The organism is Rhodococcus sp. YH1, from assembly GCF_009939605.1.
GTDB classification, from domain to species: Bacteria; Actinomycetota; Actinomycetes; order Mycobacteriales; family Mycobacteriaceae; genus Rhodococcus; species Rhodococcus aetherivorans.
In genome coordinates this window covers 1-45,469 of sequence record NZ_WVTE01000228.1, presented here as the reverse complement: position 1 = coordinate 45,469, position 45,469 = coordinate 1, and the positions used below count along the sequence as shown (strand labels likewise).

Annotated in this window: 38 protein-coding genes and 2 pseudogenes; 27 read left to right on the top strand and 13 right to left on the bottom strand. The window is 67.6% G+C overall.

What is annotated here, in order from left to right; all coding sequences use genetic code 11:
* Together AIIKEEIJ_RS19805 and lipA are read left to right on the top strand one after the other, a co-directional pair.
* Positions 1-560: FAD-dependent oxidoreductase (locus AIIKEEIJ_RS19805; RefSeq protein WP_161996405.1), on the top strand; the 560-nt coding region annotated here is incomplete at its 5' end.
* A 74-nt stretch (positions 561-634) separates the two neighbouring features.
* Complete coding sequence (lipA, locus tag AIIKEEIJ_RS19800; RefSeq protein WP_044476367.1) at positions 635-1,639, top strand: lipoyl synthase; 1,005 nt, start codon at positions 635-637, stop codon at positions 1,637-1,639.
* Between the two features lie 369 nt (positions 1,640-2,008).
* Here the strand turns inward: lipA and AIIKEEIJ_RS19790 are convergent, their stop codons facing one another.
* Positions 2,009-3,136, bottom strand: coding sequence for a helix-turn-helix domain-containing protein (locus AIIKEEIJ_RS19790; protein ID WP_185713515.1), 1,128 nt, complete (start codon positions 3,134-3,136; stop codon positions 2,009-2,011).
* Between the two features lie 171 nt (positions 3,137-3,307).
* Here AIIKEEIJ_RS19790 and AIIKEEIJ_RS19785 point away from each other — a divergent pair.
* Positions 3,308-3,490: pseudogene (locus AIIKEEIJ_RS19785) on the top strand (LLM class flavin-dependent oxidoreductase); the annotation flags it as partial.
* A 43-nt stretch (positions 3,491-3,533) separates the two neighbouring features.
* Here AIIKEEIJ_RS19785 and AIIKEEIJ_RS19780 read toward each other — a convergent pair.
* Positions 3,534-4,037 (bottom strand): FBP domain-containing protein, encoded by a 504-nt coding sequence (locus AIIKEEIJ_RS19780; RefSeq protein ID WP_050036436.1) that lies wholly within the window; start codon positions 4,035-4,037, stop codon positions 3,534-3,536.
* Between the two features lie 57 nt (positions 4,038-4,094).
* On the opposite strand from AIIKEEIJ_RS19780, the gene AIIKEEIJ_RS19775 reads away from it, so the two are divergent.
* The 12 genes from AIIKEEIJ_RS19775 to AIIKEEIJ_RS19720 all read left to right on the top strand — a co-directional run bounded on the left by AIIKEEIJ_RS19775 (position 4,095) and on the right by AIIKEEIJ_RS19720 (position 17,479).
* Positions 4,095-4,766, top strand: coding sequence for a TetR/AcrR family transcriptional regulator (locus tag AIIKEEIJ_RS19775; protein ID WP_144415075.1), 672 nt, complete (start codon positions 4,095-4,097; stop codon positions 4,764-4,766).
* 254 nt (positions 4,767-5,020) lie between these two features.
* The gene (locus AIIKEEIJ_RS19770) at positions 5,021-6,310 is read left to right on the top strand and encodes an ATP-grasp domain-containing protein (protein WP_338020989.1); all 1,290 of its coding nucleotides are present in this window, start codon (positions 5,021-5,023) and stop codon (positions 6,308-6,310) included.
* Positions 6,307-7,155: a hypothetical protein gene (locus AIIKEEIJ_RS19765; RefSeq protein ID WP_050035885.1), complete on the top strand. Its 849-nt coding sequence runs from the start codon at positions 6,307-6,309 to the stop codon at positions 7,153-7,155. The genes AIIKEEIJ_RS19770 and AIIKEEIJ_RS19765 overlap by 4 nt, the downstream gene beginning before the upstream one ends.
* A complete protein-coding gene (locus AIIKEEIJ_RS19760; protein WP_029545965.1) occupies positions 7,152-8,225 on the top strand; it encodes a PLP-dependent cysteine synthase family protein in 1,074 nt (357 codons plus the stop codon). Before AIIKEEIJ_RS19765 ends, AIIKEEIJ_RS19760 begins: the two co-directional genes overlap by 4 nt.
* Complete coding sequence (locus AIIKEEIJ_RS19755) at positions 8,222-9,250, top strand: enolase C-terminal domain-like protein (protein WP_029545963.1); 1,029 nt, start codon at positions 8,222-8,224, stop codon at positions 9,248-9,250. Before AIIKEEIJ_RS19760 ends, AIIKEEIJ_RS19755 begins: the two co-directional genes overlap by 4 nt.
* On the top strand, positions 9,247-10,503 hold the full coding sequence (locus tag AIIKEEIJ_RS19750) for an MFS transporter (protein WP_065922093.1): 1,257 nt from the start codon (positions 9,247-9,249) through the stop codon (positions 10,501-10,503). The genes AIIKEEIJ_RS19755 and AIIKEEIJ_RS19750 overlap by 4 nt, the downstream gene beginning before the upstream one ends.
* Positions 10,500-11,324, top strand: a complete 825-nt coding sequence (locus AIIKEEIJ_RS19745) for a methyltransferase domain-containing protein (protein WP_161996404.1) — start codon at positions 10,500-10,502, stop codon at positions 11,322-11,324. The genes AIIKEEIJ_RS19750 and AIIKEEIJ_RS19745 overlap by 4 nt, the downstream gene beginning before the upstream one ends.
* A gap of 56 nt (positions 11,325-11,380) precedes the next feature.
* On the top strand, positions 11,381-12,949 hold the full coding sequence (locus AIIKEEIJ_RS19740) for an ABC transporter substrate-binding protein (protein ID WP_065922094.1): 1,569 nt from the start codon (positions 11,381-11,383) through the stop codon (positions 12,947-12,949).
* Positions 12,949-13,896, top strand: a complete 948-nt coding sequence (locus AIIKEEIJ_RS19735) for an ABC transporter permease (RefSeq protein ID WP_065923389.1) — start codon at positions 12,949-12,951, stop codon at positions 13,894-13,896. The genes AIIKEEIJ_RS19740 and AIIKEEIJ_RS19735 overlap by 1 nt, the downstream gene beginning before the upstream one ends.
* Complete coding sequence (locus tag AIIKEEIJ_RS19730) at positions 13,893-14,729, top strand: ABC transporter permease subunit (RefSeq protein WP_006944265.1); 837 nt, start codon at positions 13,893-13,895, stop codon at positions 14,727-14,729. Before AIIKEEIJ_RS19735 ends, AIIKEEIJ_RS19730 begins: the two co-directional genes overlap by 4 nt.
* Positions 14,726-16,165, top strand: a complete 1,440-nt coding sequence (locus tag AIIKEEIJ_RS19725; protein ID WP_161996403.1) for an ATP-binding cassette domain-containing protein — start codon at positions 14,726-14,728, stop codon at positions 16,163-16,165. Before AIIKEEIJ_RS19730 ends, AIIKEEIJ_RS19725 begins: the two co-directional genes overlap by 4 nt.
* A 108-nt stretch (positions 16,166-16,273) precedes the next feature.
* Positions 16,274-17,479, top strand: a complete 1,206-nt coding sequence (locus AIIKEEIJ_RS19720) for an enhanced intracellular survival protein Eis (RefSeq protein WP_161996402.1) — start codon at positions 16,274-16,276, stop codon at positions 17,477-17,479.
* A 233-nt stretch (positions 17,480-17,712) separates the two neighbouring features.
* Here the strand turns inward: AIIKEEIJ_RS19720 and AIIKEEIJ_RS19715 are convergent, their stop codons facing one another.
* The 6 genes from AIIKEEIJ_RS19715 to AIIKEEIJ_RS19690 all read right to left on the bottom strand — a co-directional run bounded on the left by AIIKEEIJ_RS19715 (position 17,713) and on the right by AIIKEEIJ_RS19690 (position 22,055).
* Entirely contained in the window at positions 17,713-18,642 is a 930-nt protein-coding gene (locus AIIKEEIJ_RS19715) for a hypothetical protein (protein ID WP_161996401.1), read from the bottom strand.
* Between the two features lie 96 nt (positions 18,643-18,738).
* Complete coding sequence (locus tag AIIKEEIJ_RS19710; RefSeq protein WP_161996387.1) at positions 18,739-19,047, bottom strand: hypothetical protein; 309 nt, start codon at positions 19,045-19,047, stop codon at positions 18,739-18,741.
* Between the two features lie 97 nt (positions 19,048-19,144).
* A complete protein-coding gene (locus tag AIIKEEIJ_RS19705) occupies positions 19,145-19,597 on the bottom strand; it encodes a hypothetical protein (RefSeq protein WP_161996400.1) in 453 nt (150 codons plus the stop codon).
* A gap of 19 nt (positions 19,598-19,616) precedes the next feature.
* Positions 19,617-20,759, bottom strand: coding sequence for a DUF6745 domain-containing protein (locus tag AIIKEEIJ_RS19700; RefSeq protein ID WP_161996399.1), 1,143 nt, complete (start codon positions 20,757-20,759; stop codon positions 19,617-19,619).
* A gap of 239 nt (positions 20,760-20,998) precedes the next feature.
* Entirely contained in the window at positions 20,999-21,448 is a 450-nt protein-coding gene (locus AIIKEEIJ_RS19695; RefSeq protein ID WP_161996398.1) for a VOC family protein, read from the bottom strand.
* A gap of 79 nt (positions 21,449-21,527) precedes the next feature.
* On the bottom strand, positions 21,528-22,055 hold the full coding sequence (locus AIIKEEIJ_RS19690; RefSeq protein ID WP_161996397.1) for a flavin reductase: 528 nt from the start codon (positions 22,053-22,055) through the stop codon (positions 21,528-21,530).
* 246 nt (positions 22,056-22,301) lie between these two features.
* Here AIIKEEIJ_RS19690 and AIIKEEIJ_RS19685 point away from each other — a divergent pair, with 246 nt between their 5' ends.
* The 6 genes from AIIKEEIJ_RS19685 to bphC all read left to right on the top strand — a co-directional run bounded on the left by AIIKEEIJ_RS19685 (position 22,302) and on the right by bphC (position 28,205).
* Positions 22,302-23,171: an alpha/beta fold hydrolase gene (locus AIIKEEIJ_RS19685; protein WP_161996396.1), complete on the top strand. Its 870-nt coding sequence runs from the start codon at positions 22,302-22,304 to the stop codon at positions 23,169-23,171.
* A gap of 116 nt (positions 23,172-23,287) precedes the next feature.
* Positions 23,288-24,073: a fumarylacetoacetate hydrolase family protein gene (locus AIIKEEIJ_RS19680; RefSeq protein WP_161996395.1), complete on the top strand. Its 786-nt coding sequence runs from the start codon at positions 23,288-23,290 to the stop codon at positions 24,071-24,073.
* An 11-nt stretch (positions 24,074-24,084) separates the two neighbouring features.
* On the top strand, positions 24,085-24,987 hold the full coding sequence (locus AIIKEEIJ_RS19675) for an acetaldehyde dehydrogenase (acetylating) (protein WP_161996394.1): 903 nt from the start codon (positions 24,085-24,087) through the stop codon (positions 24,985-24,987).
* A gap of 39 nt (positions 24,988-25,026) precedes the next feature.
* A complete protein-coding gene (gene dmpG, locus AIIKEEIJ_RS19670) occupies positions 25,027-26,049 on the top strand; it encodes a 4-hydroxy-2-oxovalerate aldolase (protein WP_029545934.1) in 1,023 nt (340 codons plus the stop codon).
* A 31-nt stretch (positions 26,050-26,080) separates the two neighbouring features.
* Positions 26,081-27,259: an acyl-CoA dehydrogenase family protein gene (locus AIIKEEIJ_RS19665; RefSeq protein WP_006935114.1), complete on the top strand. Its 1,179-nt coding sequence runs from the start codon at positions 26,081-26,083 to the stop codon at positions 27,257-27,259.
* Between the two features lie 34 nt (positions 27,260-27,293).
* Positions 27,294-28,205 carry a biphenyl-2,3-diol 1,2-dioxygenase gene (gene bphC, locus AIIKEEIJ_RS19660; protein ID WP_010593428.1) on the top strand — a complete coding sequence of 304 codons (912 nt, stop codon included), beginning with the start codon at positions 27,294-27,296 and terminating at the stop codon, positions 28,203-28,205.
* Positions 28,206-28,694: 489 nt separating this feature from the next.
* Here the strand turns inward: bphC and AIIKEEIJ_RS19655 are convergent.
* Positions 28,695-28,966 (bottom strand): annotated as a pseudogene (locus AIIKEEIJ_RS19655) (dihydrofolate reductase family protein); the annotation flags it as partial.
* A gap of 331 nt (positions 28,967-29,297) precedes the next feature.
* Here AIIKEEIJ_RS19655 and AIIKEEIJ_RS19650 point away from each other — a divergent pair.
* Complete coding sequence (locus AIIKEEIJ_RS19650) at positions 29,298-30,386, top strand: integrase (protein WP_338020988.1); 1,089 nt, start codon at positions 29,298-29,300, stop codon at positions 30,384-30,386.
* Here the strand turns inward: AIIKEEIJ_RS19650 and AIIKEEIJ_RS19645 are convergent.
* Both AIIKEEIJ_RS19645 and AIIKEEIJ_RS19640 read right to left on the bottom strand, forming a co-directional pair.
* Positions 30,269-31,027 carry a hypothetical protein gene (locus tag AIIKEEIJ_RS19645; RefSeq protein WP_238406479.1) on the bottom strand — a complete coding sequence of 253 codons (759 nt, stop codon included), beginning with the start codon at positions 31,025-31,027 and terminating at the stop codon, positions 30,269-30,271. The genes AIIKEEIJ_RS19650 and AIIKEEIJ_RS19645 overlap by 118 nt on opposite strands.
* Positions 31,017-34,085, bottom strand: coding sequence for a BPTD_3080 family restriction endonuclease (locus AIIKEEIJ_RS19640; protein ID WP_161996393.1), 3,069 nt, complete (start codon positions 34,083-34,085; stop codon positions 31,017-31,019). Before AIIKEEIJ_RS19640 ends, AIIKEEIJ_RS19645 begins: the two co-directional genes overlap by 11 nt.
* A 681-nt stretch (positions 34,086-34,766) precedes the next feature.
* On the opposite strand from AIIKEEIJ_RS19640, the gene AIIKEEIJ_RS19635 reads away from it, so the two are divergent.
* From AIIKEEIJ_RS19635 to AIIKEEIJ_RS19620, 4 genes are all read left to right on the top strand, one after another.
* Positions 34,767-36,416: a DUF2510 domain-containing protein gene (locus tag AIIKEEIJ_RS19635; protein WP_161996392.1), complete on the top strand. Its 1,650-nt coding sequence runs from the start codon at positions 34,767-34,769 to the stop codon at positions 36,414-36,416.
* A 130-nt stretch (positions 36,417-36,546) separates the two neighbouring features.
* Complete coding sequence (locus AIIKEEIJ_RS19630; protein ID WP_161996391.1) at positions 36,547-40,029, top strand: TM0106 family RecB-like putative nuclease; 3,483 nt, start codon at positions 36,547-36,549, stop codon at positions 40,027-40,029.
* Between the two features lie 1,012 nt (positions 40,030-41,041).
* Positions 41,042-42,004 carry a hypothetical protein gene (locus AIIKEEIJ_RS19625; RefSeq protein WP_161996390.1) on the top strand — a complete coding sequence of 321 codons (963 nt, stop codon included), beginning with the start codon at positions 41,042-41,044 and terminating at the stop codon, positions 42,002-42,004.
* Between the two features lie 226 nt (positions 42,005-42,230).
* Positions 42,231-42,947: a restriction endonuclease gene (locus AIIKEEIJ_RS19620; RefSeq protein ID WP_161996389.1), complete on the top strand. Its 717-nt coding sequence runs from the start codon at positions 42,231-42,233 to the stop codon at positions 42,945-42,947.
* Between the two features lie 785 nt (positions 42,948-43,732).
* On the opposite strand, the gene AIIKEEIJ_RS19615 is transcribed toward AIIKEEIJ_RS19620, so the two are convergent.
* Entirely contained in the window at positions 43,733-44,815 is a 1,083-nt protein-coding gene (locus AIIKEEIJ_RS19615) for a hypothetical protein (RefSeq protein ID WP_161996388.1), read from the bottom strand.
* Positions 44,816-45,057: 242 nt separating this feature from the next.
* On the opposite strand from AIIKEEIJ_RS19615, the gene AIIKEEIJ_RS19610 reads away from it, so the two are divergent.
* Entirely contained in the window at positions 45,058-45,333 is a 276-nt protein-coding gene (locus tag AIIKEEIJ_RS19610) for a type II toxin-antitoxin system Phd/YefM family antitoxin (protein ID WP_050034316.1), read from the top strand.
* An 8-nt stretch (positions 45,334-45,341) separates the two neighbouring features.
* Here the strand turns inward: AIIKEEIJ_RS19610 and AIIKEEIJ_RS34080 are convergent, their stop codons facing one another.
* Positions 45,342-45,446, bottom strand: a complete 105-nt coding sequence (locus AIIKEEIJ_RS34080) for a hypothetical protein (protein WP_338020990.1) — start codon at positions 45,444-45,446, stop codon at positions 45,342-45,344.
* Between the last annotated feature and the right edge of the window lie 23 nt (positions 45,447-45,469).

The window sequence follows — 45,469 nt, the reverse complement described above, 5'->3', positions numbered from 1 at the left end:
TCGAGGAACTCGGTGTCGAAGTCGATCGCGGATTCGTCACCACCGACCAGTGGTGTCGCACTACCGCATTCGGCGTGTACGCGATCGGTGACGTGGCGGGCGCACCCTGCCTCGCCCACAAGGCCAGCCACGAAGCCGTGCTGTGTGTGGACAAGCTCGCCGGTGCGGATCACGTCCGGCCGTTGGACCGCGACTACGTTCCGGGCTGTACCTACGCGAGGCCGCAGGTCGCCAGCCTCGGTCTCACCGAAGAACGAGCGCGTGCGACCGGCCGTCGCCTGCAGATCGGGCAGTTCGATCTGCAGGCGTCCGGAAAGGCGCGCGCGATCGGCGAAGCCGACGGCTTCGTGAAGACGATCTTCGACGCCGACAGCGGCGAACTCCTCGGTGCCCACATGGTCGGCCCGGATGTCACCGAGCAGATTCAGGGATTCGGCATCGCTCGATCCCTGGAGGCGACCGCCGACGATCTCGCCGAGGTCGTCTTCGCGCACCCGACACTATCGGAGGCGATGCACGAATCGGTTCTGGCCGCACTGGGCCGTCCGATCAACATGTAGCAAGTCCCGCCGAACCGCGGACCCGGGTGGGACCGTGGTTCGGCGGGAACTCACGCCCAGGAATCGAACAAAACGTGAATCCCATACCTGGAACATCACCCGAGGGGCCGGTTCCGTCGGGCCGCAGATTGCTTCGACTGGAGGTCCGCAATGCGCAAACCCCGATCGAACGCAAGCCGAACTGGATCAAGACCCGCGTCAAGACGAGTCCTGCGTACGCCGAACTCGAGAGCCTGGTCGAACGCGAAGGACTGCACACGGTGTGTGCGGAAGCCGGCTGCCCCAACATCTTCGAATGCTGGGAAGACCGCGAAGCCACGTTCCTGATCGGCGGTCGGCAGTGCACGCGCCGCTGCGACTTCTGCCAGATCGACACCGGCAAACCCACCGACCTCGACCGGGACGAGCCCCGCCGCGTCGCCGAGTCCGTGCACGCGATGGGACTTCGGTACTCCACCATCACCGGGGTTGCCCGCGACGACCTGCCCGACGGCGGCGCCTGGCTCTACGCCGAAACCGTCCGACAGATCCACGCCCTCAACCCCGGGACCGGCGTCGAGAATCTCGTCCCCGACTTCAGCGGAAGGCCCGACCTGCTGGCTGAGGTGTTCGACTCCCGGCCCGAGGTGCTCGCCCACAACCTCGAGACCGTGCCGCGGATCTTCAAGCAGATCCGCCCCGCGTTTCGCTACGAACGCTCGCTCGGTGTGCTCGCCGCGGCCCGCGACTTCGGCCTGATCACCAAGTCGAACCTGATCCTCGGTATGGGGGAGACCCCACAGGAAGTGCAGCAGGCGATGATCGACCTGCACGATGCCGGCTGCGACATCCTCACCATCACCCAGTATCTGCGTCCCTCGCCGCGGCACCACCCGGTAGAGCGGTGGGTCGAGCCGGAAGAATTCGTCGAGTACTCGAAGGCCGCCGAGGAGGTCGGTTTCGCCGGCGTCCTGGCGGGGCCGCTCGTGCGTTCCTCGTACCGCGCCGGCCGCCTCTACGCCGACGCCATGGCTCACCACCGCCGTGAACTCGCGGCTCCCCTCAGCCATCTCGCCGAAGCGCACCCGTCAGGAGATTGACCACATGAGTTCCGCTATCGAAGACAACCGCATCATCGAATTCGCCCGTCGCCGGCTGCCGTACGGGGGCGGAAGTCCCGGCGACCTTCTGGTCGAATTCGGTATGACCCGGCCGATTATCTGATCCGGTTGGGTGAGATCCTCGACACCCCTGTCGCCTTACGACTGCACCCCCGGCTACGTGCGGACCTGCGCAACTTCGTCGCTGCGCGCACCCCTGCGCCGCGCGCCGCGCCGAATCGGAGCGACCAGGTTCGGAGAGGATCCCGGTCCGCCGCGGTGTGAGCCCCGGGAGCAGGGCACGCGTGCCCCCGGATTCGTCGACACGGAGGCGGCGGGGTTCGGAGCGAGATGTTCGCAGGCGGAATGTCACCTGATCACACGGACTTCGACACCGTCCGCGAACCGGTACGGCTGGGGCGTCAGCACTGGGCCGAGGCTCTTGCGCAGCCGGGAGACCTCGGCGCGGACGGCAACGATGTGGTCCCGGTCGCCGAACAGGGCCTCGCTCAACGACGCGGCATCGATACCGGCCGATCGGGTACGTGCCAATACCCTCAGAATCTGCGCGTGCCGCGGTGACAGGGCACGCGTCCATTCCATCTCCCCCCGCACCGTCGCCCGAGGGGCCGCCCCCAGGTCGAGTTCGAGTTCGATGGCCGTCCGTTCCGTGCGGCGGCGCACCAACCATGCGTCACCGAGCGGTTCGGGTACGCAAAGTCCGAGACCGGGCACGAGCAGCGGTCGGTCGGCCTCCGGTGATGCCAGTCGTTCGGGAACGCCGATGCCGCTGGCTGCCACGACCCAGCCGTGACCGTCCACGACGACAGCAGGCCCGCACGTCCTTGCGAGAACCGGCGCCGCGTCAGTACGGAGCCTTTCGAGGTGGGCGGCATGCTCGCGCCAGAGCATCGACTCAGCCAACCGCACAGCCGTCTGCACGAGGGCCACGGTGGCCGGATGCACCGACATCGCCGACCCGCTGAGATCCAGTACGCCGAGTACCTCGCCGGAGCGTGGATCGTGGACCGGTGACCCCGTACACGACCAGCCGTAGTGGGACCGCGCATAGTGTTCGGCCGAGAAGAGCTGTACCGGAGCGTCCTCGACCAGCGACGTGCCGACAGAATTGGTGCCTACCGACTTCTCCGACCAGCGGGCGCCTTCCACGAATCCGAGGACGTCAGCTTCCCTCTGCACGTCGCGTGCACCCTCTCGCCACAGCACCACCCCGTCCGAGTCGGCGACGACCACGATGAAGTTCGCGTCGCTCGCCACCTCGGTCAAGGCGCCGCGTAGCTCGGGCAGAACCGACCTCAGGGCACTTCGTGCACGGCGAGCTTCGAGTTCGGAGACGTCCGCGAGTACGACGTCCTCACACCGGGCGGGACTGACACCGTCTGCCCGAAGACGCGACCACGACCGGGCGACAACGTCACGCGGAGGCACCGGCGGCGTCCGACCGGACATCACCGCGTCGTGGACGTCGCTCAACAATCGGGCGCGTCGCGACAAGTCTTCACCGGAACCGAAAGCGAGCAACCGTTGGCGCGCCGAACTGGCCCTACTCACACCGTTCAGCCTACCGTCAGGAGTGTGAGCCGCACCATGGCCCCTGCCGTCTGCGGCCATCAGGAACGCGGAAGTCGTCGACGATCTCACACACTCGTCGAGGAGTGGTTCGTTGCCGGCGCCTGCGACGGATTCAACCTGATGTGTCCGGCGTATCCGGATTCGCTGGACGACTTCGTCGACCTCGTCGTCCCGGAACTGCAGCGCCGCGGCCTGTTTCGCACCACGTACCCGGGTACCACGTGGCGCGACAGTCTTGGAATGTGGTCCTTCGCGTAAATGCGCTCGGGTGATGGCGCCGCTCGGCTAGTGCACAGCGCGGTTATGGGTCCTGCTCGTCGAGCACCCGCCCGATGAAGCCACCGAGTCGGGTCTCGAGGTGGCGGATCCGAGTCTCGCTGGGCAGTGCTCGATCGGGCTGATTGCCGGGCAGTGGCAGCAGCTCTCGCACATACAGTGAGCACGCGAAGTTGCTGCACATGTAGGTTCCGATGCTGTTTCCGGCCTTGCCGCCGGCGCCGGCCTTGCGTGCCGTGAACAGCGCCGTTCCGCCGATGCGGTGAACGGCGTGGCAGATGGTGCACATCGTGCTGCGCGGCCGGGACCTGTCGGTCTCGGCCTGTCGCAACTCGATTCCGACCACCTGCCCGGCGTGCTGGGCAATCAGATACGCGCGAAGCGGGGCTCGGGGGTCCGTCCAGCCGAAGAAGTCGAGTTCCGCCCAGCGCACGGTGTCGAAGTCGGGCGGGAACGTCACCGTCCTGATCTTGCTGCGCGAGCTATTGACGAACGATCCGAGGACGTCGTCGCGGGACGGTGCCTGCATCACCACTATTCCTTCCACGTTTGATTCATGAAACAAGTGGAGTATAAACTCGCGGGCATGGGTCGCCACAAGGATGTCGAGCGTCGGCGGGCACTCCTCGAGGGCTGCTGCGCCTACGCCGAGGAGCAGGGGCTGTTCGGTCTCACCCTGCGCCCGCTGGCCGATCGGCTCGAAACGTCGACCCGAAATCTCCTCCACCACTTCGGCAGTCGTGAGAACCTGATCGTCGAGATCGTCGACCGCACCCTGGTGACCCATCTGGCCGCGTCGCGGGATCTGCTCCTGCGGATCCGCGATCTCTCGGCCGACGAGTCGTCGCCGTCGGCGACCGCCGCCCACGTGACCGCCGTGATCTCGCAGGGGCTCGAGATGGCGTGGGCGGAAGCGCACACGCCGGATGGGCGCCGGCGAACCGCCATGTTCTTCGAGATCTATGCCGCGGCGACGCGGGATCCCGAGCTGCAGCAGACATTCCTCGTCCCGGTGGTGACGGAATGGGTCGACCCCATGGCCGCGGCGATCGAGGCCGCGGGCGCGTCACCGGGCGCGGCCCGGTCCGTCGCCTCGCGCATCCTCGCGGCCCATCGAGGTCTTCTCCTCGAGGATCTCGCGCTCGGCTGCAACGTCGCCACCGATGCCGCGCATCGGGACGCCGTCCTGGCGGTCCGTACCGAGATCTCCCGTGCGACTTCCTCGGGCGGGGAAGGGGTCCATGACCCGGCGGAGTGAGCAGCCCGCCAGTCGTTCGTCGCGATCTCGTTCGCACCGCTGTTCCGGGCTTTCCCGGCGTCGCCGGGGTCGCCGGCCGGCCTGGTATCGAGCCCCGGCTCGATCGGCTGACCGGCACGAGCTGCCGGACCTTTCCTGGGCAACTGTTCTCACCAGGCTTGCAATCTTCGACACACCGGTCTTGCTAACGATAACGATTATCAGTAGCTTCTGTGACGCTGGGTACTGCGGGAGATGCGAGCGGAAGGCCACGTGTGGCACACCTACTGCTGGTGGAGAGCTGGGTCGGCGCAATGGGAACGTTGCTGCCGAGAGCGATTGCCGACCTGGGAGTCGAGTTCACGTTCCTGACCCGACGGCCGGAGCACTACCCGGACACCCTGCCGGACGGTTCCCCGCATCCGCTGCGTCTCGGTCGCGCGGTAGCGACTGCCGAGACCAACGATCCGGCTGCCGCACTCGAGGCGGCGCGGCGGATCGATGCCGAGGCAAGGATCGACGGCGTCCTCACCAGCTGCGACTACTACCTGCCGACCGCCGCGCGAATTGCCTCCGCACTCGGACTTCCCGGTCCGACACCCGAGGCGATCGAGACCGCCTGCGACAAGGCGCGCACCCGGGCGGTGTTGGATTGCGTCGGTGTCCCGGGGCCGCGGCACACCACCGCGTCGGTCGACGACACGATCCGGCTCCGTACCGCGGCCGAGTCGGTGGGATTCCCCTTGGTGGTCAAACCCACCGATCTGTGTGCGGGAATGTTCGTGCGACGCGCGGACAGTTGGCTGGATGTCGAGTCGGCGGTGCACGCGCTGCGGGGGTTCGAGATCAATGCGCGCGGGCAGCGGCGGAACTCGACGGTGTTGCTCGAGGAGTTCCTCACCGGCCCGGAATTCAGTGTGGAGAGCTGGATTTCGCGCGGCAAGGTCCACACGGTCGGCGTGACCGACAAGAGCTTGGGTGGGGCGTCGGGTTTCGTGGAGACCGGGCACATGTTCCCGGCCGACCTGGCTGAGGGGGACCGCGCGAGAGTGGTGGCCGCCGCGGAGGAGGCGATCGATGCGGTGGGTCTCGATCACGGTGTGGTGCACACCGAACTACGCCTGACCGCCGCCGGGCCGCGGATCATCGAGATCAATCCACGGCCGGCCGGCAATCAGATCACCGAGCTGATCCGGCATGTGAGCGGAGTCGACCTGCCGCGGGTGGCGGTCGAGCTCGCACTGGGACGCGAGCCGATCGTCCCGACGGTCCCGGACGAGGACCGTGACGGCGGACGGCCCTCGAGCGCAGCCGTGAGCATGCTGGTGCCGACGAGGGCGGGTGTTGTCACCGGAATCGAGGGAGTGGACACCGTCGCAGCCGATCCGTCGGTGGTCTCGGCGGCGTTCAAGGGGTCCGGTCACCGAACCACGCCGGGAATGGACAACAACAGCTACCTGGGCAGCGTCGTCGTCATCTCGCCGGAGCGGTCCGGGGCCCGCCCGCTGGCGGAGCGCCTATTGTCGTCGATCTCCGCCACATACGGCGAGGAGCCGGCGTCATGACCGCCACCTCAGCGATCGGTACCGTGACGAACGGTCGCCTGGCTGCGCTTCTCGAGCGCTACCGCACCGACCCTGCCCGGCGTCCCGCGCGCGACGTGGTGGTGTCGGTTGCGTTCACCACGTCACAGGGAGTACGGCACGGCGGGCGCAGTGGCGGCTACCGCAACCAGGTGATCTCGCTGCGGGTGGGGGCTGCGACGGGCTCGTGCGCGGTCGAGCCGGGCTCGGTGGATCCGGAGATCGTGCACGCGTGCGCAGGGGTGGCGGTGGCCGATCTGCTGCACCATGCCGAGATCGCCGTGCAGATCGCCGCACTCGACGCTTACCTGACGCACCAGCGCCCGCACTCGGGTGAGCCCCGCGCAGTGACGGTGCAGCTGGATTCCGGGGATTCGCTGCAGCGCTCGCTGGCCCGGGCGCATCACGTGACCGGGCTGGTCGACGCACCACCCGACGGGCGGGTGCTGGTGATCGGAGTGGTCAACTCGCTGCTCGTCAGCTTGCGCGAGCGCGGGCTGCGGTACGTGCCGTGTGATCTGAAGGGCGGCACCACCGAGTGGGGTGAGCCGATCGTTACCGACTTCGCCGAGCATCTCGACGAGTGTGATGCGGTGCTGGCCAGCGGAATGATGCTGGGCAACGGCACCGTCGACACCTTGTTCGCGCGGGTGGCAGGGTCCGGCCGGCGGCTTCCGGTCACGATGTTCGCCCAGAGTGGCGCCGCGGTCGCCCGGGAGTTGCTCGGACGCGGCATCGACGCACTCTCCGCCGAGCCGTACCCGTTCTTCTGGCTGACCGGGGACGCCGGCCCGATCTACCTGTACCACGGGTCGCGTGCACGATGACCGTGATCGATTCGCCGGCGCGGGTGGGGAACAGCCCACTCGTGCGCATCCTCACCCCGGTGCCGAACCCGCATCCGGGCTACTTCGCGAAGATCGAGTCGCTCGGCTTCGGTGGGCTCAAGGCGCGGTCGGCCCTGTCGATGCTGGCCGGTGCCCGGCGACGCGGGGAACTGCGTGACGGCGCGCGGATCGTCGAATCCACCAGCGGCACTTTGGGGGTCGGGCTGGCATACGTGGCACAGCCACTCGGCCACCCCGTCACCCTGGTGGTGGACTGCGAGCTCGAACCCGCCATGCGCAATCTGCTGTGCGCGCTGGGTGCCACCTTGGAGATCGTGGGCCGTCCGCACCCGGAGGGCGGGTGGCAGCAGGCCAGGCTCGACGTCCTGCACCAAATTCTTGCCGCCGACCCGGATGCGTACTGGCCCAACCAGTACGACAATCCCGACAACGCCGTGGGCTACCACGGGCTCGCCGACGAGATCGTCGCGGGCCTGGCCGCACAGGGTATCGAGCGGGCCGAGGTGCTTGTGTGCAGTGTGGGCACCGGCGGCCACAGCAGCGGAGTGGGTCTGCGGTTGCGGCAGGTGTGGCCGGACCTGCGGATCATCGGGGTCGATGCGGTGGGGTCGACGATCTTCGGACAGCCTGCCGCCTGCCGGGTCATGCGGGGACTGGGCAGCAGCGTGCATCCGGGCAATGTGCGATACGAGATGTTCGACGAGGTGCACTGGGTCGGCCCGCGCGAGGCCGTGCACGCCTGCCGCAGCCTGGCGCGGGACGGGTTCCACACCGGCGGCTGGTCGACGGGTGCGGTGGCCACGGTGGCCGGGTGGGCGGCCACCCGCTGGCCGGGCCCGGTGGTCACCGTCTTTCCGGACGGCCCCGACCGCTACCTGCGCACCATCTTCGACGACGACTGGTGCGCTCGGCACGGCCTGCTCGCTCCGCCGCGAACACATCCGCACGAGATCGCCGAGTGCGGTGACCCGGCGGAGTGCTGGACGCGGTGCGAATCCGTGCGGGCCCCGCACCCGTCGGCGAGGGACCGGATGGAGACGGCGCGATGAGCCTGACCTGGTCGGTGAGCACCCTCGCCCTGGCCCGGCCGTTCCGGATCAGCCGGGCGGTGATGTCGTCCCGCCAGGCGGTCACGGTCACCGTGACCGATCCCGAAACGGGATCGTGCGGCCGCGGCGAGGTCGTCACCTCCGTGTTCGCGGGCCTGGACGTGCACCACATCGAGACCCAGCTGCGGGCAGTCGCGGCGTACTGCGGTGCCCGAGGGATCCCCGAAACGATTCCGGCACAGGTGCACCCGGCGGTTGCCGGCGCCGTGTGGTCCGCCGTCGCCGACTACCGGGCACGTGTGAACAGGCAGACGGTCGCTGCGCACCTCGGGTTGCCGCTGCCCGCCGAGATCCCGATCTCCCGCACCCTCGGAATCGGTGCGCCCCAGGACATGGCCGCCGAGGCCGCCGAGTTGTCCGGGTGTGGGTTCGCTCTGCTGAAGGTCAAGACCGACGCCGACCCGACCGAATCGGTACGGCGGCTGGCCGCCATCGCCGCTGCCGCTCCAGGCGTGGATCTGATCGTCGACCCGAACGAAGCGTGGACCGCGGCCACCGCCCTGTCGGTGCTCGCCGACAGCGGTGGTCTGCCGATCGTCGCGCTCGAACAACCGCTGCCGGTGCACGACCGCGACGGAATGCGGGAGCTGCGCAGCCGCACCGATCTTCCGCTCGTCGCGGACGAGGCCGTCCACGGCCTGGCGGACCTGGACGAGCTGACCGGCCTCGCGGACGTGGTGAACATCAAACTCGCCAAGTGCGGCGGCATCTACCGCGCCCACGCACTGGCCGCGGCGGCCGGCGCGCGCGGAATGGAGGTGATGCTCGGCTGCCTGGTGTGCAGCTCGCTGGGTATCGCCCCCGCGGCGCAGCTGGCGTCCCTGGCCCGATGGTGCGACCTGGACGGGCACCTGCTGCTCGCCCGAGACCCGTGGGCCGGCCTCGGGGGTGAAGACGGAAAGCTGCGCCCGAGCGGCCTGCCCGGACTCGGCGTGTACCGACCCGACAACGAGGAAACGCGATGACCGCCAACGACTCCCCGGCAGGGACATTCGCTCTGCTGCGCAGCTTCCCCCGCTCGGTACAACTGCTGGTGCTCAACCAGTACGGCGTCAACACCGGTTTCTACATGCTGGTGCCGTACCTGTCCATGCATCTGACCGGGAACCTGGGTCTGTCCCTGACGATCACCGGCCTGGTCCTCGGGGTGCGTACCCTCAGCCAGCAGGGCTTGTTCCTGATCGGGGGCACCGCTGCCGACCGGCTCGGACCCCATCGGGTCATCATCGCCGGCTGTGCCCTGCGGTCGGTGGGCTTCGCAGTGTTCGCTGTGGGCACCAGCGTGCCGCTGCTGCTTCTCGCCTCAGTTCTGTCGGGATTGGCTGGGGCTCTGTTCAATCCGGCCGTGCGCTCCTACATCGCGGTCGCCGAACCCCGGCGCCGGGCGGAGGCATTCGCGGTCTTCAACGTCTTCGCACAGGCGGGGGCACTGTCCGGACCGCTGATCGGCAGCGCGCTGCTGACGGTGGACTTCCGTACCGTCGCCGTCGCCGCGGCGGCCGTCTTCGCCGCCCTCACCCTGGCGCAGTTGCGGTTTCTGCCCTCCCACCCGGTGGACCGCGCCGAGACGACGGTGCTCCGCGGCTGGGGTGCGGTGCTGGCCGACCGCCGGTTCGTGCTGTTCACCGTGACCATGCTCGGGATGTTCGCCCTGCAGACGCAGATGTACCTGGTGTATCCGGTGCTGGCCGGGCGGATCACCGACTGGAGTGGGGCAGTGGCGGTGCTGTTCCTGTCCACCACCGTCTTCGGTCTGCTCGCCCAGGTGCGGCTGACCCGATGGTTCGATCGCCACACCAGCCGGGGCACGGCCATCACGGCGGGGCTGATGTTGATGGGCGCCGCGTTCGTGGTGGCACTGCCGGTCCTGTGGGGCGAACCCTCCCACGGCGCGGGACGGATCGCGCTGACGCTGGCGCCGTTGTTGCTTTCCGCCCTGATTCTCGAAGCGGGCATCCTGATCGCGCAGCCGTTCGTGATGGAACTGATCCCGGCATACGGGGCGTCGAACATCTCCGGAACTCTGTTCGGGATGTTCTACCTGGTCTCCGGGGTGGCCGCCGCCGCCGGCAATGCGTTGATCGGGTACGGCCTCGACCTGGGCAACGGGTGGCCCGGTGCGCTGGTGTGCGTCGCCCTTGCGTGGGGTTCGGCCACCGGGATCTGGCTGTTGCACCGCCGCGGCCTGCTCGCCGACCAGGCCGGAGCGCGGACATGACCACGGCTGCAGGGGCTCGGAACCTGTTGACGGACAACCCCGCTCTGTACGAGGCACGATTCCCCGACCCCGACCACAGTGCCGCCCGGTTCGTCGACGACATTCTCGCGACCTACCTGACCTCCGACGACGCGGCGCCGCGGACACACCCGGCGACGTTGCTGGACCTGGGCTGCGGCACCGGCCGCGACCTGGGATACCTGGCCCGGCGGGGATACCGTTGCCTGGGCATCGACCAATCCCCGGCGATGGTGCGATACGCGCAACAACAGTATCCCGGCGTGAGAGCCGCGGTCGGCGACCTGCGCACCTTCGAGGTCGACGCGAGCGTCGACGCCATCGTCTGCCTCGACAGTGCCCTGCTGTACTGCCACACCGACGCCGAGCTGGAATCGTGCCTGCGCTGCTGCCGCAGGCACCTACGTCCCGGTGGGTTGCTGATCGCCGAAATGCGCAACGGCGCCTTCTTCCTCGGCAACCCCGAACTCCTCGACGGCCCCACCCACTCGGCCTTCTCCTGGCACGGTCACACCTGGCGGGCGGAGACCACCCTGTGGATCGACCACGCCGCACAGCTGCTACGCCGCCGCCGGCAGTGGCAGATCCCCGAGTGCACCGAGCCCCTCGTCCAAACCTCGGCGTGGCGGCTGCTGTTTCCGCTGGAGCTGACCGGCCACCTGCAGCGCGCCGGATTCGTGGTGCGGGCACTGTTCGACACGCCCGGACCCCGCACCGAGACCGGCTGGCCGGGACGAGGAACCGATCTCGGCGGCACTGCTCTCTGCGGCGACCGGCTGCACGTGATCGCCGAGGCCGTCTGATTCACCCCCACGCTCCACCCCGACCCGCTCGATCCACTGCCCGAGGAGATACCCCGATGAATCCGATTCCCCTGCCACCGCTTCCGCACCTGAGCCGGCGCTCGTTCCTCGGACTCGGTGCCGCCGCCGGCGCCGTACTGCTCGGCGCATGCAACACGAGCGGCGAGACCGCCCCCGCGGCCACCGCCGCGCCCCGGGACGGCGGCCGACTGCGAGCGGTGTTCGCCGGCGGCGGCGCACAGGAGGTGTTGGACCCGCACAAGACCAACCTGTACGCCGACGTCGCCCGCGCGAACGCGCTCTACGACAAGCTCGTCGAATACGGCGACGACCTCGGTCCGGTACCGCGGCTCGCCACCGCCTGGCATCCGAACGCCGACGCGACCACCTGGACGGTGGAGCTGCGCCCGGCGGTCTTCCACGACGGCCGGCCGGTGCGCGCCGCCGACGTGCTGTACTCCTACCAGCGGATCCTGGACCCGACGAACGCACTGCGCCCGCGGGCCTCTCTCGAGGTGATCGACATCGCGCGCTCCCGAGCTCTCGACGACCACATGATCGAATTCGTCTGCGCCCGCCCGTGCGGGGAACTGGCGAACGTGCTGGCCGCGTTCGGCGCCTACATCATCCCGGAGGGCACCACCGACTTCAGCCGTCCGATCGGCTCCGGGCCGTTCACGTTCGTCTCGTTCGAACCGGGTCGCTCGCTCGTCACCGCGCGATTCCCCGACTACTGGGACGGCGCCCCTCACGTGGACGAACTCGAGATCCTCACCGCTCCGGACGAGACCGCACGGATCAACGCCCTGCTCGGGGGGCAGGTCGACTACGCCGACGACCTCGGTGTCACCTCGGCGCGCACCTACGAAACCGATGCCCGGATGCAGATCTTGCGGTCCCCGCGCAGCGCGATGTCGGCGTTCGCGATGAAGGTGGACCGGCCCCCCTTCGACAATGTGGATCTGCGGCGGGCGATGTTCGCCCTCGTCGACCGCGACGAGCTGGTCACCACCGTGCTGGGCAGCACCGGTGTGGTCGGCAACGACCTGTTCGGCAAGGACGCCAAGTACTACGCCGCCGACCTGCCGCAGCGCACCCTGGATCTGGACGAGGCCGAGGCCCTGATCCGCAAGGCCGGCGCCCGGAACACCACCATCGAACTGCAGACCACCGGTGCCACCAATGGATTCGTCGAGGCCGCGAACGTCCTCGCCGAACAGGCCGGTCGCGCCGGACTGCGCATCGACGTCAAGGTGACGGAGGGATCGACCTATTGGACGCGCACCCTCGACGAGGGTGTGTTGTCGAGTTTCCGTTCCGGGGCCATGCCCATCGAAACCCACTTCGCGCAGCGGATGCTGTCGACCTCGGCGAAGAACTATACCCAGTGGCGCCGCCCCGAGTTCGACGCATTGTTCGCCACCGCCAGCGAAACCACCGACGAGAACATCCGGGCCCGCGCATATCAGCAGATGCAGTCGCAGCTCCACAGCGAGGGAGGTCTGCTGGTGTGGGGCTTCTCCGACGGCCTGCACGGGATGGCGCCGCACCTGGCGGGGATGGCCGAGAACGCGCCCAGCAACACCCTCGGGTACGCCCGCTTCGACAGGGCCTGGCTTTCGTGATGCTCGCCCGCTACGCCGGTACCCGCCTCACGGTGGGACTGGCCCAGGTGCTGGGCGTACTCGTCGTCGTCTTCTCGATCGCCGCCGCGCTGCCGGGGGACGCTGCGGTGGTGATCGCGGGCGATGACGCAGATCCGAGGCGGATTGCGCAGCTACGCGAGCTCCTCGGGCTGGACCGGCCGCTGTCCGTGCAGTTCGGGGACTGGCTGACCGGTCTGCTCGGCGGCGACCTGGGCACCTCCGTGGTATCCGGTCGCCCGGTCACCGCGATGCTGGGCTCGGCGCTGGCGCCGACGCTGACCCTCGCCGCCCTGGCGTTCGTGGTGCTCGTCCCGCTGGCACTGTTCCTCGGAGTGGTCGCCGCGGTGCGCCGCGGCCACCGGATCGACCGGGCCGTCACCGCCCTGACCGTAGCGTTCTACGCGGCACCGGAATTCGCGTTGGCGATCGTGCTGGTGGCAGTGTTCGCGGTCGGGCTGGGATGGTTCGCGCCCACCGCGGTCGGCGCCGGCGGTCCGTTGCTGATGCAACCGGAGCTGTGGGTGCTGCCCGTACTGGTGCTGGTGATCCGCCCGGTGTGCTCGCTGTCGCGGTTGGTGCGCTCGTCGCTGATCACCATCCTCGACACCGAATACATCCGGCACACCCGTCGCCTCGGTGTGCCCGTGCGCCGGGTGATCTGGCGGCATGCCCTGCCGGGCTCGCTCACCCCGGCGGCACAGCATCTCGCGCGGGTCGCCGATTGGCTGCTCGGCGGGGTCGTGGTCGTCGAGGCGGTGTTCGCGCTCGGCGGTCTCGGGCAGTTGCTGGTCAGCGCGGTCAGCAGCCGCGACATTCCGCTGTTGATGGGATTGGTGACGGTGTTCGCGGTGATCACGGTGGCGGTGAACACGGTCGCGGACATCGCGGCGTTCCAGCTCAACCCCACGGCCGGACTGGCATCGTGACCGGCTCCACGCTTCTCGAGCGTGCGGGTGGGCGGTCCCGGGTGCGCATCGGGGCTGCCCTGACCGCGGTCCCGCTCGCGGTCGCGCTGCTGGGGCCCCTGTTCACCGAACCCGGTGCCCGTGGCCCGGCGTTCACCTACGGGGACCAGTGGCTCGTGGGAACCGACTCCGAGGGGCGCGACCTGCTCACGCAGGTCCTGCTCGGGGGGCGCTCGCTGGTGCTGGTGGCCGCGGCATCCGTGGCCCTGACCTACCTGCTCGCCGTGCCGTGGGGGGCAGCTGCCGCGACCGCTCGGGTACGGATCGTCGACGAGATGCTGATGCGCCCCCTGGACCTGCTGCTGTCGCTGCCGTCGATCATGGTGCTGCTGCTGGCCGTTGCGCTCACCGACGCCGACCTGGTCGTTCTGACAGTCACCGTGGCGGTGCTGCTGTTCCCGGATGCGGCGCGTCTGGTGCGGGCATCGGCGCTGCACGCCGCGCACACCCCGGCCATGGAGGCGCTGCTGCTGCAACACGAAACCTGGTGGCGCCGGCACCTCGGCTATCTGGGACGATCGCTGCTCCCGGTCCTCGCGGCAGACGCAGGACTGCGGTTCGTCGGGGCGATCTACCTGGTTGCCTCGGCCAGCTTCCTGGGGGTGAGCGCGGACTCCGCCGGCACCGACTGGGCCGTGATGATCGACCGCAACCGCGCGGGCCTCGCCCTGGTCCCGTGGGGTGTCGTCCTGCCCGCGGCCCTGATCATCGCCTTGGCGATGGGTGTGAATCTGCTGTTCGACTCCGGCGCTCGCGCGGTAACACGCGAGGTGTCGACGAGGAAGTGGCGATGACCGAGGTAATCCCGGCGGCCCCGGCCGCCGCTGTGCCCAGCGGCACCATCCGAGTGCGCGGTCTGACCGCACGGACACGGGATCGGCTCCTGGTCGAAGGCGTCGACCTGGACATTCCCGCCGGGGTGGTCACCGCGCTCGTCGGGGCCTCCGGGAGCGGCAAGACCACTACCGCGCTGGCCTTGATGGGCGAGCGCCGCCCTGGGGTCGAAGTGACCACGACCGCCCTGGACACGGGCGGGGCACGGTTCGGGTATGTGCCCCAGCACCCCTCCTCGGCGCTGAACCCGGCCCTGCGGATCGGTACCGTGCTCGACGACATCGCTCGTGCCGGCCGACGGCACGGGCATCCGGTGACCGTGGCCGACGCACTCGAACGTGCAGGATTCGCCGATGATCCGGGCATGCTGCGCCGTTACCCGCATCAACTGTCGGGCGGACAGCAACAACGACTGGTCATCGCCCAGGCTCTGCTGACCGACCCGACATGCCTGATCCTCGACGAACCCACTACCGGGCAGGACCCGGCTCGTCGCACGGCGGTCCTCGACGAGATCACCCGACTTGCCCGGCAGGGCCTGACGATCGTGCTCGTCACCCACGACCTGGACGCGGTCCGCGCGGTCGCCCAGCGTGTGATCGTCATGGGCGGCGGCCGGGTGCTCGAGACCGGTGACGCCGCGATCCTGCCGGTCGCCGCCCCGCGGATCCCGCAGACACGCGCCGACAGCGCTGATTGCCGCCCGACCCGGGCCGACGCCCGGTTGATCCTGGACACCGTCTCGGCGGGGTACCGCAACACCGAAGTTCTGCAGCGTTACTCGCTCTCGTTGCAGCCGGGCGAATGTCTGGCACTTCACGGCCCCTCGGGTTGCGGCAAGACCACCGCGGCTCGGGTCGTCGCGGGCTTGCACCCACCCACGGCCGGGCGGGTTCTTCTCGACGGCCACCCGTTGGCCGCATCGGTACGGCGACGGACCCGGCACCAAGCGGCGGCGATCGGGTACGTCTTCCAGGAGGCCAAGGCGGCCTTCGACCCGTACCGCAGCGTGTGGGATCAGATCCTGCGCGGTCCGACACGCCTGCGCGGTGCCACCGGCCCGGAAGCGGCCGCGGCGGCCCGCCGCGCGCTCGACCAAGTGGGTCTGGCCGAACGGATCACCCGACAGCATCCCTCCGCCCTTTCCGGCGGCGAGGCCCAGCGCGCCGCCCTCGCCCGTGTCCTGGCGGTCGAGCCGTCGCTGCTCATCTGCGACGAAGTCACCACGGGACTCGACCCCGCATCCCGACAGCGGGTGCTCGACATCTTGTCCGATCTCGTACGAACACAATGCATATCCCTGCTGATGATCAGCCACGACGGCGCCGTGGTGGATGCGATCGCCGACCGGATCGTCGACATGACGCTCCCGGCCACGAACGGGGAACCGCCGTGAGCGCGCATCGCCGCGTCCGTCGCCGAGGAAACCCGACTGTATCCGCACCGAGCCCGAACCGGACAAATCACTCGCGTTCGGGGAGCCGGTTGTGTCAGTCTCTCGGACATGACCGTGCACGACGCCCTCACCATCCGTACCGCCACCGACGACGACTGGCCGGCCCTGGAGCTGCTCGACTCGGTGGGCTTCGGCTATCACCCCATCGATGCCGAGCGGACGCTGCTTCGTCCGATGTTCCGCACGGAGAACATTGTGATGGCAACCGAGCGGGAGGTGCCGATCGGCCAGGCACTGTATCTGGACATGGAGATCACCGTGCCCGGCGGGCACCAGGTCCCGGCCTGCGGTGTCAGCTGGGTTTCGGTGGCCCCGACGCACCGTCGTCGCGGCGTGCTGCGGGCGATGTTCACCGAACTGCACCGGCGGATGGAGGCGACCGGGGCGCCGCTCGCTGCCCTGACCGCCAGTGACGCCGGTATCTACGGACGTTTCGGATACGGGCCGGCCACCGTCGCCACCGAGGTCACCGTCGATCGGCGCTTCGCTCGATTCCGCGAGGACGCTCCCGATCCGGGCGGGGTGGCCCTCGCCGACGCTGCGACGGCGGCCGGCCGGTTGCCGGAACTCTACGACCGGTGGCGGCTGCGCACGCCGGGTGCGCAGGCGCGTCCGAAAGCTGAGTGGGATTACACCTTTGCCGATCCCGAGGAGCGCCGGGACGGCGCCTCGGCGCTGTTCTTCCTGGTTCATCCCGACGGGTACGCCACCTTCCGCCGTAAGGGGTCCGACGACGAGCCGGTCGCGGTGGTCGAGGAGTTGGTCGCGATCACCGACGACGCACACGCCGCGCTGTGGCGCACGCTGTGCGGACTGGACCTGACCCACCGCATCGAGGTCGTCCAGCATCCCGACGACCCGCTGCGTCTGCTGTTGACCGACTACCGTCTGCCGCGTACGACCTCCCGGGTGGACGAGTTGTGGCTGCGGATCATGGACGTGCCGGCCGCGTTGACCGCCCGCGATTATGCCGCCGATCTGGAGACCGTGCTGGCGGTCCGGGATCCGTTCCGCAGTGCCGGGGGCACTTTCGCGTTGACGGTCCGTAACGGCCGGGCCCGGTGCGTCCGCACCGACGCGGCGCCGGTGATCACGCTGGACCTGGACGCGCTGTCCGCGTTGTATCTCGGCGCGCACAAGGCCCGCACGTTTGCTGCAGCCGGCCGGGTGGAGGCGCGCAGCGCCGGTGATATCGCCGACCTGGACTGCGCGTTCGACGTCGCCCGCCCCGCGATGTTGGGCTGGCACTTCTGAATCAAGAGACGATCCGGGACTTTTCGGCATTATGCGGGGATTGTCATGATCTGGTCGAAATCCCCAGGTTGTGACCTTCAGTAGTCGGCAGGCTGTGAGGGCACCACTCAGATGCCCTGCCGGGTTCGGAGTCAGGGCTCGCCGGTGGGCACCGTCTGCTCACCCGGGTGTAGGCGGGCCTGCAGCTCGGCGAGTCCTTCGGCGGTCAGTTCGACATCGTGGACGGCCAGAGCTCAGTCGAAGCGGGATGTCGACCAGCGGTGGACCGGGCCCGCCCACTGCAGCTCCCACACTTCGGTCGATCGGGGGCGGCGGGCGAGCGAGGCGGTGATCCCTCGGCGGCCGAGGCGCGCTTCGAACGCACCGGTGCCGGAATCGAAGGTGTGGAGGTATTGCAGGTCCAGATCCGCGGTTACCGCCGCATGCAGGGGCTCGGCGGTGACGTGGGTGTCGAACCACCGACGCCGCTCGGCCCGCAGCGCCCGGTCCGCAGCTCGCTGCCGGCGGGCTTCCGCGGCGACGGACTCGGCCGGCCCGTCCCAGGTGAACAACGCCTCGTCGAACACCTCCCCGATGAAGAACTGTGACCAGCGCTCGGCCGACCCGACAGCGTCGATGCGCTGCTCGAGCACCAGTCCGGTCTGTTGATCGACGACCATGCGCATCGGATGCGCCGTACGCGGAGACCTGCTTTGCGGCGGTGGGGCAAGTTCGAACTGCCACGCCGGCCGCGACAGGTACGTGGTCGCGGTGAGCGGACCGGTCGGGCGGGTGTAGTCGTCACCGACCCAGTCCTCGGCGGGACGGCGTGCGAGCAGACCGGTGCCGTTGCCGACGAACCGCAGCGTCGCCGCGGGCGCGACCCGCGGCAGTTCCCGGCCCATACGGAACCGCCAGCAGGTGACCGCGTCGCACAACAGCAGCGGGCGACCGTCGAGGTGTTCGATGCGCACCCGCATCCCGTCGCGCCACACCCGCAACTCGGTGGCCTCGATCCCGCCGCCGGTGAACGTCGGCGGCAGCGCACCGGAGAACGCGGTCCAACCGACCTCATCGCGGGACCTCAGGCCTCCGTCGGCGCTGGAGATGATCCCGCGCACCGGCACATCGGGGCCGTGCACCATCTGCACCAGCACCTGCACCCACGGAACCGACTGGTCCACCGCTCACCTCCCGTTCCAGGCGAGGGTAACGACCCCCGGCGATATCGACTTCCGTATCGGATGCTTCGCCGAGGACCGGAGTTCGGGAAGTCGACGTCAAATCGGTGGTGGGCCACCGCACGTGCGGACGGCGTCGCCGGTGCGCCGGCGGCGATACCAGGCGAGCACACCGACCACCGGCACCGTCCACACCACCAGCACCCACAGTGCCGCCCGGGGCAGGCCGGGCCGGGAGCCGACGACGTCGACGGTGGCCGCCGATGCCGCGGCCAGCCATACCAGCACGAACACTCCTGCCGCCGCCCATGCGGCCACCAGTGGGCCGAAGCCCGGCAGACACTGCGTGTCGGCGCGCACGCACTCGCTCCAGCCGGCCTCGGCGACCACGCTCCCGGTCACCATCACGATCACCGAGACTACCGCCGCGAGCCCGCCACACCTCAGGGCTGCGCGGAGCGGCGACGCGTCTGGTCGGCGACGTCGATTCGACGACGTGTTCAGGTCAATCGGCGACCAGTCGCGCCGACCCGTGCCGTCCTGCGCCGTGCTCGCGTTGCCGACGGATCACGTAACAACCCGGAGCGATGCCCGTCGCCCCGTGTTCGGGATGAAGGAGATACGCGGTCCCGGTCGTCTCGACGATGCCCAGAGCGAGACCCATGGTGTCCCGGACGGAGTTCGTCCACCTGCAAGTGCCCTCGTCGGCGACGAGGGAGTGGGGGTTGCCGCCGGCGGCGCTCCGCAACAACTCCACTCCCGACGGTGGCACCCGGATGGAGCGCGCCCACGGTGTGCGTTCGACGGCGGCACCGACCACCGGGTAGGGGAGGACGATCAGATCGCCTTGGGCTTGGATGCCGCCGGTCACCGGGACGGTGACCTCCCGGTCCAGGTGGTCGAGGACGTCCAGACCGCTGAGGGCCGTGAGGTCGGACAGTGTGAGTTCGGAATGCATGGGATCACCTCGGTGCAGTTCAGGTTCGGCGAACGAGCTGGGCATAGTCGGTACCGCTGATGCCGTAGGTCCAGCCCGCGGCGTCCAGTGCGGAGGGAACCCAATCGGGGACGTGCAGGCCGTAGCGGCGCCGTTGCCCGTCGCGTTCGACGGAACCGTTGACGACGAGCAGGATCCGTCCGGGCCGACCCCAACCGGTCGGGGATGCATACAGTCCGAGCGTGCATCCCGGGTTTCCCGGATCGTCTGCACGGTCCACGAGTGCCAGCGCGGCCGTGTCGATGTACCTGTCCCAGCCGATGCGTTCGACAGCGCATCGGCGAACCTCGACATTGCGCTCGTCGTTGATGCGTTCGACGGTGGGATCCAGGACGACCCAATAGGGAACGATCGTGCCGTGTTGCACGAAAACATGACTGCCGTCCGAGAATTCGAGTGCCGGACGGTCGGGGTGGTGTAATCGGCGTTCGTTGTGGACGCCCTCGGGTGTGCGTTCGGTGTGCAGTGCGGTGGGCCGTTCGGCCATGACACAGACACCGTCGAAGGCCCACCACCATCCCGTGGCGCAGACCAGGGTGGCCTGAAGATCGAGAAGGTCGTCGTCGCGCGACTCGAAGTCCGCGAGACCGTAGCGTCGGAGCGTGTCGTAGTACGCGACCCGATGTGCCTCCTGTTGCCCGTACCAGGTGACACCGGGAGTCGAGCGCGGACACAGTGTGCATATCGCCGTCGCGACACCGACGAACAGAGAGGTCCGCAACGAATCCCATACGGCCGCACGAAGAAGCGGATCCTGCCGCCGAGGTGTGCGCGCGTCCATCCGGTCACGGGACGCGGACCAGAGTGCGGCGATCCCCGCCGAAGGGTGTGCCGGTTCTCCGAAGCGCAGCGGGGGGACCGAGAGGCCTTCGTCGGCAATCGACTGCAGGGCCGCTGGGGGAGAGGGTGCCCAGACGAACTCCGGTTCCTCGAATCCCGCTCGCCGGTAGAGCTCTGCGACGGCGGATTCCGCGGCGGGCCGGTCGGAAGGTCTCGTACACAGTCCTTGCGCGAGCCAATGGTCACGCCGGGCGGACACGGCGGCGGCAAGGAGGTGAGGGTCGGTGAGTCCGGTGGACAGGGTGCGGTGCGGAACCGCTGACGAGATCGGCACGGCGCTCACCGGATGGTGGCGGTGGCCGCCTTTCCTGTAGTCATGGTTGTCGAGGATGGCACGGGAAGGCTCTGGGCGCAAGCAATTGTCCTCACCCACGCGGCCGAATGCGGCGACAGCCGGCGCCTACTTCGTCGGCCGATGGTGACCGTCGTCGATCCCCGCAAGGGGTTGCTGCAGAAGGACGTTCTCGGAACTCCGTCGTGTCCACGGGGACGCATCGACACATGGGCAACGGCGCACGCGCATCAGCCGATCTGCTCGAACAGCGACACGATGATTCCTTCGGGTCCACGCACGTAGGCCATCCGCACGCTGTTCTCGTACTCGCCGATGCCGCCGACGAGCCCGTACCCCTTCGCAGCCACCGCGTCGACGGCCGCCTCGAGGTCGCCGACCTCGAAGGACACGTTGCGCAGCCCGAGCTCGTTGGCCATCGCCGTGGGCGATCCGGGCGCGTGGTCGGGCGTGACGAAGGTCGCGAGTTCCAGCCGGGTCCCTCCGTCGGGCGGCCGCAGCATGACGATCTCACAGTGCGCGCCGGGGATGCCGCAGACGGTCTCGACGAACTCGCCCTCCACGGAGCCGGTGCCCTCGACCTCGAGACCCAGTCCGACGAAGAACGCCGTCACCGAGTCGAGGTCCGAGACGGTGATGCCGATGTGGTCGAAACGTCGTACGTGCGCCCGGGGATCCATCCTCCGATTGTCGTCGTGCCGATGCCGGGACGGAGACGGTATCGGCGACGGTGGTGTCTGTGCCCGGCGACGGGCCCGGTCAGACCACCGGGGTCGGGTGGCCGATCCCGAACCGGCCCCGGAAGAACACCATCGGCCGCTCCTCGCACACGGTGTCTAGCTCGAGCACCCGGCCGATGATCACGTCGTGGTCGCCGGCGACGTGGACGTCGTGCACCTGCGCGTGCACGCGCATCAGCACGTCCGGCAGCGCCGGCGTCCCCCAGCGGGACACCTCCCACGCGAGATCCTCGTACTTGCGTCCCCGGCTCGAGCCGAACCGGGCGCACAGGTCGGACTGGTCCTCGCGGAGCACGTTGACGCAGAACCGCCCCGTCGCCCGGATCCGGGGCCAGGCACGGCCGCGGTGGTCGGCGCAGAACAGGATCAGCGGCGGCTCGAGCGACACCGAGGCGAACGACTGGCACGCGAACCCCACCGGGCCCTCGTCGTCCAGTCCCGTCACCACCGTGACTCCGGTGGCGAACTGCCCCATCACCCGGCGCATGTCCTCCGGGCTGGGCGCGTCGGCTGTCGTCGGTGCGAGGGTCGTCGTCTCGAGGGGCATGAGTCCACCTCCGGGTCGTGGGACGGATCGGCGTGAGCACGCCGTGGTCGATGGGCTCGACGCTAGGGCAGGGTCGGGGAGGTCCGAACCGGCGTCCCGCTGAGCGGACGCGGCCGGCGGCGGCCCGGTCACCGGAGCGGTGATCTCGCTGAACGGGATGGTGTATGGCCGTCGTCGACCAGGGCTGGCAGCCTGCGGTTCGAATGGGCGGTGTGCCCGGCACCACGGCGACGAACAGGGACGACGATGACCGAAGTGAGCTACGAGGGGACCCTGAAGGAACTTCCCACCGATCAGGGTGTGCTGCGCTACCACGACGCCGGCGACGGGCCGCCGCTGCTCCTGCTGCACGGCTCCGGACCCGGGGTGACGGGGTGGCGCAACTACCGCGGCGTGCTCGCCGACTTCGCGCAGCACTTCCGCTGCCTGGTGCTCGAGTTTCCCGGTTTCGGCGTCAGCGATCCCGGTGACGGTCACCCGATGGCGATGGCGCAGGGGGCCGTCGGCACCTTCCTCGACGGGCTCGGTCTCGGTGCCGTGGACATGGTCGGCAACTCGATGGGCGGGATCGTCGCCGCCAAGGTCGCCATCGACGAGCCGCACCGCGTGCGCAAGCTCGTCACGATCGGCGGGATGGGCAAGAACGTCTTCGCGCCCGGACCAGGCGAGGGCATCAAGCTGCTCATGGAGTTCACCGACAATCCCACCCGCGAGGGCCTCGTCCGCTGGCTGCAGTCCATGGTCTACGACCCCGCCGTGGTCACCGACCAGCTCATCGAGGAACGCTGGGCGCTCGCCACCGAACCGAAGACCCTCGAGATCGCCCGCCGGATGTACAGCTCGAAGGCGTTCGCCGCCGGTGCCGCCGCAGCGGCCGCGTCGAACGTCACCCCGTACTGGGCACAGCTGCACAAGATCACCGCGCCGACCCTGCTGACGTGGGGCCGCGACGACCGGGTCAGCCCCGTGGACATGGCGATGCTGCCCATGCGCGACATCCCGAACTGCGAGCTGCACACGTTCCCTAAGTGCGGGCACTGGACGATGATCGAAGCCCGCGACGCGTGGCTGTCGGCCGTGCTCGCGTTCCTGCTGCGCGACGACGACCGCAGCTAGTCCACGATCCCGCTGAGCGGGAGGGCGTCCGCCGTCCCACCTGCGCATATGCCACCTTCGAGACAGCCGATCGGCGCGACGACGCGCGGATCAACGACCAGTTCCAGGAGTGCACGATGCTCGACGGTTCCCGGCGACTCGCCGCCGCCGATCTCCTCTGGGCCGCCGAGCGCGACCGCGTCGCGATCGCCCCGCTGACGGAGACCTTTCCCGACATCGACGTGGTGGATTCGTACGAGATCCAGCTGATCAACATCCGCCGCCGGCTCGAGGCGGGCGCCACCGTCTACGGCCACAAGGTCGGCCTGTCGTCCGAGGTCATGCAGAAGATGATGGGCGTGGACGAGCCCGACTACGGACACCTGCTCTCGACGATGGTGTACTCCGAGGACGAGCCCATCGACACTGCGCAGTTCTGCTACCCGCGCATCGAGGTCGAGATCGGCTACGTCCTGGGCGAGACCCTGCCCGGCGAGAACTGCACCGAGGCGGACGTGCTGCGGGCGACCGAGTACATCGTCCCGAGCATCGAACTCATCGACTCGCGCATCGTGGACTGGCGCATCGGCCTGGCCGACACGATCGCCGACAACGCCTCCTCGGCGGGCGTGATCCTCGGTGCCGGCCGCATCGCGCCGGACCGGGTCGACATCGGCGGTATCGCCGCGGTGCTGTACCAGGGCGACGAGGAGATCGCGCGTGGCGAGGCGGCAGCCGTGCTCGGCGACCCGACCCGTGCCGTGGCGTGGCTGGCCCGCAAGGTCGCCGGCTTCGGGGTGCGGCTCGAGGCCGGGCACGTGATCCTGCCCGGCTCGTGCACCCGCGCGATCGACGCCCGGCCGGGCGACACCTTCCGGGCCGAGTTCAGTGATATCGGCTCTGTCTCAGTCGAATTCAAGTGAGGAACAGACCAGTGACCAAGGCTACCGCCGCGATCGTCGGGCCCGGCAACATCGGCACCGACCTGATGTACAAACTGCTGCGCTCGGACGTCATCGAGCCGCGCTGGATGATCGGCGTCGACCCCGCCAGCGAGGGGCTCACCCGGGCGGCCGCCGAGGGTCTGGTCGCGAGCCACGAGGGCGTGGACTGGCTGCTCGCCCAGGACGAGCGCCCCGACGTGATCTTCGAGGCCACCTCGGCCTACGTGCACCGGGTGAATGCGCCCCGCTACGCCGAGCTCGGCATCCAGGTCGTCGACCTCACCCCGGCCGCCCTCGGACCCGCCGTCGTGCCCGCCGTGAACATGGGGGAGCACGAGGACGCACCGAACGTCAACCTCATCACCTGCGGCGGCCAGGCCACGATCCCGATGGTGCACGCGGTCTCCCGCGTCACCGAGGTGGAGTACGCCGAGATCGTCGCGAGCGTCGCCTCGCCGTCGGCCGGTCCTGGAACCCGCGCCAACATCGACGAGTTCACCATCACCACCAGCCGCGGCATCGAGACGATCGGCGGTGCCCGAACGGGCAAGGCCATCATCATCCTCAACCCCGCCGAACCGCCGATGCTCATGCGCGACACCGTGTTCTGCTCGATCCCCGAGGATGCCGACCGGGACGCGATCGCCGCGTCGATCCACGACGTGGCCGCGACCGTGCAGAGCTACGTTCCCGGTTACCGGCTGCGTGCCGAGCCGCAGTTCGACGATCCCACTCCGATGAGCGGCGGGCGCGCCCGGGTCGCGATCTTCCTCGAGGTCGAGGGCGCCGGCGACTTCCTGCCGCCGTACTCGGGCAATCTCGACATCATGACCGCGGCCGCCACCAAGGTGGGCGAGAGCTTCGCGGCCAAGCTGCTCGCCGCCCGCGTGTAGACCCCCACCGCAGACCGTACTTTCGAAGGAACACAGTCGATGCCCTACAGCGCAGATCTCGACATCCGGATCACGGACTCGTCGTTGCGTGACGGCTCCCACGCCAAGCGTCACCAGTTCACCGTCGAGGACGTGCGCTCCATCGTCGGTGCGCTCGACGATGCCGGCGTGCCCGTCATCGAGGTCACCCACGGCGACGGCCTCGGCGGCTCGTCGTTCAACTACGGCTTCAGCCGCACCCCGGAGCAGGAGCTCATCAAGGCCGCCGTCGAGACGGCGAGGCAGGCGAAGATCGCGTTCCTGATGCTCCCGGGGCTCGGGGTGCGCTCGGACATCCGTAAGGCCGCCGACAACGGTGCCGCGATCTGCCGGATCGCCACGCACTGCACCGAGGCCGACATCTCCGCCCAGCACTTCGGTCTCGCCCGGGAACTCGGCCTCGAGACCGTCGGATTCCTGATGATGTCGCACAGTCAGCCGCCCGAGGTGCTCGCGAAGCAGGCCCGCATCATGGCCGACGCCGGCTGCCAGTGCGTGTACGTCGTCGACTCGGCCGGCGCCCTCGTCCTCGAGGGGGTCTCGGACCGGGTCGCGGCTCTGGTCGCCGAGCTGGGCGACGACGCCCAGGTCGGATTCCACGGCCACGAGAACATGGGCCTCGGCGTGGCCAATTCGGTGCTCGCCGTGCGGGCCGGGGCCCTGCAGATCGACGGGTCCACCCGCCGGTTCGGCGCCGGTGCGGGCAACACCCCGGTCGAGGCGTTCGTCGCCGTGGCCGAGAAGCTCGGTATCCGAACGGGTATCGACACCCTGAAGATCATCGATGCCGCCGAGGACGTCGTCCGGCCGGTCATGGACGGCGAGTGCCTCCTCGACCGGCTGTCGCTGACGATGGGCTACGCCGGTGTGTACTCGAGCTTCCTCAAGCACGCCGCCGCCCACGCCGAGCGGTACGGGGTCTCCGGTGCAGAGATCCTCATCGAGGCCGGCCGGCGCAACCTCGTCGGTGGCCAGGAAGACCAGCTGATCGAGATCGCCGTCGGTCTCGCCGCCCAGAAGTAGACCTCCGGGTCTTGAGAGAGAGCTGACAGTCATGGGCCAGGTTTTGGACAACATCATCCAGTACGCGGACGAGATCCGCGCCGAGGGCGCCGAGGGCGACAAGCTCATGCGCCTGACGGACAACAACGCCAAGCGGCTGCGCGACGCCGGTGTCATCCGCATGCTGCAGCCGAAGGAGCACGGCGGCCTCGAGGTCCACCCGCGGGAGTTCGCCGAGACCGCGATGGCGATCGGCGCGATGGACGGCGCCACCGGATGGGTCGCCGGCATCGTCGGCGTGCATCCGTGGGAGCTCACGTTCTTCGATCCCAAGGCGCAGGACGAGATCTGGGGCGAGGATCCCGACATGTGGATGGCCTCCCCGTACGCCCCGATGGGCGTCGCGGTTCCGGTCGACGGCGGCTACGTCCTCAACGGCCGCTGGTCGTTCTCCTCCGGCACCGACCACTGCGGCTGGATCATGATCGGCGCCGCGGTGGGCGACAAGGACGGCAACCGGCTGAATCCGCCGCAGGTCCTGCATGTGCTGCTGCCGCGCTCGGACTACGACATCGACCAGGACAGCTGGAACGTCGTGGGCCTGCGCGGCACCGGCTCGAAGGACCTGATCGTCGAGGACGCCTTCATCCCTGCCTACCGCACCCTCGACGCCGACATCGTCCTCGGCGGCAACGGGTGGCGTCACGCGGGCCGGGACGAAACCCTCTACAAGTTCCCGTTCTCGTGCATCTTCCCGCTGGGCATCACCTCGTCGCTCATCGGCATGGCCGAGGGCGCGCTCGCGTGCTACATCGCGGCCCAGAAGGAGCGCGTCGCGGTCACCGGCATCCCGATCAAGGAGGACCCGTACGTCCTCTACGCCCTCGGTGAGGCGGCCGCCGAGATCGCCGCGTCGCGCGCCGCGATCCTCGAGACCGTCGACCGCTTCTGGGACAAGACGGACAAGGGCCAGGAGGTCACGTTCGAGGAGCGCGCGATCGGCCGCCGCACCCAGACCGCCGCCGCGTGGCGGGCCGTGCGCGCCGTCGACGAGATCTTCGCCCGCTCCGGCGGCGGCGCGATGCACCTGAAGTTCCCGATGCAGCGCTTCTGGCGCGACGCGCACGTCGGCCTGTCGCACGCGATCCACGTCCCCGGCTCGATCTTCCACGCGTCTTCGCTGACCCAGCTCGGCGGCGAGCCGCAGGGCGTCCACCGCTCGATGATCTAGCCTGCCCCGCCGACCTTTTCAGGATGGAAGAGAAATGACGGACATTCGAGCACTCGGATACCTCCGGATCCAGACCACCGACGTCGCGCGCTGGCGCGAACTCGTCGTCGACGGACTCGGCATGGCCGTGGGCTCCGGCCCGGAGCCGGACGGCCTCTACCTGCGGGTGGACGAGCGGCGCGCACGCCTTATCGTCCTGCCCGGCGAATCGGACAGGGCGCTCGCGGTCGGCTGGGAGGTGCGGGATCAGTTCGCACTCCAGCGTGTCCGGGAGACCGTGGAGAAGGCGGGTATCACCGTCGACGTCCTCTCGCAGGAGGAGTGCGACTACCGCGATGCCGAGCAGGTCATCGCGTTCGACGACCCGATCGGCACCCGCGTCGAGGTGTTCTTCGGTCCGGTGCTCGATCACAGCCCGGTGGTGACTCCGCACGGTGGCCGGTGGGTCACCGGCGAACAGGGGCTCGGCCATGTCGTACTGCCCGCCACCGATTTCGATGCGGCATACGCGTTCTACACCGAGGTGCTCGGTTTCCTGCCGCGTGGCGCGATCCGCCTCCAGGCACCCGGACCGGCGCGGCGCGTGCGCTTCCTCGGAGTGAACCAGCGCCACCACAGCCTGGCCCTGTGCCCGGCGCCGCCGACCGAGGAGCCCGGCCTCGTGCACCTGATGACGGAGGTCGACACCCTCGACGCCGTCGGGCAGGCGCTCGACCGTGTGCGCAAGCTCGGCTTCTCCATCTCCTCGACGCTGGGCCGGCACACGAACGACAAGATGGTGTCGTTCTACGTTCGCGCGCCGGGCGGGTGGGATCTCGAGTTCGGCACCGAGGGGATGCTCGTCGACGAAACCTATTACACGGCCGAGGAGATCACCGCCGACAGCTATTGGGGCCACGACTGGTCCGAGTCCGAGCCGTTGGCGGCGTTCAGCCCGAAGTCCTAGCTCGCAGAGGGAACACGACGAAGGCCCGGCCGGGGATCACCGGCCCAGCTTACGTGCTTCTCGCCCCCGGGAGTCGTGCTCCGTGGTCCGCCGGCGCGTGGATCAGGCGGGGCGCGGGCGGTCATGGCCGGTGGAGGAGAGAACCCCGGAGCGCACACTGAAGGGGGTGGATCGAAGGCTTGGCTCTGCGTCTCGCAGGTCGGACACGTCGAGGAGCGTGTTGTCTACTCACGTGGGGATCTGTGCGGGACAGCGTGCGAGATTCGGCGGCGGCCGGAGGTGGGCGATGAATCCGACGGTCCGAGCAGTCGATCTCGGTTACGCGGCGGGGGTGGCGGGTGGTGCGCGCATTGCCGCAGCGGTGGGCGATGCGCATGTTCGAGGTCGCCGCCGACGGCGCGGCCCGCGGTGGTGGGCCGGTTCAGTTGCGGCGCAACCTGTCCGGGTGTTGTCCGCCACCGCCGCCCAGGTGCCCGACGAGCTGGTGCGCACGTACGTGGGGGCGCGGTTGAAGAGGGTAGCGATCGCGTTGTCCACGCCGCCGCCCTGGTTCGGCCAGTAGGCAGCGAAGATGTCGTAGGTCCAGCGGCTGAGCAACAGGGCGTCGGTGCCTTCGTAGGCGGCCCCGATCTGCTCGCCGGTGACCTCGTCGAGAAGGGGTGCCTGCCATCCGCCGAAGTCGAATCCTTCCGGGTCTTCGTCGGGGCCGCGGGTGCCTGTCCAACGAGGTCGAGGGTGGCGAACAGTTCGATATGGATCAGTCACATGCCGTAGCTCCCGGTCGAGTGGTGTGTCGCGGTCGTAGGGGTAGACCTGCTGGCGTCGGTAGACTCACCGCTGCCACGACATCGAGTTTCGTGGGTGTCGACCGGTCTCACGACAGCGACTCGCTCGTACGGAACCGTCCGTCACCCGAACGTGATGGAATCCTGTCGGGGCAGAAGAGGAAGGCGGCCCTCGTCCAACGCTTCGACCGCTGAACATTGTGGGGCATGAAAAATGCCATTTACGCAGCTATCCCCGCGAACCCCCAGGTGGGCGCGTTTCCGGGTGCCGGGACGGTGTCGGCGCCGTCCGGTACCGTCCCCACCCGTGAAGGATGAGACGGAAACACTGGGGGAGGGGCAGATCGTGGTGCCCGCGGCCCCGGCGGGGCCGGCGCTGCCGGACCTCGCCCCGGGCACCGCAGCCCGGATCGCGGCGTCGGTGGCGTCGGCGCGGGCCGCCGGGACCCGCCGCACCTACGCCTCGGCGTGGCGGGCCTTCACCACCTGGTGCCAGCGCGAAGGCCACACCGCGGTGCCGGCGCATCCGGTCACCGTCGCCGCCTACCTCGTCGCCTGCGCCGACACCGTCACCGAGGCGGGACAGCGGGCCTACGCCCCGGCCACCCTGGCGCACCGCCTCGCCGCGATCGCGCACCACCACCGCACCGCCGGGCACCCGAGTCCGACCGGCGACGACCTCGTGCGGGCGACGATGTCCGGGATCCGCCGCGGCTACGCCACCGCGGGGGACCGGCCCCGTGCCCCCCGGGCGCCGCTGCTCACCGCCGACATCCTTGCCATCGTCGACACGGCCCGCGCGGACTGTCAGGGCTGGGCCGACGAGGTGGTCGAACGCCGCGACACCGCCCTCCTCCTGTTGGGGTTTGCCGGGGCGTTCCGCCGCAGCGAACTGGTCGCCCTGACGTGTGGGGACGTCAGCCTGCATCGGCTCGACGGGCTGCACATCAAGCTCCGGAAGTCCAAGACCGATCAGGAGGGCCGCGGCACCGTCCGCGCCCTGCCCTTCACGCACAGCCACACCAGTTGCCCGCCGTGCGCGTGGCTGCGGTGGGCGCAGGCGGTCGCCGCGTTCGACAGCGGCGGGCGGCCCGCCGTGATCCGGCTGCTCCGCGGCGCCGAGCCGTTCGCGGCGCACGTGTGCCGCGGCCCCCGACCCCGCACCGTGCCTGCCTCGCCGCTGCTGCGCGCGATCCGCCGCAACGGCAACCTCTCCGAGACGGCACTCTCGGGGGCGGCGGTGCACCACGCGATCCGCCGCCGCGCCGAACAGGCGGGCTACGACCCCGACCTCGTCCAGCAGCTCGGTGGGCACTCGCTGCGCGCCGGATTCGTCACCCAGGCCTTCCGCAACGGCGCCTCCGCGCACGCCATCATGCGCCAGACACGGAGGTAGGACAGGTAGGAGTGGATGCCGAGTTCCCAGGTGTCGCGGAATGCCTTGATCTGTTCGGCCTCGCGGGCGGCGTCCTCGAGTTTGCCATCCTTGACATCGCGTTTGCGGGCGGAGACCTGCCAGTTCGAGCCGAACTTGATGCCGTAGGGCGGGTCGATGTAGACCATCTGGACCTTGCCGCGCAACTGTTCGCGCTCGGCGAGGGAGGCCATCACCTGCTGAGAATCACCAAGGATCATCCGGTTCGACCAGTTCGCCTGGTGCCGGTAGAAGTCGACCAGGTCGAGTTCATCGAGCCCGTCGAAGGTGTCGAACAGCGTGAACTCCGGCTCCTCCTCGGGAGCCTGGGCGGTGCGGCGAAGGTTTTCCACCAGCACTCGGGGGTCGATCTTCTCCTGGATGAAGAGCGGCGGCGCATCGGTGATCAACTCATCCGCGGAGTCGGACGAGTCGTCGTATTTGCCGCGCCAAATCAGCTGTGGGTCGAGGCTCTCGTCACGCAGATACCGGATCTGCCGCACCGCCTCGATCTGCGGATCCACGAAGTCGTGTGCGTCGGCGGTGGGGATGTTGGTCCGCTTGTCGCCGTGTTGGATGGACTCGACCGGGGTCGGCCCCTTCGGGCTGTTCTTACGCGCCACGTGCCACCTCATCGAAATCGAGCAGATCGGGATCGCCGATGATCGGGGCATCGGCATACAAGTTCTTGATGGCTTCCGCCAGAGCGTCTTTCACTCCGGTCATCGAGACGATTTCAACGTAGCCCCACCGGCCGAACCCGCCGTGGTTGTTCACCGCCACGCACCAGCTGTCGCGGGCGGTCCGCGCCTTGACCGTCGTCGGACCGGGGCTCTTCTGCCCTCCGGAGACCTCCACGATCAGGGTGCGGTCGAAGTCTTCTCCCTCGACACGCCTCAGGCGTAGCAGGAAGTCGGGGACATAAGTGTGGGTGCGACCCTTGTGGACGTAGGGGATGGCGAACCCGAGGTGGTCGTTCTTCACGTAGGCCACGACATCACGGTTGAGTTCGCACTGCAGGGCCAGGATCTGCTCCCAGGTGTTGCCGTCCTTGCCGTCGAGCGTGACGTGACTGACCTCGGACTTGGTGGTGGTCTCGACCGCCTTGCGGGTCAGGAACGCGACGTCCCCGGTGGAGCCGACGGGATCGAAGCGCCGTAGCATCGGGCGCAGGCGTTCTCTTCGGTCCCCGACCTGGACGGTGATCGCATGCCAGATCGCCTCGACAGCCTCGGCCTGCCGCTCGGTGTTGGTGAGCAGGTAGCCCACGCTGTACCCCTCGGCCACCTCCAGACAGGCTTCCAGCCATCTCCGGGCGATCTGGACCAACTGGGGGAACAACCAGGGCCGCTGGTCGTCCTTGCTCGCGGTGAAGTGGGAGTCGAGCAGGCGCTTGGCGAGAGCGAACGCGACCTCCTGCGGGCGGAAGCCGGCCGGATCGGGGTAGGTGACGCGTTCGGCTTCACCGACGATGCCGGCGGTCTCGACCCAGGTCGGGACCGTGCTCGGGCCGATCACGAACGGCTGAACGTCGGCGGGATCGAAGTGAAGCTGCTCGTCGGGGACCTCGACGCGGTAGCCGTCGAGTTTGGGGAAGGTGATCCGCAGGTGCTCTCTGCCCTCCAGGGCGCGCACTTCGATCGCGGGCGGTCGGGGCAACACCTCGGCGGGTGCCTTGTCCGAGGGGAGGAAGGCGAAGGGGATGCCGTATACCGAGGCGTACTCCGGCTCGAACATGTTGGTCTGCTCGTTGACGGCGTACGAGCGTCGTCGCAGGCCTCGGCCGACGACCTGCTCGCACAGCAGTTGGCTGCGGAAGGCGCGGATGCCGAGGATGTGGGTGACGGTATTGGCGTCCCAACCTTCGGTAAGCATCGCCACGCTGATCACGGAGCGGACGCCTTCCCCGAGGCGTCCCTTCTTCCCGACGGTGTTCATTACCTCGCGCAGGATCTCCTCGTCGGTGACCTTGTCGACATCCAGGCCTGGGCTGCGGCGCCGCAGCTCCGCCTTGAACGCGTCGATCTCCGCGACTGCTGCCGCCTTGAAGTCGGCCTTCAGGGTCTCTCCGGATTCGAGCTGCGCCGAGTCCACGAGGATGGTGCGTGGGCGCGCCAGCGCGCGACCGTCCTCGTAATTGCTGAACAGATCCAGGTTGCCCGGCCGGCCGACCGTCACCCCATCCTCACGCTCGATCTCGGTGCCGGCGACCCAGTCGTAGACCAGCTTGGAGACCACCGTGTTCGGGCAGACCACGATGAACACCGGGGGTGGTTCCCCGTGCTGGGCGAGTGTGTTCTGCCAATGCTCGTAGGAACGGCGGTAGCTGCGGAACAGGCTGCGCAGCGCTCCCTCGAGCTCGGGAGGTGGGATCCATCCGTCGGTGCCAGCCGTCGCGGCGGCCTTGCGTTTGGGCAGCTGGTCCCCGATGAAGTCCCACAGCCGCAGGTAGGTGACCAGCTCGTGGGTGGCGTCGTCGTCGACCGGGGTCCGGGGGATCTTGACGATCCCGGACTCGATCGCGTCCATCAAGGAGAAGTCGCTGACCGTCCAGGGGAAGATGTAACCCTCCTGATGGCCGGACCCGGCCAGGTAGAAGGGGGTCGCGGACAGGTCGTAGACGGTCTTCACGCCCATCTGCCGGGCCACGGCCTGCAAGCCGCGGAACCAGACCCGGGCCTGCTCGACGTCCTCCTGCTGCTCCTTGGAGAGTTTTGCGGCCGACTCGAGCGGCTTGTCCTGGTAGCAGTGGTGCGCCTCGTCGTTCAACACGACGATCTCCTGCCGGCCCTTGCCCGCACCGCCGAGGTCGCGGAGCACCCGCGACACCATCGCCGCAGGGGTTTCCTTGAACGGGTCCTGTTTCTTGCCGGCGGTCAATATCTTGCGGGTGTTGGAGGCGACCCCTTTGATCTCCTTGGCGTCTTTGAGCAGGAACGCGTGGTAGTTGGTGATCACGATCCGGGCGTGCTGCAGGCCGCCCTTCAAATCCGGGGGAATCAGGCCGCGTTCGTCGTAGTAGTTGCCCGGGTCCTCCGGGAACAGCACCCGGAGCCGGTCGCGAATGGTGATGCCCGGAGTCACCACCAGGAAGCGGTTCGAGAATCGCGCATCCCGGGGGCTTTGCACCTTGTTCAGCGTCTGCCAGGCGATCAACATCGCCATCACCACGGTCTTGCCGGAGCCGGTGGCCATCTTGAGCGCCACCCGCGGGAGCCCGGAATTGTGCTCGGAGTTGTGCTCGGCCAGCCGCGGACGCCAGTCGGTGAACCCGTCGCGTCCGGCCACCTCGGTCAGGAAGATCGCGGTCTCGGCTGCCTCCCGTTGGCAGAACAGCACTCGGTTCTCACGTGACTCGTCGGCCCAGTGCAGCAGCAGCTTCCGTGTTGTGGGCGTGACCCGGCCGTAGCCCCGTTGCCGCCACAGCCCGACCTCGCGGCGCAGGTCGTTGATCAGCGGGTTCTTCTCGCGCCGTTCCCCGGTCAGGTCGAAGTCGAACTCGTCCTGCACGCTGTCCGGGGCCTTCGTGCCCTTCCTCGTCGGCGCGATCGGGATGTAGGACTCGCTGGGGCGCCGACCGGGCTTGATCTCGCCGGTAGGGCCGCCCGGACCGATCTCGAAGTAGCGGTCCGGCTGCACATAGGGCGAGTTGATGATCGGATTCGCGATCGACTCAGACACGCCCACACTCCATTCACCTCAAAACAGACTTTCCGAATCCTAACTTGCGGCTCAGCGCGCAAGCGCCAGGCTGAACAGGCACGGACCTGCCTGCGGACCGCAGGCGCTGCTCTGCAGCGGATTGTTCCTTCGAGGTCTCAACAGGTTCGTGCCTCCAAGGAGGGGTGCGGGACACACGGCCAAGGCCGATCCGCATGTGCACGAATCATCCCCACGGGGTGAGATCGCAACCCGTGCCGGGGATCCAGACCGTGCTGTCGGTGCTTACCTTGGTCGCGAGTGTCACCGCCGTCGTCCGTACTCATCCGCCCGGCGGCGCATTTGGTGCCGGATCGCCGGGGGATGGGCTCGTCCCCGCAGTTTTGCGGTGCGAGCAAGCTCCTCGACTTGGGGCGGATCATTCGCGTGTCGTATGGACCGAGGTAAGTCCGTGGCGGGGTCGGACCGCGGCGGTAGTCCAACGCCCCAAAACCCGAGGGCGTTGGGGTCGGTCTCTTGACCTCTTCGAAGAACACCTCCAATTCCTTGAGCTCGCGCGGTGAAGTCGTCATCGAATCGTCGGGCACAGCTCGACAACCGCGGCCCTCGGCACGAGCAGCGTGTCGAGAACTTATATGGGCATACGGTATTGCAGGAAAGGCAATCAAGCTCAACTCGGGCTATTTGTCTCAGCTCTACGCCATGATCACCACTGTGAACGAGTCTTTCGACGATCCCGGGCTCCAGCTCCAGGTTCCTCTGGAGTACGCACAGAATCCACACATCCTTAAGTGGTGGAACCGCGAACACGACGACGTGGTCCGCCGTGTCATCGCTGAGCATGCCTGGTATTACCCTTGGGAAGTCTTGGACGCTCTGACCTCGGTGATTCCCTCCGCCACGATCGAAAAGTGGGCTGCCGAAGATCCGGTGTGTTCGGAGTACAAGTGGTACGGCGTCCTGATGTACTTTGCGATTGCCCGGGCTCGCTCGACGGGGATGGAAGACGAGCTACCGGAGCCGCAAGTGCGCAGTTGCCTTCGCTGCGGGGCACGATTCCGGGAGGATGGCCTGGTGGGGTGGCCTTACCGACGGCTCGGGCGACCGAACCTGAAGTATTGCCGGAAGTGCTGTGAAGAGTGCTTCTTCGAAAACGATCTCAATGACGATGCGTACTCCGACGCCGACATCGTGGACTACATCGTCGAGTTGACCAACATCCTCGAAGCCGTACCGCCTCAGAACATCTTCGATCAACCCCTCGGGCTGGCTGGTCTCGACGACAACGCCCGCACGGCTGCCTTGGAACTCGGTGCCCGACGTCCGAGCATCGTCAAGGTCAAGGCTGCGTTCGGATCGTGGCTTCATGCCCTCGTCGCCGCAGGGGTCCTCCCCGATGGTACCCAGCACACATCCCGCGGAATACGCTCGATCGCCGTCGATGGTCACGCCTGTTACTCGCTGGGCGAGAAGATCATCGATGATTGGCTTACCTCGTACGGAATCGTGCACACCAAAGAGCCCGGGTACCCAGACAGCAATTACCGGGCCGACTTCCAAGTCGGTGACGCCTTCATCGAGTTCTTCGGTCTTGTCGGGAACGCCGACTACGACGCCAAGATCCACACCAAACGGAGCTTGGCGCAACAGCACGGTATCCGGCTGATCGAGATTTATCCGAAGGATGTGACCGCCTGGCTCAAGACCCAACACAAAGTCGCCGAGCAACTGGGTGTCGATCTTTCCGCGCGCACCCGCAAAGCCCCTGAGTTCCGGCCTCTTGTCGCACCGAGCACCACGAAGCCGCCATCCCCCGAGGGCCCACGTGCACCGGCAGCTCAGCCTGGCTGGTACACCGATCCCACCGGTCGTGAGAAGGAACGTTTCTGGGACGGACGGTACTGGGGCACGGTGGTCCGCGACGGCACCGGGTACGTCTACTCCGACACTCCCGGCAACGGCACCACACCGCCGAACCGGGGCTCCGACCTCGACGGCAAACCAAGCTGGGAGCACCCGCTACAGGGCAGGGAATCCGAGCAGACCATCCAGTTCCTCTTCCGGTACATGGATTCCGTCGAGAACTTGGCAAGGGTAGATGCCGAGACCTCCGGTATCGGGTTTATCGCGCCGGCGCCCTACTGGACGGCGTGCCAGCGGTTTCGTTCAGCCCGTAACCGCCCCGCAGAGCTGGCTGTCCTCGACCGATTCGCAGAACAGCCCCACGGTGCCGGAGCCCTGCCGCCGAAGCTGCTGAAACGGAGGGGAGAGCTGCGGGCGGCTGGGTATCACTACAACCCGATCGAGGCGGGGATGATCGGCGATTACCCGCCACCCGAATCCACCCAGTGACGTTGAGCGGGATAGACGACAATTGCCCCTTACCTCATTCGATCTCATGCTGCCGTTGGAGGGATCCGCGACGGCGGCATCTGCCATAGTCGAGCGATGGTGACGCGCTGCGGCAGTCGGAGGTAGAGCGATGTTCCTCCTCGACGGGTCGGTGGCGTTCAGCGCGAGTGATCTGGTGCGGGCGGCGGAGTGCGAGTTCGCGGTGATGCGCACCCTGGACGCGGTCCTCGGTGTGGCCGAGTCCCCGGAGCCGGTCGTCGATCCGGTGCTCGCGCGGGCAGCGGAGTTGGGCCAGGTGCACGAGCATCGGCATCTGTCCGCGTTCGAGGCCCGGTTCGGCGCGGGGGTGGTCACCGTCGAGCGGCCCGTGATGACCGCCCACGCTCTGGCAACCGCCGCCGATGCCACCGTGGCCGCCCTGACGGCGGGGCATCCGGTGATCTACCAGGGGGCCCTGTTCGACGGCCGGCTGGTCGGGTTCGCCGATTTCCTGGTCAAAGAGAATGACGGTTACGCGGTGTACGACACCAAGCTGGCGCGCCGGGCGAAGGTGCCGGCGTTGCTGCAGCTCGCCGCGTACGCCGACGCTCTGCACCGGCGGGGGATACCGGTCTCGCGTCGCACCCATCTGCTGCTCGGGGACGACACCACCGCCTCATACCCGGTGGCCGAGCTCGTCCCGGTGTACCTCCAGCGCCGCGCCCGCCTGCAATCCCTGATCGACGATCATCACCACACCGGCACCCCGGCGGTGTGGGAGGACGGGCGGTACGCCGCGTGCGGACGCTGCGCGGTGTGTGAACCGGAGGTCGCCGCCGCCCGGGATCTGCTGTTGGTGGCGGGGATGCGGGCCACGCAGCGGGCCCGGCTGCGTGCCGCCGGGGTGGATACCCTCGATGCCCTGGCCACCGGCACCGGTCCGGTGCCGGGGATGTCCGACTGCAGCCTCGCCGCCTTGCGGGCCCAGGCCGCCGTCCAAGTGCGGCAGGAGCAGACGGGGCAGCCGGTGGTGGAGGTGTTCGCCCCGGCGGCGTTGGCCGCGTTGCCCGCCCCGGATGCGGGGGATGTGTTCTTCGACTTCGAGGGTGATCCGTTGTGGGCGGAGCACGGCAGCGCGCAGTGGGGACTGGAGTACCTGTTCGGTGTGCTGGAGGGGTCGGCGCAGGCGCCGCGGTTTCGGCCGCGCTGGGCGCACACGCGCGGGGAGGAACGCCGGGCTTTGCTCGACTTCCTCGACTACCTCACCGTGCGCCGCCGCGAGTATCCGCAGTTGCACGTCTATCACTACGCCGCCTACGAGAAGATCGCGTTGTTGCGACTGGCCGGGCGGCACGGCGTGGGCGAAGAGACGGTGGACGAGCTGCTCCGTAGCGGGGTGCTGGTGGATCTGTATCCGATCGTGCGTTCCGCGTTGCGGGTCGGGCAGCGCGGTTACGGGCTTAAGCAGCTCGAACCGCTGTACCTGGGCCCCCGCGGCGGGGACGTCACCACCGGCGCCGCATCGATCGTCGCCTACGCCGACTACTGCGCGCTGCGCGAGGCCGGCGACACCGCCGCGGCGCAGGCGGTGCTCGCCGAGATCGCCGCCTACAACGAGGCCGACTGCCTGTCGACGCTGCGGCTGCGGGACTGGTTGCTCGCCCAGGCCGCCGGTGCCGGGGTGTGTCCCGACGGCGCCGCGGTCATCGACGACGACGCCGTACCCGAGCCGCCCGCCCCGTCGGCGCACGAGGCGAGGTTGCTTGCCTTCGCCGACGCCGATGCCCCGGAGCAGCACAGCGGCGAGCAGCAGGCCGCGGCGTTGATGGCCGCGGCCCTGGGGTATCACCGCCGCGAACGCAAACCGTTCTGGTGGGGGCACTACGACCGCCTGAGGCATCCGGTCGACGAGTGGGCCGATGTCCGCGACACCCTGATCGCCGCGGCCGTCACCTGCGATCGGGACTGGCACACCGCGACCGCGAAGCAGCGCCGCCAGCGCCGGCACCTGACCCTGATCGGGGACTTCGCACCCGGCAGCACCGTCCGCGCCGGGCAGACGGTGTATCTGCTGTACGAGGCGCCCGCCCCGGCGGGGCTGCGGGACGGTGGGGCGTGCACCCGCGGCTACACCGGCGCCACGATCCGCAACGTGAGTACTCGTACCGTGGACGGGGTCTTCCGTGACGTCGTCGAGGTCGAGGAGCTGCTAGGCCACGGCGTCGAGGAGTACACCGCGGTGCCGATGGCGCTGGCCCCCGGCCCGCCGGTGCGGACGGTCTCGATCGAGCACGCCCTCGAGACCGTCGCCGACCGGATGTGCCGCACCTTGCCGGCGATGCCGCACACCGCCGCGGTCGATGTGCTGCGCCGGATCGCGCCCCGCACCCGCTCGGGGGCCGCGCTGCCCGCGGTGACCGGCGGTGACTACGTCGCGGCGATCACCGCCGCGGTGCGCGACCTCGACGAGTCCTACCTGGCGGTGCAGGGGCCACCGGGCACCGGCAAGACCTACACCGCCGCCCGGGTGATCGCCGAGCTGGTCACCCGGCACCACTGGACGGTGGGGGTGGTCGCCCAGTCCCACTCCGTCGTCGAGAATCTGCTCGACGAGATCGTCGACGCCGGGGTTCCGGGGGAGCGGGTCCTCAAACCCAAGGCCCAGAAACCCGATCCGGTCTGGACGCCGATCGAGGCCGCGCAGTTCCCGGCGCTGATGCAGACCGGCGTCGGGGGGTGCGTCCTCGGTGGCACCGCGTGGGATTTCACCAACACCCGCTGCGTCGCCCCGGGCTGCCTGGACGTGCTGGTCGTCGACGAGGCCGGCCAGTTCTGCTTGGCCAACACCGTCGCGGTGGCCACCGCCGCCCGCAACCTGCTGCTGTTCGGCGACCCGCAGCAGCTGCCGCAGGTCACCCAGGGCACCCACCCCGAACCGGTCGACGTCTCCGTGCTGGCCTGGCTCGCCGACGGCCACGACACCCTGCCCCCGCAGCGCGGGTACTTCCTCGCCCACACCTGGCGCCTGCACCCGGCCCTGTGTGAGCGGATCTCGCAGCTGTCCTACGACGGGAAGCTCGGCTCGCAGCGCCCGGTCACCGCGGCGCGGTCTTTGACCGGTCTCGCGCCCGGGGTGCACCCCGTGCTCGTCGAGCACCACGGCAACGCCACCTCCTGCCCCGAAGAGGCCGCCGAGGTCGTGCACCGGATCGAGGCGCTCCTCGGCTCCGAGTGGCGCAACCCGGCCGCGTTCGCCGGGACCCGCCCGCTCACCGAGGCCGAGGTGCTCGTCGTCGCCCCCTACAACGCCCAGGTCAACCTCATCAAAACCCACCTCGCCCGGGCGGGACTGACCCGGGTGCAGGTCGGCACGGTCGACAAGTTCCAGGGCCGCCAGGCGGCGGTGGTGGTGGTGTCGATGACCGCCTCCGCGGTCGAGGACATCCCCCGCGGCATGGGGTTTCTGCTCTCGCGGCACCGCCTCAACGTCGCCGTCTCCCGCGCCCTGTGGGCCACCCTGGTGCTGCGCTCACCCGGACTGACCGACTACCTCCCGGCCACCCCGCAGGACCTGCTCGACCTCGGAGCGTTCCTGCGCCTGACCGACCCGACCACGACGCCGTCGTCGACGTGATATCCGGATATCCGAAACGCACCCCCGGCACCGCGTTGCACTGCGCCTAGGGGCCCAGACCGGACGCGTCGCACATCGCGGCGGCCGGGGATCGGCCGGGATGCGGCAGGAGGACAGGTCCGGCGCGTCGTCGGATAGCATCCGCCGGGTCGCCGCGCTCGCGCGGTGTCCCGCCGCGTACAAGGCCGGCCCCGCCGAAGTCCTCGGAGTAGACGACCGTCGTGCGGGGGCCGCCGTTTGCCCCGCCATTTCGGCCGGTGCTCGGGATAGTGACGAAGGACGCCCTCGCGGCAAAGAATGCCGCGGGCGTTCGTCTTGGTTGTCCGTCCGTCCTCCCGGTAGGGGTAGTGGCCCGTATGTGGCCGAGCGGGGCGCTGGTCGGGCCTCATGGACAATCGCTGATGGACTAACTGCCGACGGCATCCCGACCACGCGCCGCAATACGACGTGGAAAGCGGCGAGCGTTCGTGCTGTGTACAACGGTCCGGTGGCGACTGCACTACGTCAAATGCGGACAGCACTCTAATGGATTTTGTGGTTATCATGCTCCGGCGACGAACTGCGCCCCCCTTCAGAGCGGGATCCACAGTAGGTTCAATGGGCGGTGTTGAGGGACCTTCTTGACGGCAGGGGTCCAATCGATCCAGGGCATTTTATCCGGAAATTACCGGGATTTCAGGAAAAGCAGTCTTCGGGTGAGGGTTGACGGAGTTACTGTCCGACGCAAGTGACAGATAGCTGACAAAGAGGCACGCACGAAGGTGCTTCTTTACGCGAATGAGCGGAACCTTCTGTTTGCTCCAGCTGCTAGGAACTATCAACCCTCTCAAACCCTCACTCGGGGCCTAGTGACGGGATGGGCGGTGGTTAGGGCCGATCACGCCCGTTGTGCTATTACTGGAGATCGGTGCCTCGGCCGTTTGCCTTAGGAGCTAGACCTTACCTAGGTCGGGATAGTTTACTTTGCCATGTGACGGTAAATATCTGGGCTCAGGGACAGGGCGGAGTAGTCATGGCCGCCGATGGTCGGACGTGCAGCGGAGCGCCGCTTCGTCGTGCCGAATGCAATGACGCAAGGAAGGTAAACGTCTTCCGCTTCGTCGATAGGACCGGGTCGGCAGCCATAGTCGTCGTTGCGTCTAACGGGCGAGCGAAGATTTCTAATGAACGTGTCGAGATGCACATCCAGCGCTTCTTCGACGGGCTGGTGGACGGTTCTGGGGTCCTATCCACCATCGGTCGAGGCGTCGCCGAGGCGCTGAGGGATGCCATCTATGCCTTCAACGGGACGCGGAAGTGCGACTGCCCGCATCGGGAAACTTGCTGGGACGCGACTTATGAGTGCTTGAGTCCATACTGCGGGTGTGACCCTGTCGCTCTTGCTGAGAGCCCAGCATACGATCCCTGCGATGACCCCGGTTGGTGTCGGTGCGATGCCGCCAAGGAAGCTCCGCTCGAATTGCTTCTTCAGTTGGCGCGTGAGTCGCTCGGTCCCGTCGGAACCCCTGAACTTTGGACGATCACACCGCTCGGTATAATTCATCGGACCCTCATCGACGATGCCCAGTCGATCGTTTTCCGCGGCGAACTGAGAGAGAATTCGGATAGCTCTGCATGGCAACTCGCAGTTAACAAGTGTACCCAGACTCCGGGCGCACTTGATTATGCTCGCAGCCTTGTAGAAGAGATCCTTGCTCGCTCTTACAGTGATGCTGCCAAGATCGCTATCGTTGAAACAGCAATAGAGCACTTCAGAAGTGCCCTGACAGCAGAGCTGGAGAAATGTGGCGAAGCCGGAGTGCTCACTCTAGACGAACAGGTAAAACTTGCCAAGTCGGTGATTCCAAAAGATTGGCAGTCTGAGAAGTGGGACGCTGCCGGTGTGGCGGGACGTGCGAAGTTCGTGACTATCAAAGCGGACGGTAGCGTCACCGAGGATCTTGTTGAGGAATCGGTGGTCCTTCAGTGGCTGTAGTGGTCGATGCTCCTTCGTAAGTAAGTCTTGGTTCGTCGATAAGGGTCTCGTACCCGGATTCGTATGCGAGGTCGGTGAGATCAGTGGCGACTATCCGAGGGTCGTAGACATAGGACATCGGCACTCGTCGGATGCAACCCGATGCCCCGGCCCGGCCTTCTCGTCCGAGGTGTTTCAGGTCGGCATCCCACTTGGCTTTTGGAAGTGATGAGGCGAGACTGAACTAATGCCGGCGTGGAAGGACTATCAGGAAGAGGCCGCGCAATTCTACCGCTCTCTGGGGCTTATTGCAACGACTGATGAGCGGATCGAAGGGGTGCGCGGCACCCATGACATCGACGTCGCTGTCCGTGGGAGGCACGGGGGAATAGATTTCTTGTGGATTGTCGAATGTAAGCGTTGGGCGCGTCCGATTCCTAAAGAGAAGGTCGCAGCTCTGTCATCCGTCGTTGCTGATATCGGGGCATCGCGAGGAATTCTGCTTAGTGAAGCGGGGTTCCAAGCTGGAGCTTTACGCATGGCGGAGCGGAGCAACGTCACGCTGACAAGTTTAAAAGAGCTGGGCGAGAACGCCGAGCCCGAAGTCTTGGCCTATTCGGTCGCCACTCTAAGGGATCGGCTTCGAGCAGCGCGGACAGAACTGAACGCTCTGCTTCGACCAGTGCATTCGCGACGCGGTAAGGCCTTGATTACCACTTTCCATGTCCCAAAAGCGTGGGGTGACCGTACGCCGGCGATAATTCTAGGTCGGGTAGTTCTTCTTGAGCATGCACTTGAGGAGGCGGAGTGCGGACGTTGGCCGATCTTGATGCCTTCTCATTCAAGCTCACCCGGCAATCTTGACGCCTCATTCCAGGCACACACGCCTGCGGATCTGGTCAACAAGATCGAATATGAGCTGGGGGAAATCGAGATGGATCTTCGTCGGGGTGAAGTCGAATAGACGAAGTGGAAGCAGAACAGCGGAGTACCGGTGGTGATCAGTGACCCTGATTCGGGTCCGATGTCGGAAGGGGGCCACAATGTAATGGCGACCGTGGAGATCTCCGACGGCGAGGCGGCGCTGATTTCAGGCTATGCTGGACAGCAATCGGTTCATGACGACGCGCACGATTACGGTAGAGCTTCAGTTTCCCGACACCGAGACAAATCTCGACGACAGGTACGCGGATGCGGCCAATGCGATCTGGACGATGCTCAAGGCCCGTGGTTGAGCCCAATCGCTTTGAATTCCAAGTGCACCACGACGACGATCACCCCACTCTCGGTGACGAACGGAACACCCGCTGGGGCGAGTACGGCCGAAATGCCCACTGGAACGTCAGCCGAGCTGGAACAGCATCGTCAGCCTGGTGCCTATGAGGGGTGACCGAGCCGGCCGCCGCCCTGCCCGAGGCGAGGCAATTACGCCGTGCCACCGCGACGTCCTCGGGTCGGTTGACGTATGGCCGGTTACCGGTGAGTCCGCAGTCGAAGATCCGTGTCGGCAGTGTTTGTCTGAACGCTGAGTTCGCCACATCCAGAACGGATTCCCGGCGAGCGTCAGTGGGGCCTTCTGCGAGCACTATCACCGCGGGCGGGGTACCTCCGGGACCGTGCATCCGGAGACCACCCGACATCTCGGGAAGTTGCTCGCTGTCGCCCCCTGGAACCGACGTTGAAACAGCCAATCTGAAACGCGATCCGGCCAGCACGTTGGATTCACGAAAGGCTGAGGTTAGCGAAAATTCAGCAGAGGGTGATTGAAATTTCAGGAGCTGGCGAACCCCAATCATGTTGACAGCTCTTCCATCTACCTTTAGCGCACGGACACCATCGATTCCCTCGAACTGGTTTCAGGTTCCGCCAGTATATTTGTTCCGTGAACGTGGCGGCGTGCGTCGTTAAACCAACATCGTCGACAATTTCAAGTGCTTTCCATAGTAAAGGTAACCCTACCTTTACTGCAGAAATTGTGGCATCTGCCGATTGGTGTGCTATGAGAAAATCCAGACCCTCGGTCTTTCCTTGGATGGAAGTTGGCCGACGCGTAAACCTGCGGCGTACCACGGTGTCCGTTTCGTGGACGAGTGGTTGACTTGCGTATGCAATTCTGGATCCAACTGCGGGATGTGCGGCATTCGAGAGCCAAGCGTACCACCGCAAGAATTCCATCTCACCCGACGCCTTTGCTAGCTTGTCCACGTACGTTTGCACGTTTGTAGCCGGGCGAAGTCCACGGACCTCAGCTACTCCTCTAGAGCCGAATGCTGCTTGCGCCAGGAGGGGATGAAGAAGATCTCTTACTTGTTGCGGTCGACCTTTTGCAGGCAATGACTTTGCTTTCCTCCACCCTTCGGCAATTTGCTTGGCTTCATAAAGTAGGCAGCCGACCTCTTCAATAAGGGCTCGTGAAGCAACTGCAGAAATTGTGATCCGCCACTCGCGGAGGCCATTCAGCGTTGCATCCGCGAGATCCATGAACCTCCACGCGTGAACGAGCCACCAAGAAACGAGTCGAGTATGGAGTTCCGGAAAAAATATCGCCGCAAAGACGTTCGACGAGTCTATCCCCGATGAAGCATCATCCACGCATATGTAGATATCCTTGGCGTCATCCCGCGCGAACAACCACGATTCTTGGGGCTTGCGGAAAGTATACAATTTCAACTTCTCGAATTTCTCACGGGATACGGGAAGAAGATGCATATCGACCGTCGCTGCGTTTCCTGCCAACGCCTCAAGCTCATTCAACCCTGAGTATAGTTGATCAATACTCGCGGCACGTCGGTGGCCGAGCGCTATACGTGTAGAGAGGTAATGATCGTCCACAAGCAAAGTTTCGCACAAATACTAATACCGGCGTCAAGGGTTGAGAGGCGTGAAGGGGGTGGCCTGATCCCTGCTGGTCGGCCAATTCGATTGAAGGTGTTGCAGCCCAAGTTTTCTCGGCCGCGAATCCGGCGACCGGATCGGTCATCGGGTGCAATTCCAGGCGTTCAGGTTGACATAATATAAGTTATCGGCTAAATTTCCGGCTAGACATTGGCTAATATCTGGGCTACCATGAACGCGTGACGACGGTACCGCTCGGCGAAGCCAAGGACAAGCTCTCGGCGCTGGTGGACAGTGCCGAAGCCACGCACGACATCATCACGATCACCCGGCACGGCAAACCGGCCGCGGTCCTGATGTCGGCCGACGATCTGGAATCACTGCACGAGACGATCTACTGGCTGTCTCGGCCCGGCACCGCCGAGTCGGTCGCGGTCGCCGACCGCGAGTACGCCGCCGGCCGGACCGCCTCGCTCGACGAGGTGCGCGCCGAGCACGGCCTGCCGCCCCGATGACCGATGAGTCACAGCGCCTTGGCGCGGGCCTCGCGCTTGTCGCGGGCCTCCCCGCGCTCGCCGGTCGGGGGGAAGAAGATCTCGGCGTCCTCTTCCCGGCAGCGCGCGGCCAGACGCCACTGCCACAGTTCGGTAT

Bases quoted from the DNA above. Each gene is read 5' to 3' on its own strand.
- AIIKEEIJ_RS19745 (WP_161996404.1), top strand. From the start codon at position 10,500: ATGACCACGGCTGCAGGGGCTCGGAACCTGTTGACGGACAACCCCGCT.
- AIIKEEIJ_RS19775 (WP_144415075.1), top strand. From the start codon at position 4,095: ATGGGTCGCCACAAGGATGTCGAGCGTCGGCGGGCACTCCTCGAGGGC.
- AIIKEEIJ_RS19695 (WP_161996398.1), bottom strand. From the start codon at position 21,448: ATGGATCCCCGGGCGCACGTACGACGTTTCGACCACATCGGCATCACC.
- bphC (WP_010593428.1), top strand. From the start codon at position 27,294: ATGACGGACATTCGAGCACTCGGATACCTCCGGATCCAGACCACCGAC.
- AIIKEEIJ_RS19680 (WP_161996395.1), top strand. From the start codon at position 23,288: ATGCTCGACGGTTCCCGGCGACTCGCCGCCGCCGATCTCCTCTGGGCC.
- AIIKEEIJ_RS19720 (WP_161996402.1), top strand. From the start codon at position 16,274: ATGACCGTGCACGACGCCCTCACCATCCGTACCGCCACCGACGACGAC.
- AIIKEEIJ_RS19690 (WP_161996397.1), bottom strand. From the start codon at position 22,055: ATGCCCCTCGAGACGACGACCCTCGCACCGACGACAGCCGACGCGCCC.
- AIIKEEIJ_RS19685 (WP_161996396.1), top strand. From the start codon at position 22,302: ATGACCGAAGTGAGCTACGAGGGGACCCTGAAGGAACTTCCCACCGAT.
- AIIKEEIJ_RS19750 (WP_065922093.1), top strand. From the start codon at position 9,247: ATGACCGCCAACGACTCCCCGGCAGGGACATTCGCTCTGCTGCGCAGC.
- AIIKEEIJ_RS19665 (WP_006935114.1), top strand. From the start codon at position 26,081: ATGGGCCAGGTTTTGGACAACATCATCCAGTACGCGGACGAGATCCGC.
- AIIKEEIJ_RS19780 (WP_050036436.1), bottom strand. From the start codon at position 4,037: ATGCAGGCACCGTCCCGCGACGACGTCCTCGGATCGTTCGTCAATAGC.
- AIIKEEIJ_RS19735 (WP_065923389.1), top strand. From the start codon at position 12,949: ATGCTCGCCCGCTACGCCGGTACCCGCCTCACGGTGGGACTGGCCCAG.
- AIIKEEIJ_RS19740 (WP_065922094.1), top strand. From the start codon at position 11,381: ATGAATCCGATTCCCCTGCCACCGCTTCCGCACCTGAGCCGGCGCTCG.
- AIIKEEIJ_RS19620 (WP_161996389.1), top strand. From the start codon at position 42,231: ATGCCGGCGTGGAAGGACTATCAGGAAGAGGCCGCGCAATTCTACCGC.
- AIIKEEIJ_RS19630 (WP_161996391.1), top strand. From the start codon at position 36,547: ATGTTCCTCCTCGACGGGTCGGTGGCGTTCAGCGCGAGTGATCTGGTG.
- AIIKEEIJ_RS19625 (WP_161996390.1), top strand. From the start codon at position 41,042: ATGGCCGCCGATGGTCGGACGTGCAGCGGAGCGCCGCTTCGTCGTGCC.
- AIIKEEIJ_RS19765 (WP_050035885.1), top strand. From the start codon at position 6,307: ATGACCGCCACCTCAGCGATCGGTACCGTGACGAACGGTCGCCTGGCT.
- AIIKEEIJ_RS19705 (WP_161996400.1), bottom strand. From the start codon at position 19,597: ATGCATTCCGAACTCACACTGTCCGACCTCACGGCCCTCAGCGGTCTG.
- dmpG (WP_029545934.1), top strand. From the start codon at position 25,027: ATGCCCTACAGCGCAGATCTCGACATCCGGATCACGGACTCGTCGTTG.
- AIIKEEIJ_RS19760 (WP_029545965.1), top strand. From the start codon at position 7,152: ATGACCGTGATCGATTCGCCGGCGCGGGTGGGGAACAGCCCACTCGTG.
- AIIKEEIJ_RS19725 (WP_161996403.1), top strand. From the start codon at position 14,726: ATGACCGAGGTAATCCCGGCGGCCCCGGCCGCCGCTGTGCCCAGCGGC.
- AIIKEEIJ_RS19755 (WP_029545963.1), top strand. From the start codon at position 8,222: ATGAGCCTGACCTGGTCGGTGAGCACCCTCGCCCTGGCCCGGCCGTTC.
- AIIKEEIJ_RS19635 (WP_161996392.1), top strand. From the start codon at position 34,767: ATGATCACCACTGTGAACGAGTCTTTCGACGATCCCGGGCTCCAGCTC.